This window comes from Streptomyces gilvus (assembly GCF_022513565.1).
Taxonomy (GTDB): domain Bacteria; phylum Actinomycetota; class Actinomycetes; order Streptomycetales; family Streptomycetaceae; genus Streptomyces; species Streptomyces gilvus.
The window spans coordinates 1-55765 of sequence record NZ_JAKWBE010000031.1; the positions used below are offsets into that span (position 1 = coordinate 1).

Here is a 55765-nt window from a genome sequence, read left to right on the forward strand (position 1 = left end):
GTCGGCGGACCCTCAAGAAAGATCGAGGTTAACGCCAATGAGGGTCCGTCAGCTTGCTGATGGACCCTCATGCAAGATCGAGGCTAGCCTGCCGTACTTCCTCTCCGCGCAAGTCACACAATCCAGCACAATGACTCGGAGATGGACATACAGAGTCGGTACATCGGCCCATTCACTCTGCTGAGCGGCACTGCGAATGCCAGGACGAGATAGCCGACGGCGCCGGGCATCTGTACGTACAAGTCCATGGTGGTTGGCGTGAGTATCCGCACTGCCTCGCCCGCGGGGAGGGCCAAGATTGACACCTCCCCAGCGGTTGCGTTCTGCGCCTGCTTCGCCTCCATTATCTGCTTGAGGTCCTGAGGGGTGACGGATTCGGTCCGCGGGATCAAAGAGACGGTCAATGACGCCGGCAGGATGACACCCCTGTCCAACTCGGGCCTCAGGAAGAATTCCAGCGCACCACATCTGACCCCAGTCTCGGCAGTGTTACGCAGAACAGCCCAAGTCTCCTGCTTGGTCTCGGCCGGTACGTTTTTCCCTTCAGCTTGGTAGTCCACGAAAGTCTTCAGTTGAGCGCGCCACCGGTCCTGCGTCAGATCGATACGGAACCAGTCCCGGGGGACAAGGAGTCGGTAGTCCTTGGGGGGTGCTGTGAGGTCGCCTTCCCTGGTCATCCGGGCATCACAATCAGCTTTCCCGAATCGTTGAACAGGCGGACACTCTTCACGACACCGGCGAACATGGATGAGAAGACATCCCAGCCCTGAGGCGTAGGGGTACCCATCTCCAAGACCAGGGCTGTCCCGTTGTTCAGAGGTATCTGCACTTGAATGAAGGAGGTCTCGACAGGCTCATCGACGCCGGAGGCCGTGAGACTTCCGGGGAGACTTCCCTTCCGGTTCCCGATGCAGGAGACGGCCGGGCCGCAGGGAAGCCGGATGTCACTGACCCGTCCGATACCAAGGTGACGCATCGTCGAACTGAGGAACCCCACTGGACGAGGTCCGGCTTGTTCATCGAGGTCGATCATACTGACGGTGACTGTCGCGGTGCAGCGCGTTCCGTCGACATCGGTCAGAACGAAACCCGAGTACTGTACGCCGGCCTCGACGAATGTGTCGTAGTGGGCGGCGACCATCAACGCCCATTCCAACTGCACTTCGAAGGTGGCCTCCGGCATGACGGTGCGGGCCAGCTCGATCAGCTGCTCGGCAGTCTCATCAAGGTCATCCGAGGCCATCGGGATCTCAAAGAACCCTTCCGGCATGATCCAGCGGACATCGACGCCTTCACCTCCCAGCGTGCTCTGGAGATTCCCTTCGGCTGTCACCGCACTCATGAGTGGCCTTTTCTGTCGTTGAACTGCGCTTCATCCACTTGAGGGTGGAAATTGGCTGCGAAAGGATACGGCCCATAGTGTGGGTAGCGGGCAGGAACATCTGCTCCTTCCCTACGTGCCAGATGCGCCAGTTCTCGATACTTTCGAGCACGAGCCCGGAGGTTTTGGCGGACAGGGTCTCCCCAGTGCGCCACCGCGGTTCTGACATATATGGCAGCCAGCACCACGACAACGACGATCGCCCCAGCCGCGTAGCCGGTTCGCGCGGTGTTCGACCCCCAGTACTGGACGACGCCACCCCAGTACACCGCTGCCCCAAAGCCTATGATCGCCAGGGGTACGCCGATCTTGAGACCCGCGTTGAACATGGCGACCTCGTCCTCATGCCGGAGTCGCAGCATGCGAAGCACGGCGCGATCGTCCAGGAAATCGAATCGGAGTTCTTTGCTGGCTTGCTCCGCAAGAGACTTGGCGGATGAGCTTGCGGCGATCACTTCACCGGGGACCAGCCTCGCACGTTCTCCACCCCTGCGGCCGACAAATTCCCATTCACCAAGGTTAAGGTCGGAAGAATCGCTCACCTGGATCGCCCCTTCCATGTGATGTGGTTTTCACCTGTGGTCAGGTTTCGCGCCTACGCCGCCAATGCTGCATGGAATGGCTGGGGCGACGGCCCGGGCGAGGGCTGAGGAGTGGGGGTGGACTGAGAGGGCTCGGGTTCCTGGTAACCGGTAGTCCCACCGTTCTGCCCGTCGAACATCCGATGGAGTGCACTGGCGAGGCCGTTGGCCTTGATGATGCCAGTGATCTGTTTGCCGCCGATGGGCACGAACTTCTCGGGAAGACCACCGACGTTGAGCTTCTGCCCGAGCTTGAGTCCACCGGCGAGGACCTTGTTCGTCAGACCCACGCTGAGGCCGTTGAGGAAGTTGTGCCCGATACCGTCGACCGCGGCGACTCCGCGGAACGAGCCCCAGGTGCCGAGCTTCCCGAAGGCCCTTAGCTTGGCGACGCCCTTGAGTCCGGTCAGTGCCCTGAACCCCTTGAGCGCCCCCAGCCCTGGCAGGACGCCCAGGAAGTCGGTTCCCAGCTTCAGCCAGTTGACCTTTCCGCCACGCACCGACATGTCGTAGGCGTGGCCGGCGAGCGCCGCTGCACTGGAGAGGACGGCAAGTGTGGCGAAGATGGGCACTAGGAACTGCAACGGCGGCACAAACGCACAGATGACTGCCAGGACTGACAGGATCGCGGATATGTTAGAGAACATGTCCGCCCAGTCAGCGAGCCAGTTCATGAACCCGCCTGGGTCACGGACCGCGTCGTGGTACGCCACGTTCCTGATCTGCCTGGCGGCACGATTCCCCGCATCGTCAAAGATGTCCTTGGCGTCCTTGACATCTTTGCGTGCCTGCCCGATTCGGTGCAGCGCGTCATCACGCTTCTTCTTCCACCGCTCGTATTCGTGCCTTTCCGCCTCGGGTATTTCACCAGCCGGATACTTGTCCGTGTACTTCTTCATTTCACGGTCGGCCAGATCGTGATCCGACTCTGCCTCACGATAGTTGGCCAAGGCCTTGTCAGCCTTCTTCTGGGCACGATAAAGCTCGCCGGCGAATTCCTTCGATTCTCCTTCGGCTACCTTGGTGCCAAGCGCTTTGGCCGCCTCGTCGTACCTCTCGAAGGACTTCTTGAGCCTATCTCCCGCACCGTCCGCGATCTCGTTGAAGGCACGACCCGCGTCGCTGTCCCACCCTTCCACCGAGGACAACGCCTTGATAACCCGTGCCTGTTCATCGATCGTATCGGCCATTTTGCGCAACTTTAGCCCGAGCGCTGCGACCTCATCAGGATCACCCGGCGTAGGGTCCTCGTCCCACAGCGGCGGCCAGTCAGCAGATCGCCTGCTCACTTCTTCCCCTTCCCCGTGGCGTCAGCAATGGCCTTGGCCAACTCGTGGTCGATCTCCTCGTACTTCTGTGCTGCGGCTCCGGTGTAGTCGGCCAGCTTCTTGAGTTCCTTCGTGAGCTTCTTGCGTGTCTTCTTCCATGTGCTGCTGAAGTCCTCGAAGGCGTCCTTCAGGCCGCCATGGCCCAGATCGTCCCCATAACCATCCGCAGGATTTCCGTGGTGTTCAAACTCGCGGTGAAGCTTGCCCAGGGTTCGCGAACAGCTCTTGATCATGTCAAGGTCGTACGCGATTCTGTCGGCCATTGATGAATTCCCCCATCGTGTACATGAGACACTGCTCCAACGCGTCCCCCCGCAAGCCGCAAGGAAGGTGAGACGATTTTGTCCAGGAGCACCAACCGCGCCATACGGAACCGCCTCGGCGTGACGCCGGACGCGGGAGCGTGGTGCACGATCGGCAAGATCCCCGAGCCGCCCGCGGACGCACACCGAGCCGCTGGAGCCGGGCCGCTGCGGCCTGCCTTGCTGAGACCGCTGGGCATGCTCGGCGCTGTACTCGTCGCGCCGTTCATGTTGATTGCCATGCTGTTCAGCCTCCTCGCCTCGGGTGAGGAGGCTCTCAAGCGCATGCTGTCGACCAAAGAGGAACGCGACCGTGCGCGCGCAGCGGACGACGACATCGAGCGACGTGATGAGGCCATTACCGAACTCGGGCTCGACAAGACCTTCGACGGCGACTGGAACAGGGCGGCCGGCCAGTTCCTCCTGCGCTGGTACAGCCATTCCTCCCACCACCAACGGTTTGTGTTCCTGACCGAGGGCCGCATCGTCCTGGCGGCACCGCCCAAGCGCGTTTCCGTCCGCCGGGACGAGCGCATGGGCGTCGTTGCCGAGATTCCCGCCGTCGAGGCACTCCTCGAGGATCCACTGCCCGCCTACGACAGCAACAAGCTGCGCATCCGCTTCAGCGACGGTTCTTGGCTGGTCTTGACCACCGAGGAGTGGCGCAGCGACCTGCACAAGTATCTGATGCGCCATCCGCAGCCCGGCGAGACGAAGAGCGCTGGGGACTGAAAGGCCGGTGCGATGGAGCATGTGACATGCCCCATCGCACCCAACCAGCAGACAGCTGCGGACTTTACTAGCCCTTGGCCTGCTTCGCCAGCTGCTCGTCCAGCTGCTCGTAAGCCTCCTTGGCCTTCTTCAGGAAGTCCGACAGGCCGTGCAGGCCCTGGATCGTCTTCGTGGCGCCCTTGGTGAAGTCCTTCATGGAGTCGTCGTACGCTCCCGAGGCCTTCTGGGTGGTGAAGCCGTTCTCCACGAGGGCGGAGACGCGCTTCTCGATGTTCTTGATCTTGTCTTCCAGCTCGTGCATGTCCTTGATCAGGTCGCCTGCGACCTTCTCCATCTCCGCATAAGTGAGATCGGTGTCTTTGCCGGCCATGACGGCTCCCTCCCGTTGGTGTGGCCTCAGGGCCTTCCCCCGTGGCTGTGTTGGCGGATGCGCGGCCGTGGACGGGCCGTCCGCACGAGCAAAGATCTTACGGGTGTGACCCATGGGACCGCAGGGGCCTCTTGCAAGGGATTCGTGAACCGCTGCACATCCCGTTGCGCCCGGCAAAGGCAGGGCGGTTAAGGTCACTCTCACTGTGTTGAGTGGAGCCACTGCGCTCGGTGGTTCCGGTGTGTTGGGGGACGAAGCGTGCGTCTGAGTCTGACCGTCGTCGACCCGCTCGGCGGTGCCAGTGCCGACGTGGTGCTCGACGCCGATCCGGAGTCCACCGTGGGCGCCATCGCGCAGGAGCTCGCACGGCACGTCGGCTGGGGCGGCGACGACGCCCAGATCATTCCGATCGGCGCCCACCGAGGCACCAGCGGAGGAACAGGAACCGGCTCCGGCCCCCTCGCCTACGTCGACGGGTACGCCGTCGATCCGAGCGCCACCGTCGTCAACTCCCCCCTCCGCGACGGCGTCGTCGTCAGCCTGCACGACCCCGCCGGGTGCATCCTCGGTGAGCCCACCGGCGTCGTCGAGTTCCGGGTCGCCGGTGGTCCCGCCGCCGGAGCCGTGCACCGGCTTGGTGTCGGACGGTACGACATCGGCAGCGGCCCCGCCGATCACATCCGCGTCGACGATCCCGAACTCCCTGCCCGCGCCGCCACCTTGTCCATCGCCATCGACGGCACCTGCCAGGTAACCCTGAACAAGGAGGGCCGCGACGGCGGTTCGCCTCGTCTCGATGGTGAGGACTTCAGTGGTGGGGACTGGCCACTGGGGTCACAGCTCGCCTTGGGCAACAGCCTTCTGGAGCTGGTCACTTACTCCCCGCCCAACGCCGCCCTCAAGTGGTCCGACGACGGTGCCGGGCTCGACTACAACCGGCCCCCGCGGCTGCGCCCCGCCGAGCGGCAGACGTCGTTCTCGTTGCCGAATCCGCCCGGTGACTACGAGGCCCGGCCGCTGCCCTGGCTGATGGCGTTGCTGCCGCTGGTCGGTGCCGTGGTGTCGGTGATGATGTTCGGGCGCTGGTACTACCTGATCATGGCTCTGATGAGCCCGATCATGCTGTTCGGCAACTACTTCATGGACAAGAAGCACGGCCGGAAGTCGCACGCCAAGCAGCGCAAGGAGTACCAGGAGCACAAGGAGCGCATCGAGAAGGACGCCCAGGAGGCGCTGGTCGCCGAGCGGACGGACCGGCGGCAGGCCGTGCCCGACCCCGCCGCCGTGCTCGCCACCGGCACCGGCCCGCGCACCCGGCTCTGGGAGCGCCGTCGCACCGACGCCGATCACCTGCTGATCCGCTTCGGCACCGGACGCGTCCCCTCCGAGGTCGAACTCGACGACCCCGAGCAGGACGAGCACAAGCGCAAGGTCCGCTGGTTCATCGAGGACGCGCCGGTCGCCCTCCCCCTGAGGGAACTCGGCGTGATCGGCGTCGCCGGTCCCGGTGACTCCGCGCCCGCGATGGGGCGTTGGGCCGTGGCCCAGACCGCCGTGCTGCACAGCCCGATGGACGTGCAGTTCTACGTCCTGACCGACAACGACGCCCGTGAGCGCTGGGACTGGGTGCGCTGGCTGCCGCACTCCCGCCCGGCGAGCGGACAGGACGTCAACGTCCTGATCGGGACGGACTCCGAGACCGTGGGCGCGCGCGTCGGTGAGCTCACCCAGCTGCTGGACGCCCGGCAGAAGGCCCTTCAGCAGGGCGGCCGCAACAAGACCGACGGGCCCGCCTTCTCCGACCCCGACATCGTCGTCGTCTGGGACGGGTCGCGGCGGCTGCGGTCCATGCCGGGTGTCGTACGACTGCTGCGGGAGGGTCCGTCGGTCGCCATCTACGCGATCTGCCTGGACGAGGAGGAGCGGTTCCTGCCCGGTGAGTGCCAGGCCTTCGTGGTCGCCGAGCCGCGGCAGACCGACTCCGCCGACCAGTCGGCGCCCGTGGCCCAGCAGTCCGTCGGCGGCTTCCCCTCCTTCCAGGCCTGGCATCCCACCGCCCAGCAGGCGGAGGAACTCGCCACCAAGGCACCGGAGTTGCGGCTGCGCGTCGAGCAGACCGGAGCGCTGCGGAAGAAGAACGTACGGCCCGACTTCGTCTCCGCCGCCTGGTGTGCCCGGCTCGCCCGTTCCCTGTCCCCGCTGCGCGACATCAGCGGCGAGACCGAGGACTCGGCGCTGCCCGGTTCCAGCCGGCTGCTCGACGTGCTCCAGCTGGAGCCGCCGACGCGGGACGCGATCGCCGCGCGGTGGCGGATGGGCGGTCAGTCGACGATGGCGGTCATCGGTGAGTCGTACGACGGCACGTTCGGCATCGACCTGCGGCGCGACGGCCCGCACGGACTGATCGCCGGTACGACCGGTTCGGGTAAGTCGGAGCTGCTGCAGACCATCGTCGCCGCGCTGGCGGTGGCCAACACGCCGGAGAACATGACCTTCGTCCTCGTCGACTACAAGGGCGGCTCGGCGTTCAAGGACTGCGTCAAACTCCCGCACACCGTCGGCATGGTGACCGACCTCGACGCCCATCTCGTCGAGCGGGCCCTGGAGTCGCTGGGCGCCGAGCTGAAGCGCCGCGAGCACATCCTCGCCGCCGCCGACGCCAAGGACATCGAGGACTACCAGGATCTGGTACGACGGGACCCGTCCCACCCTCCGGTCCCCCGACTCCTCATCGTCATCGACGAGTTCGCCTCGATGGTGCGTGATCTGCCCGACTTCGTCACGGGGTTGGTCAACATCGCCCAGCGAGGCCGGTCCCTCGGCATCCACCTGCTCCTCGCCACCCAGCGGCCCTCCGGTGTCGTCTCCCCCGAGATCCGCGCCAACACCAACCTCCGTATCGCGCTGCGCGTGACGGACGCCGGTGAGTCCACGGACGTCATCGACGCGCCCGACGCCGGGCACATCGCGAAGAGCACGCCGGGTAGGGCGTACGTCCGGCTCGGGCATGCCTCGCTGATCCCGTTCCAGTCGGGCCGGGTCGGTGGCCGCCGCCCCGGTGCCGCCGATCCCGCCACGCTCGCGCCCTGGGCCGGTTCGCTGACCTGGCAGGACCTGGGCCGGGGCGCGCTGGCGAAGCCCAAGTCCGAGGCGCGCGAGGACGACGAGATCACCGACCTCAAGGTGCTGGTGGACGCGGTACGGGAGGCCAACCAGGCGCTCGGCATCCCCGCGCAGCACTCGCCGTGGCTGCCGGCGCTGGACGAGACGCTGCTCCTGGACGACGTACCGGCCCCGCACAGCCAGGGTTCGCTGCCCGCCGCCCCGTACGGCATCGAGGACCTGCCCGCCGACCAGGCGCGGCGTCCGGTCGTCGTCGACTTCGCGACCTTCGGGCACCTCATCGTCGCCGGTGCCCCGCGCACCGGCCGTTCGCAGGTGCTGCGCACCATCGCCGGTTCGCTGGCCCGCACCAACTCCTGTGCGGACGTGCACCTTTACGGGATCGACTGCGGCAACGGCGCCCTGAACGCGCTCACCCGCCTCCCACACTGCGGCGCGGTCGTCAGCCGCAACCAGCTGGAGCGGGTCGAGCGGCTGATCAGCCGGCTGTCCGGTGAGCTGAGCCGCCGTCAGGAGCTGCTGGCCGACCGAGGGTTCGCGGACATCGGCGAGCAGCGGGCGGCCGTCTCCGAGCAAGAGCGGCTGCCGCACATCGTCGTGCTGCTGGACCGCTGGGAGGGCTGGCTGCCCACGCTCGGCGAGCACAACCACGGTGATCTGACCGACCAGATCATGGCGATGATGCGCGAGGGCGCGAGCGTCGGCCTGCATGTCGTGATCACCGGTGACCGGCAGCTGCTGGCGGGCCGTATCTCCTCCCTCACCGAGGACAAGTACGGTCTGCGGCTGGCCGACCGGGCCGACTTCTCGATGCTGGACATCAACTCCCGCAAGGTGCCCGAGGAGATCCCGCCGGGCCGCGCCTTCCGCAGCGAGACGGCGGCGGAGACGCAGTTCGCGCTGCTCTCCGAGGACACCACGGGTCAGGGCCAGAACGCCGCGCTGGTCGCCATCGGCGAGGCGGCGGCGGTCCGGGACGCCCAAGTGCCGCGCTCCCTGCGGCCGTTCCGGGTGGACGTGCTGCCGAGCCGTATCTCCTTCGACGACGCGTGGGCCATGCGCGACCCGGCGACGACCTCCGCCCCGCTGTGGGCCCTCGCGGGGGTGGGCGGCGACGAACTCACCGCGTTCGGTCCGGACCTGGCGCAGGGCGTGCCGGCGTTCGTCATCGGCGGACCGGCCAAGTCCGGCCGCTCCACGATGCTGTTGAGCTTCGCCCGGTCCTACCTCAGCAAGGGCGTGCGCCTGGTCGTCGCGGCCCCGCGCCCCTCGCCCCTGCGTGAACTGGACGGCCAGGAAGGTGTGTTGAAGGTCTTCACCGGGCGTGACGTCGACGAGGACGAGCTGACGGAACTCGTCGACACGGCCAAGCCGGAGGACCCGGTCGTCGTCCTGGTCGACGACGCCGAGGTGCTGGACGACTGCGACGCCGAGGACGTCTTCAAGCGGATCGTGGAGCGCGGCGCCGAGGAGGGGCTGGCCGTCGTCATCGCCGGCGACGAGGACGAGATCTGCGACGGCTTCTCCGGCTGGCAGGTCGACGCGAAGAAGGCCCGCCGCGGCATCCTGCTCTCCCCGCAGGAGTCCGGCTCCGGCGAGCTCATCGGCATCCGCACCAACCGCAGCATGGTCGGCGGCCCGATCACCCCGGGCAAGGGCATGCTGCACCTGGGCACCGGCGAACACGTCACGGTCACGACGCCGCTGTAGGGATCACGTGGGTACGAGTTCGAGAAGGCCGGGCCGCCGGAGGGCGGCCGGCGGGGCGCTGCGGTACGAGCACCGGCCGGGCAGACCGAGGGAGGAGCAGCGCGAGGAGCGCGGCAACTGGCTCTTCGGCTGCCTGCCGATCCCCGTCTTCCTGCTCCTCATCGCCCCGTTGATGTTCATCGAGAGGTTCTGGGGCCATGGCATCTGGGGCGACCTCGCGTCGTCGTGGCCGGGTGGCGCCTACGCCTTCGCGGCCACCGTCGGTGCCTGCCTGCCGCTGGCGTTCGCGGCGTTCGTCGCCCCGCTGACCCGCATGGACTGGAAGGCAGGCAGGCTTCGTTCGCTGACATGGGCGATCGGGTCGCTGCCCGGGCTCGGCGCCGGTTATCTGATCGCGGGCGTGATCAGGGCGACGTAGCGCCCCAAGCACCGAAAGGACTGGGCTTACGGCTGCTACAGCCGCGGGGGCCCCTGCTGGGTGCACGTCGAGTACCCGTACGTCTGGCCGGTCGGCCTCCTCGCCACCCTGGCGACGACCGCACTGATCATCGCCGCGCTCGTGAAGTACGTGCGAGCCAACCGGTCTACCCCACCTTCGACATCCGAGCCGTAGGCCGCCCCTCCGCCTCGCTGTCCGACACGTACTTCAGGTCGTCGCCCACCCGCGACAACCGCACGGTGTGCGGGGTCGGATTGCAGCCCTCGTGGTTGGACGCGGCGCCCACCGACGTGGCGACGAGCTCCTTCTTCGTCACCGACTTCACGGACAGTACGTCGGTGCAGACGCCGCCGAGCTGGTCGGTCTGCTGGAGTCGGCCCAACTCCTGCCCGACGGAAGCCTGGTGGACCGTGAGCCGGAAGGTCCCGACCGGAAGGGTGCCGTTCAGCGCGGTGGCCTGCCCCTCCCAGGTGCCGAGGTAGGAGACGGGAACGGCGGCGGCGCCCGGGCTGGGCGCGTCGCTCGTCGCGGAACTCGGCGTCACCGAGTGCGCCGGGGGACTGCCGACCGCGCCGCCTCCGTTGGTCTCGTTGTCCCCGCTCCGCCACTGGTCCAACAAGACCACCGACCCCACCGTCACCGCCGCCAACGCCCCCGCCACCGCGAGCGCCACCGTGCAGCTCAGCTTCCGCCCGTGTCCGCCCTCCCCCGGCACGGACGTCGCCGCCACCGACACGGAGAGCCTCCCGGGCCGTTGCTCCACGGGAGGCGCGTCCCGCGGCTCGGGTACGGCGGCCAAAGCGCCGGGGGCCGGAGCGCCAGAGGCCGGAGCATCGGAGGCCGGGGTGCCAGAGGCCAGACCGCCCGAACCCGAAGCGTCGCCGCCCGTCGCCTCCCCCGCCATCACCGGCGCCGGCCCGAACTCCCCCGCGATCGCCCCCGGTTCACCACCCCCCACAGAAGGCCTGCTGAACCCCACCGGCCCCGAAGCGGCCTCCCCCGCCTCACCCGCCTCACCCGCGTCCCCCGTCTCCGCGGCCTCCAGATTCAGCAGCCGTACCGCGCTCCTGCTCACCTGCTCCACCAGCGCCCCCGGCAGCCACCCGCCCGCCACCAGCCGCGCCGCGCCCTCAGGGGCCAGCCGCCGGGCAAGGTCGGCCGGAGTGGGACGGGCACCGGGGTCCTTGGCCAGGCACGCCTCCGTGACCTCCCGCAACTCGCCGCTCAGCGAGCCGAGTTCGGGCTGCTCGTGGACGACCTTGTAGAGGAGCGCGGCCGACGAGTCGCCAGGGAACGGCGGCTCGCCCGTCGCCGCGAACGCCAGCACCGCGCCGAGGGAGAAGACGTCGGCCGCACCGGTCGCGCCCTTGCCGAGGATCTGCTCCGGGGACATGTAGCCGGGAGAGCCGATCGAGACGCCGGTGGAGGTGAGGGACGCGGTGCCGTCCGTGGCGCGGGCGATGCCGAAGTCGATCAACAGGGGCCCGTCCAGGGTCAGCAGGACGTTGGACGGCTTCACGTCCCGGTGCACCAGGCCCAGTTCGTGCACCGCCGTCAGCGCCTCCCCGAGCCCCGCGCCCAGCGCTCGTACGGAATGGGCGGGCAGCGGACCGGCGTCCGCGACCGCCGTCGCGAGGGAGGGGCCCGCCGCGTAGGCCGTGGCGACCCAGGGGACGGGTGCCTCGGGGTCGGCGTCGAGGACGGGTGCCGTCCACGCGCCGCCGACCCGCCGTGCCGCCTCCACCTCGCGGCGGAACCGGGCGCGGAACTCCTCGTCGAGCGCGAAGTGCGGGTGCACGATCTTGACCGCGACCGTGCGGCCCCCGGCGCTGCGGCCCAGGTAGACCCGGCCCATGCCGCCGGAGCCGAGCCGGCCGAGCAGCCGGTAGGGTCCGACGACGGTCGGCTCGTCGACTCCGAGCGGCTGCATGGCGTCACTCTCCCCCTGTACGCCGGCGTCACGCTCCCCCGGTACGCCTGCTGTGCGGCAGCGTAGTGATTACGGCTGGAGCAGCTCCACCTTCACGTCCGCCGGAAAACCGGTCGTCGGCCCGACGCGCCGGGCGAACTCGGCGACGGCCGCCAGCTGGGGGCCGCCGAAGCGGAAGTCGAGGGTGGTGAAGTAGCGCTCCAAGACCTTCTGGTCGAAGGCCTCCCAGCGGGCGGCCTGTTCGGCGACCTTGCCGACCTCCTCCAGGGAGAGGTTGCGGGAGTCGAGGAAGGCCTCGTGGACGCGGCGGGTGATGACCGGTTCGCGCTCCAGGTAGTCGCGCCGGGCCGCCCACACCGCGAAGACGAACGGCAGGCCGGTCCACTCCTTCCACAGGCTCCCGAGGTCGTGCACCGCCAGGCCGTACTTCGGGCCGTCGAGGAGGTTGGCGCGCAGCGCCGCGTCCCCGATCAGTACGGCCGCCTCGGCCTCCTGCATCATCAGGCTCAGGTCGGGCGGGCAGGTGTAGTAGTCGGGCCGGACGCCGTAGCGGTCGGCGAGGAGGAGCTGGGCCAGGCGGACCGAGGTGCGCGAGGTCGACCCGAGGGCGACCCGACGGCCGTCGAGCTGGTCCAGCGGGACCTGCGAGACGATCACGCAGGACATGACCGGGCCGTCGCAGCCGACGGCGATGTCGGGGAAGGCGACCAGGTCGTCCGCGTTCTTGAGGAACTCGACGAGGGTGATGGGCCCGATGTCGAGGTCTCCCTGCACCAGCTGCTCGCTGAGCTTCTCCGGGGTGTCCTTGGTGAGCTCGAAGTCGAGGAGCGTGCCCGTTCTCGCGAGCCCCCAGTACAGGGGCAGGCAGTTCAGGAACTGGATGTGGCCGACGCGCGGCCGGGTGCGAGAATTGTCCACATCGCGAGGCTAGACCCTATGGGGTACGCTCCCTACTTCGGCCCTGCGTCAACCCACTCTCGGATCTTTCAAACATCCGGGTGACGTGATCTTGCCCTCTATTGCTTTCGGCTGCCCGCGTGCTAGGCTCGCCGCAAGTTGCAGTTTGGTTTCCTTGCAGTACAGAGCCTGCGGAGCATGTAACCGCGGGCTCTCGTCGTTTTCAGACGTATGCAGTTGTGCGGCACTTGTTTTCACACTTGCAGGGTTCTGGAGCAGGGCAACCCTTTGGGCCCAAGGAGGGCTTATGGCTACCGGAACCGTGAAGTGGTTCAACGCCGAAAAGGGCTTTGGCTTCATCGCCCAGGAAGGCGGCGGCCCCGACGTCTTCGTTCACTACTCCGCGATCAACGCGAGCGGCTTCCGTTCGCTGGAGGAGAACCAGCAGGTCTCCTTCGACGTGACCCAGGGCCCGAAGGGCCCGCAGGCGGAGAACGTCACCCCCGTCTGATCATTCGGTCTCGGAGCCTGGTGCTTTGATCCGGAACAGATAGCAGTACCCAAGGAGCCCCACGCCGCAAGGCGGTGGGGCTCCTGCCTTTGCGGAGTGGCTGGTCTGCCTTTGCAGGGTGGATAGTCGAACTTGCATTCGATAGAACGTCCGCCGCCCCGAGCCACTCCTGAACACACGAATGGCCGCTTTCAGCCTCGTGATCGCCGACACGCTCGGCCGGGAGCGGCTCACCCGACTGGTCGGCGCCCATCCGGGCACTGATGAGACCCTTCAGAGTCGGCGCACGCCCCCGTGGGACGACACGCGCCCCGGCCGATTGTCAGTGGGGGCCTCTACGGTTTTGACCATGACCGACTCCGAGACCGAGATCGAGATCGAGACCGAGACCGGGTTCCTGAGCGAGACGAAGGTGTTCTACGACGCCATCGCCGAGGATTACGCCGCCCTGTTCCAGGAGGAGCTGAAGGACCGGCCGCTGGAGCGGGCGATACTCGGGGTCTTCGCCGAACTGGTGGAGGGTGAGGGGCCGGTGGCGGACCTGGGGTGTGGTCCCGGCCGTACGACCGGGCGCCTCGCCGCCCTCGGGCTGGACGTCTACGGACTCGATCTGTCGGAGTCGATGCTGGCCATCGCCCGGCGGGAGAATCCGGGTCTGCGGTTCGAGCAGGGCTCGATGCTGGACCTGGACCTTCCCGACGGGTCGCTGGCGGGCGCGTCGTGCTGGTACTCGTCCATCCACACCCCTGTGGACCGGCTGCCCGCCCTCTTCGCCGAGTTCCACAGGGTGCTGGCACCCGGAGCGCCGCTGCTGGTCGCCTTCCAGGCGGGCGACCGGCACCGCCACTACGACCGAGCCTTCGGCCACGACGTGTCGCTGACCTTCCAGCGCCGCCAACCGGACGTCATGGCCGCTCTGTTGACGGACGCCGGCTTCGCCCTCCACTCCCGGACGGTTCGCGAGGCCGACGAGAGCCTCCACGAGACCTCCCCGCAGGCCTTCCTCATAGCCCGCAGGCCGACTTCTTCATAGCCCGCAAACCACCCGCGACCGCCACCACCTCCTAGAGCGCCCCGGCGATGTCCAGCGCCGCGATGTAGCCGAAGGTCATCGCGGGACCGATGGTCGACCCGGCGCCCGCGTAGCTGTGGCCCATCACGGCGGCGCTGGCGTTCCCGGCGGCGTACAGGCCGGGGATGACGGACCCGTCGGCCCGCAGCACCCGCGCCCGCGCGTCCGTCACCAGTCCGCCCTTGGTGCCCAGGTCGCCCGGGACGATGCGGAAGGCGTAGTACGGCGGCAGCCAGAGCGGGGCGAGGCAGGAGTTCGGGAGGACGGAGGGGTCGGTGTAGTAGTGGTCGTACGCGCTGTCGCCGCGCCCGAAGTCCGTGTCCGTCCCTTTCAGGGCGAGGGAGTTGAAGCGGTCGACGGTGGCGCGCAGCGCGGCCGCCGGGACGCCGACGGATGAGGCGAGGGCGTCGAGGGTCCAGGCCTTGTACGCGGCGCCGGAGCTGTACCAGTCGTCGGGGAAGGTGAAGGTGGGGGCGACGTCCTTGAAGAGGTACCGGTCGCGGTAGTTCTGGTCGACGATCAGCCAGGCCGGGATGTCGGGATCGGTGGGGTCGCGCCGGTACATGGTGTGGACGACGTCGCTGTAGGGGGCGGCCTCGTTGACGAACCGCGCGCCGGCCGCGTTGATGAGCAGACCGCCGGGGAGGGTGCGTTCGGCGAGGCAGAAGTACGGCTGGTCGGGCAGCGGGATGGCAGGACCCCACCAGGCGTCCTCCATCAGCCCGAGCGCGCCGCCCACCTGCTGCCCGGCCCGGATCCCGTCGCCGGTGTTCTCCTTCGCGCCGACCGTCCAGTCGGTCCCGATGGGCTGCTGCTGATACTGGGCGCGCATGGCGGCGTTGTGCTCGAACCCACCGGAGCCGACCACGACGGCACGGCGGGCGCGTACGAGGCCGGAGGTGCCGTTCTTCGTGACGACCGCGCCGGTGACGGCACCGCCCTCGACGTACAGGCTGGTCAGCGGGGTGCTGAGCCACACCGGAGCCCCGGCGTCCATGAGCCCCTTGCGCAACCCGGCGGCGAGCGACTGCCCCATGGTCAGCGGCTTCTGCCCGAGCAGCGCCGCCTTGGTGCCGCGGGCCAGGCACTCGGTGGCGACCGCGGCGCCCTTGACGCTCACGGCGGCGAGGGCGAGCCACTTGTAGTCGGCGCTGAAGACGACCATGCCGGCGGGGACCTGCATGTACGGCGGGTTGAGGTGGGCGAGTTCGGCGCCGAGCAGGTTGCCGTCGAACTGGTCGGGCTCGATGGAGCGGCCGTTGGGGAGGCCACCGGGCAGCTCGGGGTAGTAGTCGCTGTAGCCCTCCATCCACCGGAAGCGCAGCGGGCTGTTGGCCATCACGAAGGAGATCATGTCGGGGCCGTGGGCGAGGAAGGCCTGCTGCCGGGCCGCGGGGACGTCCGATCCGACCACCGCGGCGAGATAGGCGGCGGCCTTGGCGGGGGTGTCCGGGACGCCGGCGGCGAGGATCACGGAGTTGTTGGGGATCCACACCCCGGCTCCGGAACGGGCCGCCGACCCGCCGAAGGTGGCCGCCTTCTCCACGACCACGACACCGAGCCCCTGCCCCGCCGCGGTGAGGGCGGCGGTCATCCCGGCGGCACCGGAGCCGATGACGACGACGTCGTACGTGCCGAGCAGGGGCAGATCGGCGGCACCGGCACCGTGGGCGCCCGCCGCGAGGGCGAGCCCCGCGCCGGCCGTCGTACCGAGCACCTGTCTGCGGGTGGGTCGGGCTGTACGTCTCGCACGGTCCGCGTTTGTGGACATGTCGGTCCCTTCTACCGGACGAGGACAAGGGGACCGGAATGTGGCGCGGGGGTCTTGGGAAGTCAAGAGCCGTGCCGGCCGGGGCCGAGCGGAAGTTCGGCCCAGACGGTCTTGCCGACGGCGCGCTGGGTGACACCCCAGGCGGCGGCGAGAAGGGTGACGAGAACGAGCCCCCGCCCCCGCTCACCGTCCGGCTCGTCGACGGCGAACCGCAGTTCTCGATCCCCGCGAGCGTCACTCACTTCGATACGCAGGGTCTCCTCGTCCGGCGACAGCGACAACCTCAGCTCGAAGTCCCGCCCGGGTACGCGCCCATGCGTGACGGCATTGGCTGCGAGCTCCGCGACGACGTGCTGTGCGGTGTCGTTCAGGTCGCTGTCGTGGGGGAATCCCCAGGCCTGCAGTTGCTGGGCGGTGAGGCGGCGGGCGAGTCGTGCACCCCGGGGCGTCGAGCTGAGGCGCTGGGTCAGTTCGGCGCTGGGAGTGCTGGTGGGGGTGGAGATTTCGGCGTTCACGTGACTGAGAGTGGCGGTTTGTCTCTACCCTGACCAGGGAGGACATGGCGACTGTGGGTAGCTGTACGGCTGCGTTCGGTGCGCGGTACGGGTTGTCGGGCGGGAGGGTGAGGCGTGGAGGACCGCAGGCCGGAGACACCGGCGGAGGCCGAGGGGACGACGGGCTTGTTCACGGCACTGGGCAAGATGCTCAGGCTGCTGCGGGAGGGGAGGGGGCTGACGCAGAAGGAGTTCGGCGAGCTGGTGTCGTACGGGCCGGACCAGATCTCGGCGATGGAAAGGGGCGTACGGACGCCCCAGCCGGACTTCCTGGAGAAGGCGGACGAACTGCTCGACGCGGGCGGCTTGTTGAAGGAGGTCATCCCGGACGTCAAGGAGGCGATGGCTCGGGCGCGGACCAGGCATCCGGAGTGGTATCGGAGTTATGCGTCAATGGAGGCGGAGGCGGTGGAGCTGCACGTCTACGCCAACCAAGGAGTCCCGGGCCTGTTGCAGACCGCGGACTATGCCGAGGCCGTGTTCCGCCAGAGGCGGCCCTTCCTGAGCGAGGAGACCATTGAGAAGCGAGTGGCGGACCGGCTCTCGCGCCAGCGGGTCTTCGACCGTTGGCCGCCGCCCATCGTGAGCTACGTCCTCGAAGAGGTCTTGCTCGATCGGCCGATCGGCGGGCCGACCGTCTTCAGGGAACAACTGCTGCGTCTCCTGCAAGTCGGCGGCATGCGCAATGTCGAGATCCAGGTGATGCCGACGAGGTGCGAGGAACACCCCAACCTGGACAGCGCGTTCAACCTGCTGGTGCCCAAGGGGCATGGCCAGGTTGCCTATACGGAGGCACAGGGCTACCCCCGGCTGATCACCGACCGAGAAGAGGTCCGCAAGATCGCCGACCGCTATGGGATCATGCGGGCGATGGCGCTCTCTCCTTCGGAGTCCCGGGCGTTGGTCGAGAAGAAGCTGGAGGAGCTATGAGCAACAGCGAACTCACCTGGTTCAAGTCCAGCTACAGCGGCGGCGAAGGCGGCGAATGCCTCGAAGTCGCCTACAGCTGGCGCAAATCCAGCTACAGCAGCGGCGAGGGCGGCGAATGCCTCGAAGTCGCCGTCACCCCCGCCACCGTCCACGTCCGCGACTCCAAGCACCGCCCGGAAGACGGTCCCCACCTCACCGTCTCCCCCGCCGCCTGGGCCGCCTTCCTCTCCTCGTCCCGTTGGACGCGCTGACCCGGCAGACAAGCCTCCCCTCCCTCCTCGCCGTCTTCGCTCACCCCGACGACGAGTCGCTGGCAGCCGGTGGTGTGCTCGCACGGCATGCCGAGTCGGGGGCGCGGACCGGGGTGGTGACCGCCACCTGGGGGGAAGGGACCCGGCGGGCCGGGGAGTTGGCGGAGGCGTTGCGGATTCTCGGGGCCGGGGAGCCCCGACTGCTGGGGTACGCCGACGCCCGGGTGCCCGAGTCCGCGCCCGGTCGCGCCCGGTTCTGCGACGCGCCGCTCGACGAGGTCGTGGGGCGGCTCGTGGCGCAGAGCCGGGAGTTCCGGCCCGACATCGTCGTCACGCACGACGCCTACGGCAATCTCAGCGGGCATCCCGACCATGTGCGGGCCCATCGGGTGACCGTGCTCGCGGTGGAAGCCGCCGGATGGGCCCGGCTCCATCCCGGGGCCGGCACGCCCTGGCGGGTGGGGGCTCTTTATCTCGCCACTCATCCCGACTCCGCCGCCCGCGCGCTGGGGCATGTGCTGGTGCGGCCGGGCAGAGACCTGTTCAGCGTGCCCGACGAGCGGATCGATGTCGCCGTCGACGTCCGCCCCTGGGTGCGGCGGAAGCTCGATGCCGTGATGGCTCATCGGAGTGAGGTCGAGCGGGGGGCGTTGCCGGGACGGCTTGCCGCGCTGCCCGAGGAGCTGAGAGCCCGCCTGATGTCCACCGAGTGGTACACACGTCACGGCAGCAGTGCGTACGAAACTGTTTCGTTTTGCAGTTGCACAGGGTAAGGCCGAAGGCGGAAGGACACGTACGAAACCGTATCGTTCACCTGGGGAAGGTGAGGGAAGTGGCCGAGGTCGCAACGTCGCGGCGCAGTCGGTTCACGGCCGAGCGTGAGGTCGAGCTGTACGAGACCGTGCTGGAGCTGCTCGGCGAGGTCGGGTACGACGGACTGACCATGGACGCCGTCGCCGCCCGCACCCGGACCAGCAAGGCGACGCTCTACCGCCAGTGGGGCGGCAAGGTCGAGCTGGTCGTCGAGGCGATGCGGCACAAGCAGGCCGGCGTCGTCTGCGAGGTCGACACCGGCTCGTTGCGGGGCGACTTCGAGGCCCTGCTCGCGCATGGCGACGAGCCCGCCATGGAGGAGACGTCCTTACTGATGCGCGGCCTTTAATTGCTCAGCACATCGGTCCGAAACGGTTTCGTACAGCAAACGTATGCCACTCGCCCAGCGAAACTCAAACGTTTCGTTGGCGCCGCGCGGAGTGTGGGGCCGGTCACACGCGACCGCTCAGCGCGCGTACAGCCCCTCCACCTCCGCGGCGAAGTCCCGGAGCACGACCTCCCGGCGGAGCTTCATCGACGGGGTCAGATGCCCCTCCTCCTCGGTGAAGTCACGGGGCAGGACGGCGAACCGCCGGATCGACTCGGGTCTCGACACCAGCTTGTTCGCCTCGTCCACCGCCCTTTGCAGGACTTCCGTCAACTCCGGGTCGTCGACCAGGAGTTCCGGCGGGACGGGGTGTTTGCCGTTCATCCGGCGCCAGTGGCTGAGGCCGTCCATGTCGAGGGTGATGAGCGCCGCGATGTAGGGACGGCGGTCGCCGACGACCATCACCTGGGAGATCAGCGGGTGTTGGCGCAGCCAGTTCTCCAGCGGGGCCGGGGCCATGTTCTTGCCGCCCGCGGTGATCAGGATCTCCTTCTTGCGGCCGGTGATGGTCAGATAGCCCTCGTCGTCCAGGCGGCCGATGTCCCCCGTGGGGAACCAGCCGTCGGTCTGCGAGGGGATCACGCCACCGCCGTGCGGGTCCCAGTAGCCGCGGAAGATCTGACCGCCGCTGAGCAGGATCTCGCCGTCGGCCGCGATCCGCACCCGGGTCCCGGGCAGCGGCCAGCCCACCGTGTCCAGCCGGGGTTTGAGCGGCGGGGTGACGGTCGCGGCGCCGGTCGACTCCGTGAGACCGTAGCCCTCGTAGATCTCCATGCCCGCGCCCGCGTAGAAGGCGGCCAGTCGGCGGCCGAGTGGGGAGCCGCCGGAGATGATGTGCCGGATCCTGCCGCCCATGGCGTTGCGGATACGGCGGTAGACCAGCGGGTCGTAGAAGGTGCGGGCCGCCTTCAGGGCCGCGTTCGGGCCCGAGCCGGTGCCGGCGTGCCGGGCCTCGGTCGCCTCGGCGTGCCGGACGGCCACGTTGACGGCGCGGTCGAAGACGGAGACCCGGCCGCCGCTCTCCGCCTTGGCCCGTGCGTTGTTGAAGACCTTCTCCAGCATGTAGGGGATGACCAGCAGGAAGGTCGGGCGGAAGCCGGCCAGGTCGGCCAGCAGGTCCTCGGCCTGCAGACTCGGGGCGTGGCCCAGGCGCACCCGGGCGCGGACGCAGGCGATCGCCACCATGCGCCCGAAGACGTGCGACATCGGCAGGAAGAGCAGGGTGGAGGGGTCGTCCGCCTTCGACTTGAAGATCGGGTAGAGCAGCTCGATCGCGTTGTCGACCTCGGACAGGAAGTTGCCGTGGGTGAGGACGCAGCCCTTGGGGCGGCCGGTGGTGCCCGAGGTGTAGATGACCGTGGCGAGCGTGTCGGGCACGAGCATCCCGCGCCGCACGCCGACCTCCTGGTCGGGGACGGGCTGCCCGAGTTCGGCGAGCCGGTCGAGGTGGCCCTTGTCGACGATCCACATGTGCCGCAGGTCGGGCAGCCGGCTCAGCTCCGGGCCGAGGGCCGCCGCCTGCTCCGCGTTCTCCGTGACGAGGGCCACCGCGCCGGAGTCCTGGAGGATCCAGCGGGTCTGGAAGACCGAGGAGGTCGGGTAGATGGGGACGGTCACCAGGCCGGCCGCCCAGGCCGCGAAGTCCAGGAGCGTCCACTCGTAGATCGTCCGCGCCATCACGGCGATCCGGTCACCGGGGACCAGCCCCTCCGAGATCAGCCCCTTGGCCAGGCCCAGCACCTGCCGCGCGAACTCCGCCGCGGTGACGTCCGTCCAGCCGCCGTCCTCCGCGCGGCGGCTGAGGACGCGGGCGTCGGGCGCCGTGTCCGCGTTGTCGAACGGCAGGTCGGCGAGCGAGCCGTGTGTGGGCGGCGGCACGAGCGGGGGCACCGACGTCTCGCGTACCTCGCCGTCCAGCCGGCGGAGCTCCGGCTCGACGAGCTGGGGCACGCCGTCGTAGTCGGACGCGGAGGGGTAGGGCACGGACACGGACATGGCAGCTCTCCTGGGGCGTGCAGCTCGGTACCGCTCTGCAGTGGTACGTGCGGTGCGTACCGAGTTGTTCACCGGCGGTGCGTGGCCGGGATGTTACCCCGGGTTACAGCAGAAAGGATACGGCTCGGGCATGGCGAGTTCGTGATGATCCGGAGATGCTCCGGGGCCGGGGATGTGCAACCTTTACGGCAACGTGAACCTCCCTCAGCTATCGGACACCCTGACCTCCCTGGCCATAGGGGTCGTAGAGCTGCTCGATCTCCTCCTTGAACTCCTCGGCTATCGCCTCCCGGCGTAGCTTCATCGAGGGGGTCAGGTGACCGGAGTCCTCCGTGAAGTCGACGGGCAGGACGGTGAAGCGGCGGATGGACTCCGGGCGGGAGACCAGCTTGTTGGCCTCGTCGACGGCCCGTTGCAGGACCTGGTGCAACTCCTCGTCGTCCAGCAGCAGTTCGGCGGGGACCGGGTGCCTGCCCCGCATCCGGCGCCAGTGGTTGACGCCCTCCATGTCGAGGGTGACCAGGGCGCCGACGTAGGGGCGGGCGTCGCCGACCACCATGACCTGGGAGATCAGCGGGTGTTGGCGGAGCCAGTTCTCCAACGGGGCCGGGGCGACGCTCTTTCCGCCCGCCGTGATCAGCATCTCCTTCTTGCGGCCGGTGATGTGGAGGTAGCCGTCGTCGTCCAGCCGACCGATGTCGCCGGTGGCGAGCCAGCCGTCGGCGGTCGCGGGGACGACCCCGCCGGCGTTCGGGTCCCAGTAGCCGCGCAGGACATGACCGCCGGCCAGCAGGATCTCGCCGTCGGCCGCGATACGCACCTTCGTGCCGGGCAGCGGCCAACCGACCGTGCCCAGACGGGGTTTGAGGGGCGGGGAGACGGTGGCCGCGCCCGTGGTCTCGGTGAGCCCGTAGCCCTCGTAGACCTCGATGCCCGCGCCCGCGTAGAACGAGGCGAGCCGGCGGCCCAGCGGGGAGCCGCCGCAGATCATGTAACGGACCCGGCCGCCCATGGCGTTGCGGATACGGCGGTAGACCAGCGGGTCGTAGAAGGCGCGGGCGGCCTTCAGCGCGGCGCCCGGGCCGGGGCCCGTGCCGGACTGGCGGGCCTCGCGCGCCTCGCCGTAGCGACAGGCGACGCCCACCGCGCGGTCGAAGACGCTCACCCGGCCGCCGGTCTCGGCCCGCGCGCGGGCCGCGTTGAACACCTTCTCCAGCATGTACGGGATCGCGACGAGACAGGTCGGCCGGAAGCTCGCCAGGTCGGGCAGCAGCTCCTCCGACTTCAGGCTCGGCGCGTGCCCGAGCCGCACCCGGGCCCGTATGCAGGCGACGGCCACCATCCGGCCGAAGATGTGCGACATCGGCAGGAAGTGCAGGATCGACGCCTCTTCGCTGGTCCGGGCGCGGAAGACCGGGTAGAGCAGCTCGACGGCGTTGTCGACCTCGGCGAAGAAGTTGCCGTGCGTGATCGCGCAGCCCTTGGGGCGGCCGGTGGTGCCCGAGGTGTAGACGATCGTGGCCAGCGTGTCGGGGCCCAGCATCCCGCGCCGTACGGCCACTTCCTGGTCCGGCACCTGTGCGCCGCGCTCCCCCAGGCGCTCCACATGCCCCTTCTCGATGACCCACAGGTGCCGGAGGTCGGGCACGCGGTCCAGTTCGGGGCCGAGGGCCGCGGCCTGGGCGCCGGTCTCCGTCACCAGGGCCACCGCGCCGGAGTCCTGGAGGATCCAGCGGGTCTGGAAGAGGGAGGAGGTGGGGTAGATCGGCACGGTGACCAGGCCACAGGCCCAGGCGGCGAAGTCCAGGAGCGTCCACTCGTAGACGGTGCGGGCCATGACGGCGACGCGGTCGCCCGGGGTCAGACCGGTCGCGATCAGTCCCTTCGCCGTGACCAGCACCTCGGCGGCGAACTCGGCGGCCGTCACGTCCGTCCACGTGCCCGCCTCGGTACGGCGGCTGAGGACCCGGTCCTCGGGGGCGGTACAGGCGTTGTCGAAGGGCAGGTCGGCGAGCGAGCCGTGGCGCACCGCCGGGACGAAGGGCGGTACGGAGACCTCGCGCACCTCTCCGTCCAGCCGGCGGACGGCGGGCTCCACGAGGACCGGTGTGCCGTCGTACGCCGTGGAGTGGACCACCAGGTCGGCGGGCGGGTGCGAGGTGGACACGGGCGACTCCAGATGTTCAACCCAGCTGCCCTGCGGGGGAGTTGTCGCAGGTCAAGGGGAGGAGATCGTACGGTGCCTGCGTGATGGTCCGGTGAGGGTACGGGGGTGGTCCGGCGGTGGGCGTGCGTCAGGGATGTGCAAGGTCGTCGCTTTTCATGCCGAAAGGACGTTACCGGAGGGTATGTTGAACATTTTTCACCTCCCCACCTGCTATTACCTCGGGTAACCTGACTCTGGAGTAAGCAGCTGTCGCTTGGGGAGACTGGACATGGCCGACCGCTATCTGCGCTTCGCCGGCACCGCGCCCGGCCGCTTCCTGACCCGCCGGCTCGGGCTGCCGCGACCGGCGCCCCTGCACCGCTGGTCGCCCGGACGCCCCGCGCTCACCGGGGGGCTGCTGGCCCTCACCACCGGCAAGTCGGACCTCGACCTCTCCCCCGTCCTCGCCCGCACCGGCCTGCCCGAGAGCGACGGCGCACCGGCCGCGGTCGTCCTGGACGCCACCGGGGTGCGGGACGTCGAGGCGCTCGCCGAGGTGCACGCGGCGCTGCACCCGGTCGTGCGGTCGGTGGAGAGCAGCGGCCGGATCGTCGTCCTGGGCGCGCCACTCGACCCCACGGACCATCACCAGGCCGCCGCCCAACAGGCGTTGGAGGGCTTCGTCCGCTCCCTCGGCAAGGAGATCGGCCGCGGCCGGACGGTGAACCTGATCCGCCTGACGGACGCGATGGCGGCGGAGTCGACCCTGCGCTTCCTGCTCTCGCCCAAGTCGGCGTATGTGAGCGGGCAGGTGATCGGGGTGGGTGCGGACGCGGACGTCGCCGTGGACTGGGACCTGCCCCTCGCCGGTCGAACCGCGCTCGTCACCGGTGGGGCGCGGGGAATCGGGGCGGCGGTCGCCGAGACGCTGGCCAGGGACGGGGCCCGGGTCGTCGTACTCGATGTGCCGCGGGCCGAGGAGGATGCCCGGCGGGTGGCCGAGCGGCTCCATGGGAGGGCGCTCGCGCTCGACATCACCGCGCCCGACGCGGGGGCGCGGATCGCCGACGCCCTGCCCGACGGGCTGGACGTGCTGGTCCACAACGCCGGGATCACCCGGGACCGGCGGCTGGTCAACATGCCCGCCGAGCGGTGGAGTTCGGTGCTCGACGTGAACCTCGCGAGCGTGCTGCGCACCACGGACGCGCTGCTCGACGCCGGGACGCTGCGGCGCGGCGGGCGGATCGTCGCCACCGCCTCGATCGCCGGGCTCGCGGGCAACGCGGGGCAGACGAACTACGGCGCGAGCAAGGCGGGCGTCGTCGGACTGGTCCGCTCGCTCGCGCCCCGCGCCCTCGCCGAGCACGGGGTGACCGTGAACGCGGTGGCGCCCGGGTTCATCGAGACGACGATGACGGCCGCGATCCCCCTGTTCATCCGGGAGGCGGGCCGGCGGATGAACTCCCTCGCCCAGGGCGGACTTCCGGCCGACGTCGCCGAGACCACCGCCTGGCTCGCGCATCCGGCGTCCGGCGCCGTCAACGGCCAGATCGTCCGCGTATGCGGCCAGAGCCTGCTGGGGGCGTGATGTCCCTCGTCCTCACCGGCTCTCCTTCCCTGCCGCCCCTGCTCGCCCGGGGCGCCCTCCTGTCACCCTTCAAACGGCCGAGCCCCGACGCGGAGTTCCCGCGCACCCGCCTCGTCCTGCCCGGCCTGCGCGTCGACCTCGCGCGGCTGGCCGCCTACGAGCGGGTCTGCGGCTTCGCGACCGGTAACGACGCCCTGCCCCTGACCTATCCGCACGTCCTGGGCTTCCCGCTGGCCATGCGGCTGATGAGCGACCGCGGCTTCCCGCTGCCGCTGCTCGGCCTCGTCCACACCTCCGTCGACATCACCCGGCGCCGGCCGCTCCCGGCCACCGGCGCGTACGAACTCGCCGTCCACGTCGGCGGTCTCGAGCCGCACCGGCGCGGCACCGAGGCCTCGGTGATCACCGAGATGCGGGACGGCGGGGAGGGCGGGGACGTCGTGTGGGAGTCGCGCAGCACGTATCTCGCGCGGCACCGCACGCACGCCGAGCCGTCCGCCGAACGGGCCGAGCGGGCCCCGCTTCCCGCGCTCGCCGAGTGGCGGCTGGCCGGGGACGTCGGGCGGCGGTACGGGGCCGCGTCCGGCGACCGCAACCCCATCCACCTCCATCCCCTCACCGCCCGCCTCTTCGGCTTCCCGCGCGCCATCGCGCACGGCATGTGGACCGTGGCGCGCTGCCTCGCCGCGCACGGGTCGCCGGACGCGGTGCGGGTACGGGCGGAGTTCCGGGCGCCGGTCCTGCTGCCGGGGACGGTGACGTACGGGGCGGAGGGCGGCCGGTTCGAGCTGCGCGGAAGCGGTGACCGGGTGCACGTGAGCGGACGGGTGGAGCCGCTGCCCTAGTGCCGGCCGCGGCTGACGCTGACCCCGCCGATCAGGCCCCACGCGTCGATATGGACCGATTGCGCCCCGAGCCCGCCCTCGCGCCGCTGCTCGCGGGGACCGGCGTGGACGTCGTCGACGCCGCCGCGTCACAGGGCGGGCTGCTCCGCCTCCTGCGGGGGTGACCAGGGCCGGCCCTCCATCAGGTTGCCGAGCCCGGCCCAGGCGAAGTTCATCAGCGTGGCCGCGGCCTGCCGCGCGGTGACGCCGGGGGTCGCGTTGGCCCAGGCCGCGAGGGACTCGGCGGCACCGACCAGCGCCTCGGCGAGCCCCGCGACCTCGCCCTCGGCCAGATCGGGATCCCGGTGCGCCTCCCGCGCGGCCACCACGATCAACTGCGTCACGAACGCGACGAGTTCCTCCCGCATCGCCGCCACCTCGGCCGCGAACGGCTCACCGTGGGTACGGGCCTGCAGATGCAGCACGGCCCAGCCGTCCGGGTTCCGCGCGGTGTGCGTGAAGAACGCCCGCAGCCCTTCCCACAGTTGCCGGTCGACGGGCAGCTCCGGCCGCACCCCGGCCCGTACCGCCTCCGTCAGCGCCTTCGCCTCACGCCGGATGCACGCGGTGAACAGGTCTTCCTTCGAGTTGAGGTACAGATAGACCAACGGCTTGGACACACCCGCCAGTTCGGCGATCTCGTCCATCGACGCGGCCATGTACCCACGCTGCCCGAAGGTGCGCACGGCGGCGTCCAGCATCTGCTGCTCCCGCACCGCCCGCGGCATCCGCTTGGTCTTCACGGCACCCATGCCGCACAGCGTAGTTGGGACCAAGCGTGTGCAAACCCCGCGTGACGGGCTTACGACGTCTGCGGTGCCTGCCCCTGGGAGCGGGCGGCGTCGTCCGCGTCGTCCTCCTGGGCCGCGTTCGCCTCGAAGTTCGCCTTCATCCGGTCGACCCGCTCGACGACCTTGACCGAGGCCCGGTCCCGCTCCTTGCGCAGGACGACGAAGCTGATGGGGGCCGAGATCAGCAGGGCGAGCAGGACCATCCAGATGCCGTTGGAGGCGCCGAAGCCGCGCGGGACGATGCCGGTGTAGACGAGACCCCAGACGACCACGAAGCAGCCCGCGAAGATCCCGAGGCGCATCAGCGTGTAGCGGAGCATCTCAATCCACTCTTCCGTCAACGGTGCGAACATTGCCAAAGGGCACCGTCCAGTGAAGCACGTCAGGTACCCGATCTTGCAGGCGGGGGCTCAGCGCAGCGGCAGCAGCATGATCACGTCGTCGCGGTCGTCGCCCGGTGCCACCCGGATCGCGCCGGGGACGCGGCCGACCTCCTTGTAGCCGCAGGAGGCGTAGAACCGCTCCAGCCCGAGGCCGCCCCGGCAGGTGAGCCGGATCGCCTCGATGCCGTCGAGTCCGCAGGCCGCGTCCTGTGCGGCGGCCAGCAGGTCACGGCCGTACCCCTTGCCCTGGTGGCGGGGGTGGACCATCACCGTGTAGAGCCACAGCCAGTGGGTCATGAGCCGGTGCGTGTTGAGGGTGAGGAAGGCGGTGGCGGCGACCCGTCCGTCCTCGTCGTGCCCGACGAGGAGCCGGGTGCGGCCCTCCGCCATCGCGACCATGTGCCGGACCAGCTCCGGCCGGATCGTCTCCGCCGTCACCGGCGGCACGAACCCGACGGAACCGCCGGCGTTGGACACGTCCGTCCACAGGTCGAGGATGCCGTCGCGGAGGTCGGGGGTGACGGCCGGGTCGAGAGTGAAAGTAAGGGACACGCGGGTATCGTAACCCTTACGCCAGGACGCGCGCCGCGACTTTCAGATCCGCTACGAGACCTTGGTACGCCGACTCCCGATCGTCCGAGCGCAGGACGGACGACGGATGAACGGTGGGCACCAGCCGCTCCCGCCGGCCGTGAACGTCCTCCTCCAGCACCGTCCCGCGCACCTGCGTGACCCGGAACGACGACCCCAGCAGCGCCTTGCCCGCGGTGGCCCCGAGCACCACGATCAGCTCCGGCTCCACGACGGCCAGCTCGGCGGCCAGCCACGGCCCGCACGCCGTCATCTCGCGCAGCGTGGGCGCCTTGTGAATGCGCCGCTTACGGGGCTCGGCCTGCGTGAACTTGAAATGCTTGACCGCGTTGGTGACGTAGGCGTCCCCCGGATCGATGCCGGCGTCCGCGAGAGCCCGGTCGAGAAGCTTCCCGGCAGGCCCGACGAACGGCTTCCCCTGCCGGTCCTCCTGATCCCCGGGCTGCTCCCCCACCAGCATCACGCGCGCGTGAGCGTTGCCGGCGCCGAAAACGGTCTGAGTGGCGTCACGGTGCAGGGGGCAGCCGCGGCAGCCTGCGGCGGCCCGCCGGAGGGCGGACAGCCCACCCCGGTCAGGAACGAACGGCTCTGCGGTAAAGCCCTCCTCGGGCGCCTTCACAGCCATGCGGCGACGAGTACCCCCTCAGGGGCGCGGGGATGTATCGGTATGCGGCTCCGCCGCGTGAGCGCGACCAGCCCCCACGCGCCGGCACCCGCCTGCGACCCGCTCAGACCCGCATCGGCTGCGGCGCTTCCCTGCGGGCCGGGTCCGGGCCCTCGTACTCCCTGATGATCTCGTAGCGGGTGTTGCGTTCCACCGGGCGGAAGCCGGCGTCGCGGATCAGGTCCAGGAGGTCCTCGCGGGTCAGTTTGTTCGGGGTGCCGAAGTTGTCCGCGTCGTGGGTGATCTTGTACTCGACGACCGAGCCGTCCATGTCGTCCGCGCCGTGCTGGAGCGCCAGCTGCGCGGTCTGGACGCCGTGCATCACCCAGAAGACCTTGACGTGCGGGACGTTGTCGAAGAGGAGGCGGGAGACCGCGAAGGTCTTCAGGGCCTCCGCGCCCGTCGCCATCTGCGTACGGGCCTGCAGGCGGTTGCGGACCTTGCCGTCCTTCATGTCCACGAAGTCGTGCTGGTAGCGCAGCGGGATGAAGACCTGGAAGCCGCCGGTCTCGTCCTGCAGCTCACGCAGGCGCAGCACGTGGTCGACGCGGTGGCGCGGCTCCTCGATGTGGCCGTACAGCATGGTGCACGGGGTCTTCAGACCCTTCTCGTGCGCCAGGCGGTGGATGCGGGACCAGTCCTCCCAGTGGGTGCGGTGGTCCACGATGTGCTGCCGGACCTCCCAGTCGAAGATCTCGGCGCCGCCACCGGTGAGGGACTCCAGGCCCGCGTCGATCAGCTCGTCGAGGATCTCGGAGGCCGACAGGCCGCTGATCGTCTCGAAGTGGTGGATCTCCGTGGCCGTGAAGGCCTTGAGCGAGACGTTCGGGAGCGCCGCCTTCAGTTCCCGCAGCGAGCGCGGGTAGTAGCGCCACGGCAGGTTCGGGTGCAGCCCGTTGACGATGTGGAGCTCGGTGAGGTTGTCGCTCTCCATCGCCTTCGCGAGCTTCACCGCCTCCTCGATGCGCATCGTGTACGCGTCCTTCTCGCCCGGCTTGCGCTGGAAGGAGCAGTAGGCGCAGGAGGCCGTGCACACGTTGGTCATGTTGAGGTGCCGGTTGACGTTGAAGTGGACCACGTCACCGTTCTTGCGGGTGCGCACCTCGTGGGCGAGGCCGCCGAGCCACGCCAGGTCGTCCGACTCGTACAGCGCGATGCCGTCCTCGCGGGACAGCCGCTCACCGGAGCGGACCTTCTCCTCCAGCTCGCGCTTGAGCCCGACGTCCATGCCACACCCTTTCCACGACAACTCGCCCCACCGTACTCCCCCACCCTCCGGGCGGGGGGACCCCCATACGGCCTGCGGCCTAGACCTGTTCCGGAAGCTCACCCACCCGGTTCTCCCACTTCGTGGACAGCACGATCGTGGTACGGGTCCGGGACACGCCCTTCGTCCCGCTGAGCCGCCGGATGATCTTCTCCAGGCCGTCCACGTCGTTCGCCCGCACCTTGAGCATGAACGAGTCGTCGCCGGCGATGAACCAGCAGTCCTCGATCTCGCTGAGCTCCTTCATCCGCTGCGCCACGTCCTCGTGGTCGGCCGCGTCGGAGAGGGAGATCCCGATCAGCGCGGTGACGCCGAGGCCGAGCGAGGCGGCGTCGACGGTGGCGCGGTAGCCGGTGATGACACCGGCCGCCTCCAGCCGGTTGATGCGGTCGGTGACGCTGGGCCCCGACAGTCCGACGAGGCGCCCCAGCTCCGCGTACGAGGCCCGGCCGTTCTCCCTCAGGGCCTGGATGAGCTGCCTGTCCACCGCGTCCATGCGATCGATGCCTTCCGCTGAAAAAGTTCCCGAGTGATGAGAGGTAGTACGAGGTGCTCAAAGGTGCCGGCGCCCTAGTCCCCGCTGTGGCCGCCGCCCAGGTCGCCCTTCCAGCGCCGGTACAGGCAGTGCCCGACGCCCGCCGCGTCCAGCACTCGCCCGGCGACGAAGTCCACCAGGTCCTGGATGTGCGTGGCGCCCGCGTAGAAGGCGGGCGAGGCGGGGACCACGGTGGCGCCCGCGTCGTCGAGGGCGACGAGATGGCGCAGCGTCTGGCCGTTCAAGGGGGTCTCCCGTACGGCCACGACCAGCGGCCGGCGCTCCTTCAGTGTGACGCCGGCGGCGCGCTGGAGCAGATCCTTGGACAGCCCGAGCGCGACACCGGCCACGCACGCCGTGGAGGCCGGCACGATGAGCATGCCCTTGACCGGGTACGACCCCGAGGACGGGCCCGCGGCGAGGTCCCCGGCGGACCAGTACCGCACCGCGCCGACGTCCACGGTGTAGGTACCGGGCTTTCCGTCGGCGCCCCGTGTCAGCCATTCCCGCAGGTCCTCACGCCAGTGCGCGTCCCGGAACGAGATCCCCGTCTCGTCCAGGAGGGTGAGCCGGGAGGCCCGGCTGACGACCAGGTCCACGCTCTCTCCGGCGTCGAGCAGCGCACGCAGCACCGACGCGGCATATGGCGTGCCGGAAGCGCCGGACACCCCTACGATCCAAGGTGTACGCGGCGTCTCTCCTGGCTTGACTGGGTCCACGAGACCGAGCCTATCCGGCGGCGCGGGGTGGGAACCGGTCGAGGGGGCTCGGCCGTTGTCCGTAGGGGTCGGGCGGATCGTTGGGGGACGGCATGTCGGGTACGGAGTTCGAGTGGTCGCGGGGTGAGCGGGCGAAGGCCGCGGCCAAGCTGATGGTGGGCTGGGTCGCCCTGCTGTGGCTGCTGGAAGTGGTCGACGTGGTCAGCGGCCACGCGCTGGACGGTCTCGGCATCATGCCGCGCCGGGCTTCGGAGCTGGTGGACATCGTCCCGGCCGCGTTCATCCACTTCGGCTTCGCCCATGTGGCCGCCAACACCGTGCCGCTGCTGGTGATGGGCTTCCTCGCGGCGCTGGGCGGACTGCGCCGGTTCGCCGCCCTCTGCCTCGTCATCATCGTGGCCGACGGGCTGGGCGTGTGGCTCATAGCCCCGGACCACACCAACACCGCGGGCGCGTCCGGCCTGATCTTCGGCCTGTTCGGCTTCCTGTTGGTCAGCGGCTTCGTCGAGCGCCGTCCGCTGGGCGTCCTGGTGGGCCTGCTGATCGGCGCCGTCTGGGGCACGTCGATCCTCCTGGGCCTGTCCCCCCTGCAGACGGGCGTCAGCTGGCAGGCCCACCTGATAGGCCTGGCCACGGGAGTCGGCACGGCGTTCTGGTTCCGCCGCCGCCCCGCGACGCCCCGCGCACTCACACAGTGAGGCCGCGCACCAGCAGGTCCAGCAGCGCGCACACGAACAGGGCGATGCCGATGAAGCCGTTGACGCTGAAGAACGCGCGGTTGAGGCGGGACAGGTCGTGGGGACGCACGATCGAGTGCTCGTAGACGAAGGCGCCCGCGACGATCATCAGGCCGACCCAGAAGAACCCGCCCGCGTCCGTCACCACCGCGTACCAGACGAGGAGGGTCATGGTCAGCAGGTGACAGACCCGCGCGCCCCGGATGGCCGCCGGGATGCCGAAGCGGGCCGGGACCGACATGACGCCGATCTCGCGGTCGGTCTCGACGTCCTGGCAGGCGTAGATCAGATCGAAGCCGCCGATCCAGATGCCCACGGCGAGGCCGAGGATCACCGCGTGCCAGTTCCAATCGCCGCTGATCGCGAGCCAGCCGCCGATCGGGCCCATGGCCTGGGCGAGACCCAGGATGGCCTGCGGGAAGTTCGTGAACCGCTTGCCGTAGGGGTAGACGACCATCGGGACGACCGCCACCGGGGCCAGCGCGAGGCACAGCGGGTTGAGCAGCGCCGCCGAGCCGAGGAAGACGACGACCGCGATGAGGGCGCCGGTCCAGGCGTGCTTCACCGACATCGCGCCGGTGACCAGCTCGCGCTGGGCCGTGCGCGGGTTCCGGGCGTCGATCTCCCGGTCGATGATCCGGTTCACGGCCATCGCGAACGTCCGCAGGCCCACCATGCAGATGGTGACCAGAAGCAGCCGCCCCCAGTGGATGTTCTTGTCCCACTCGTACATCGCGGTGAGCGCGGCGATGTACGCGAAGGGCAGGGCGAACACCGAGTGCTCGATCATCACCAGGCGCAGAAACGCCTTGGTGCGTCCTGGCTGCGGGATCGCGGCGGAGGCGCTGCTCATGAAAGGCCGTACTCCTTCCAGCGGCGGTCGACCTTCGCCGCCGTATCCGGGTCGGACAGGACCATGTCGGGCCAGCCGCCGTCGCGGGTGTAGCCCTCCTCGGGCCACTTCCTCGTCGCGTCGATCCCGGCCTTGCCGCCCCAGAACTGCTGGTAGGAGGCGTGGTCGAGATGGTCTACGGGGCCTTCGACGACGCTGAGGTCGCGGGCGTAGTCGGTGTTGCCGAGCGCGCGCCACGCGACCTCGTGCAGGTCGTGGACGTCGCAGTCGGAGTCCACGACCACGATCAGCTTCGTCAGGGACATCATGTGTGCCCCCCAGATCGCGTGCATGACCTTCTGGGCGTGCTTGGGGTACTTCTTGTCGATCGAGACGATCGCGCAGTTGTGGAAGCCGCCCGCCTCGGGCAGGTGGTAGTCCACGATGTCCGGCACGATGATCTTCAGGAGGGGCAGGAAGAAGCGTTCGGTCGCCCGGCCGAGGGGTCCGTCCTCCGTCGGGGGCCGGCCCACGACGATCGACTGCAGCAGCGGCCGCTTCCGCATGGTCACGCAGTCGATCCTCAGCGCGGGGAACGGTTCCTGCGGGGTGTAGAAGCCGGTGTGGTCGCCGAAGGGGCCCTCGGGGAGCATCTCGCCGGGCTCCAGCCAGCCCTCGATGACGACCTCCGCCTGCGCCGGCACCTGCAGCGGCACCGTCTTGCAGTCCACCATCTCGATCCGCTTGCCGGCGATGAACCCGGCGAAGAGGTACTCGTCGATGTCGCCGGGCAGCGGGGCGGTGGAGGCGTACGTCACCGCGGGCGGGCAGCCGAAGGCGATCGCGACCGGCAGCCGCTCGCCGCGCCGGGCCGCGACCTGGTAATGGTTGCGGCTGTCCTTGTGGATCTGCCAGTGCATGCCGATGGTGCGCCGGTCGTGCCGCTGGAGCCGGTACAGGCCGAGGTTGCGGATCCCGGTCTCCGGGTCCTTGGTGTGGGTCAGGCCCAGGTTGAAGAAGGAGCCGCCGTCCTTGGGCCAGGTGAACAGCGCGGGCAGCCGGTCGAGGTCGACGTCGTCCCCGGTGAGGACGACCTCCTGCACCGGCGCGTCCTTGACCTTCTTCGGCGGTACGTGCGTCATCGAGCCGAGCTTGCCGAAGGCCTCGCGCACCCCGACGAACCCGTGCGGCAGTTCGGGCCGCAGCAGACCGCCGATCTTCTCGCTGATCTCGCCGTACGACTTCAGGCCCAGGGCCTTCAGCAGCCGCCGGTCGGTGCCGAAGACGTTCATCGCGAGGGGCATGGCGGAGCCCTTCACGTTCTCGAAGAGCAGCGCCGGTCCCCCGGACTTCTGCACCCGGTCGACGATCTCCCCGACCTCCAGGTAGGGGTCGACCTCGGCCTTGACGCGCTTGAGGTCGCCCTCGCGTTCCAGGGCCCTGAGCAGGGAGCGAAGATCGTCGTAAGCCATGGGTCCCAGTATCGGCCACCCGCTACCCTGACCCCGTCACCGGGGCCGTCACACCACCGCTGGGAGAGCACGCGAGCATGCTGAGGTATCTGCCGTTCCTTCTGGTGCTGGCCCTGTGGATCTACGCCTTCGTGGACTGTCTGAACACTCCCGAGGAGGAGGTGCGCGGACTGCCCAAGGTGGCCTGGGTGATCGTCATCCTGCTGTTCGGCGAGGTGCTGGTCGGGCCGGTGGCCTGGCTGATCGCCGGAAGGAAGCGGTCGGCCGCCACCGGGGCCGCGGGGTCCGCCGCGCCGGCGCGCTGGATCGCGCCGGACGACAACCCCGACTTCCTGAAGTCCCTAGACGACACCAAGGGCGACAAGGACCCGGACAAGAACAAGGACTGAGCGGTCGGAGGGCGCCCTCGGCGCGCGGGCCGTACAAGGTGTACGTCGTCGCGGCCCCCGAAGCGGACAGTGCGTCCCTGGGCCCGGACCGGCCGGAACCGGACACTTGGCTCGTATGACGACTGCTCCGGCCGACTCCGCCGGCACCCTCGCCCCCGCCTACGGTGACAAGGTCATCGCCGTCGAGACGGCGGGATCCGAGCCCATCCCCGACGCCGAGCGGCACGGCAGCCCGCTCCAGCTGCTGTGGACATGGGCCTCACCGAACATCGAGTTCGCGACCGTCTACATCGGTGTGATCGCGGTCCTCTTCTTCGGGCTGAGCTTCTGGCAGGCCACGGCCGCCATCGTGCTCGGCACCGCGGTCGGCGCGATCACCCAGGGCGTCCTGTCGCTGGACGGGCCCCGGTTCGGGGTGCCGCAGATGGTGATCGGCCGCCTCTCCTTCGGCTACTTCGGCAACATCCTGCCCTCGGCGGCCAACGGCCTGGTCGCCGGTGTCGGCTGGTTCGCGGTGAACAGCGTGAGCGCGGCCTTCGCGCTCAACACGCTGACGGGTCTGCGCCCACTGCCGTCCCTGTTCCTCGTGGTCGTGGCCGAGATCCTCATCGGCTTCATCGGCCACAACTTCGTCCACACCTTCGAGCGCTACGCCTTCCCCGCGCTCGCGGTGATCTTCCTGCTGGCCGGCGTGTGGACCTTCAAGGACGCCCACCTCGGCGGGGGCGGCACCGGCGGCGGCATCGGCGGCTTCCTGCTGGCGTTCAGCGCGGCCTGGGGCTACGCGGCGGGCTGGAACCCGTACGCCACGGACTACTCGCGCTACCTGCCCCGTACGGCGAACAAGCTGAGGACGGTCCTGTACCCGGCCGTGGGCCTGTTCGTGTCCGTCGCCGTGGTCGCGGTCATCGGTGCGGCGTCGGCGACCATCCTGGCCCCCAAGGACGCCACCCCGACGGCGGCCTTCACCGGCCATCTCCCGGGCTGGCTGGGCGACCTGGTCCTCCTGGCGATCATCCTCGGCGGCATCTCGGCGAACGCCCTGAACGTGTACTCCGGGGCGATCTCCATCGCGTCCTTCGGCCTCAACCTCCCCACCTGGCTCAGCCGCGGAGTGCTGGTCGTGGTGTCGGGCGTCGCCGGTACGGCGGCGGCGTGGGCGTCGCTGGACGACGCGGGGGCGGCGTACGAGGCGTTCCTGCTGGTGATCGCGTACTGGGTGGCGCCATGGCTCGGGGTCGTCCTCACGGAGCGCCTGCTGCAGTCCCGCACGGCGACTGACGAGGCCCTGGCCGCCCGTCTGAGGGACCGCTCCTTCACCAACTGGCCCGGCCTGGCGGCCCTGTTGATCGGCGTCGCGGTCTCGGTCCCCCTCTTCTCCAACCAGGAGGACTACGTCGGCTACGTCCCCAAGCACTGGCCGTCCTTCGGCGACATCACCCCGATCGTGGGCTTCGTGGTGAGCGCGGTGCTGTACGCGGCGCTGCGGAGCCGGGGACGGGGTACGAGCGCGGCGGCCTGAGCGGACCGACGGGGCCGGGCCCACACGTTGATATACTGGCATTGCCATGTATATCAACGTGTGCTCGGGAGGCCGTGTGTCCAGGACCCTCGTCGACATCGACGACGACATGCTGGCGTTCGCCCAGCAGCAACTCGGCACCAAGACGAAGCGGGACACCATCAACCGCGCCCTGACCATAGCGGCCGCGATCAGCGCGGACGACCGGGCACGGGCACTGCGCTGGCTGCGGGAGAACTCGGAGGACTACCTCGACTTCGAGGCCCTCGAGGCGCTGGAGCGTTCAGGACAGTGACGTATCTGGCCGACACCTCGGCGGTCTGGCGCCTTCTGCGCGGGCACATCACATCCCCGTGGCCGGAACACGTCGCTCGAGGACTGGTGGCCCTCTGCCCGCCCGTCGAGGCCGAGTTGATGCGCGGAGTACGCGCGGACCGCGACCACGAGCCCTTCTTCACCATGCTCGGTCAGACCTTCGGCTGGGTACCCGCACCCGACGACGTCTGGCCGAGGATCATCGCCGTGCAGCGAGAGCTGCTGAAGATCGGCCATCACCGGGGCCCGTCACCCATCGACATCCTGATCGCTCTGACCGCGGAACACCACCGACTGACCGTCCTCCACGTCGACGACGACTTCGGCGCCATCGCCAAGGTGCGACCGGGCATTCCGATGATCCGCCTACAGCCGGACATCCGATGAGCCCCACCTTCCGTCAGGCCACCGTCCGCAGCCCACGTACCTGACTCGCCCCCATCCCCCGGACCACCCGGTGTGCGCAGGCCGCCTGCAGCAACTCCCCGAGCAGATCGGGGTCGTCGATCTCCAGGCCGAGCAACGACTCGATGCGCTCGAGGCGTTGGTAGAGGGACTGGCGGCCGATGTGGAGCAGGGCGGCCGTGCGGGTCGGGGAGCAGCCGTGGCGCAGGTGCACCTCCAACGTCCGTACCAGGTCGCTGGGGTGGGCCGCCTCCCAGGCCAGGAGGGGGCCCAGGGTGTGCTGCACGAGCCGGGCCAGACGGTCGCGGTTGGTGTCGACTCCACCGCGGGTCAGCTCCCGTTCCAGGGCGAGGGCGCGGGCGGAGGTCACCAACGGGCCGTCGGGGACGGCGGGTTCGGCGGCCGGCACGGTCAGCGCCAGTTCCAGCGTCGTACGGGCCGCGCGCAGGGTGTCGCTCCAGCGCAGCCAGCCGCCGCCCGCGTCCACGGCATGTCCGACGGCGACGGTGAGTCCGGGCTCGGCGGCGGCGCGGAAGGCGTCCTGGACGGCGCGGATCGGGTCGCCGGTTCCGGTGGCGGGCAGCGCGAGCAGGGCCAGTACGTCACCCGGGAAGGCCGCCCTGAGCACCGCGGGCCCGCTCAGCAGCCGTACGGCCCGGTCCACCGCGCCGGTCTCCCGGGTCCCGTGCACGGACACCCCGATCAGCCGTGCCCCCGGCCCCGGATGGAACCCGGCGAGGGCCGAACGCGCCTCCACCTCGGGCTGGTTGAGGGCCGCGCGGTCGGCGAGGTCGGCGAGCAGGGCGGCCGTGTGGTCGTCGCCCCAGGGGCGTACCACGGACCGCCCGGACAGCCCGCGCGCGACGATCGCCCGGTTCGCGGCCTCGGTGATCCGCACGAAGGGCACGACCCGGTGCAGGGCCAGCAGGGGCAGGCCGAGGCGGTCGGCCTCGTCGACGACCTCGGCGGGCATGTGGGGCAGGGAGCGGCCGATCTCCACGGCCAGCCCCGCCGCACCGCGCGCGGCCAGCTCACGGACGTACCGCCGCCGTACCTCCTCGTCCGCGTCGGTCAGTCCGAAGCCGTTGGTGAGCAGCAGTTCGCCGCCGTCGAGGAAGTTGGCGCCCTCGTAGACCTCGCTGGAGTGGACCCAGCGCACGGGGCGGTCGAGGGCGGTCCGTCCGGTCAGCAGACGGGGCTCGGAGGCGCGTACGGGATCGAGGTCCAGGACTTCGCGGAGCGTGAGGGCGGCCACGGGCACCTCCTGGGCGTGGACAGTTCGTCCGGCGGCGGGTTGCCCGGAGAGTACTTTCCGCACGTTGCCCTCGTGTTTCGGCCACAGGAGAGTGGGACGTATGGATCAGGCACAGGCACACACCTGGCTCGCCACCGCCGTAGCGGAGGCCCGCGCCGGGCTCGCGGAGGGCGGCATCCCGATCGGGGCCGCGCTCTACGGCGCCGACGGCACGCTGCTCGGCCGGGGCCACAACCGGCGCGTCCAGGACGACGACCCCTCCATGCACGCGGAGACGGCCGCGTTCCGGAACGCGGGACGGCAGCGGTCGTATCGCGGTACGACCATGGTCACCACCCTCTCGCCCTGCTGGTACTGCTCCGGGCTGGTCCGGCAGTTCGGCATCTCCCGGGTGGTCGTCGGCGAGGCGGTGACCTTCCACGGCGGGCACGACTGGCTGGCCGAGCACGGCGTGGAGATCATGCTGCTCGACGACCCCGAGTGCATCGGCATGATGCGCGACTTCATCAAGGCGAATCCGGCTCTGTGGAACGAGGACATCGGTGAGTGACACTCCTGCCCCGCGCATCCCGACCATCGATCTGCGGCCCTGGCTGGAGGGCGACGCGGACGCCCGCGCGGCCATCGCCCGTACCGTCGACGAGGCCCTGCAGAGCGCCGGGTTCCTGCTGGTGACGGGGCACGGGGTCGACCCGGCCCTGCGCGCGGGGATCCGGGAGGCGGCGCGGGCCTTCTTCACCCTGCCCGTGGACGTCAAGCAGCCGTACGAGGCGAAGGTCGGCGGCCGCGGCTGGCTCGGACCGGGCGCGGAGGCGAACGGCTACTCGGAGGGCACCGAGACCCCGCCGGACCTGAAGGAGTCGCTGACCTTCGCGACGCACGAGCCCTTCGAGGACCCGGTGATCAACGCGGAGTGGTACGCGCCCAACGTGTGGCCCGCGGAGGTGCCCCGGCTGCGGACGCTGTGCGCCGAGTACCTGGAGCGGATGGCGGAGCTGGAGAAGCGGCTGCTGTCGCTGCTCGGCGAGGCGCTCGGCCTGGAAGCCGGCTTCTTCTCCCGGCACATGGACCATCCGACCTACGGCTTCAACATCAACTGGTACCCGGGGACGGACGTCATCGGCCGGCCGCAGCCCGGCCAGTTCCGCATCGGCCCGCACACCGACTTCGGGACGGTGACGATCCTGGACCGGCAGGCGGGCAAGGGCGGACTGCAGGTCTACACCGACGAGGGCGGCTGGGAGGACGCGCCCTACGATCCCGCCGCCTTCACCATCAACATCGGTGACCTGATGGCGCGTTGGACCGGGGACCGCTGGCGCTCGGGGCGGCACCGGGTGCTGCCGCCGCCCGCGGACGCGCCGTCGGAGGAGCTGATGTCCCTGGTCTACTTCGGCGAGTGCACCCCGGGCACGGTCGTGGAGTCCGTGCCGGCGCCGGTGGGCCGGGTGGCGTACCCACCGGTCGACTCGCATGTGTACCTGCGGGAGAAGCTGGACTCGATCACGGTCGGCTGACCGGCTTCTCCCGCCGCCACGGCTGCCGCACGCCCGCGGCAGCCACACGCCCGCCGCCGCTACACGCCCGCGTAGGAGTGCTTGCCCGAGACGAAGATGTTGACGCCGTAGTAGTTGAAGAGCCAGCAGCCGAAGGCGATCAGGGCCAGGTAGGCGGCCTTGCGGCCCTTCCAGCCGGCGGTGGCGCGGGCGTGCAGGTAGCAGGCGTAGGCGACCCAGGTGATGAACGCCCAGGTCTCCTTGGGGTCCCAGCCCCAGTAGCGGCCCCAGGCCGATTCGGCCCAGATCGCGCCCGCGATGATCGTGAACGTCCACAGCGGGAAGACGGCCGCGTTGACGCGGTAGGAGAACTTGTCCAGCGAGGCGGAGGCGGGCAGCCGCTCCAGGACCGAGGTGGCGAAGCGGCCGGGCGTGCCGCCGTTCTCCAGCTTGGTCTCGTAGGAGTCCTTGAAGAGGTACAGCAGCGTGCCGACCGCGCCCACGTAGAAGACCGCGCCGCACAGGATGGCGGTGGAGACGTGGATGTACAGCCAGTACGAGTGAAGGGCGGGAACCAACTGGTCGCTGGCGGTGTACAAGACAGTGACGGCGATGCCGAGATCGAGGAGGACCGTCGTGATCAGGAACAGGCCGAGCCAGCGGACGTTCTTCTTCAGCGCGAGCAGCGTGAGGTACACGGTGACGGCCACCGCGGAGAACGTGATGTTGAACTCGTACATGTTGCCCCACGGCGCCCGCTCCACCGAGGCCGCGCGGGCGATCACGCCGGCGAGGTGGATGAGGTACGCGAGCACGGTGAGCGAGATGGCGATACGCCCGTAGAGGTCGCCCTGCTCGTCCCCGCCGTGCGCCCCGGGCCCGTCCGGCACGTCACGGGCACCGGCCGCGGACCGTACGACGACCTTGGGCCGCTCCAGTACGGCGGTGCCGCCTGCCTTCTGCACGGTGACGGCCGGGGCCTTGCCCTTGGCGCCCTCGCCCTTGCCGGTCAGCGCGGCGGCCGTACGGCCGATCTTGCTGCGGCTGCCGAAGATCCATTCGGCGATGTAGGTGAAGAAGGCCAGGGTGTAGACGGCCATCGCGGAGTAGATCAGCGTGTTGCTGATGTTCGCGAGGTGTTCGTTGGTCGCGGTGGCCAACTCGGTTCCGGCGGAGAGAGTCACTTCTCAGCCCCTTCGGCAGATACGACTTGGGGGTCGGGGGTGGTGGAGTCGTCGTGGTCTGGGGAGCCGGCGTCGGGTTCGGCGTCGGAGTGGTCGTGGGAGTCCTCTTCGGGCTCGGGTGCCCCGGGCGCCTGGTCGTAGAGGATTCCGGCGAGGTCGCCGAGTTCCTCCGGGACCTTCGCGGACTCGCTGCGGCCGAGGCCGGCCATCTCGACGACCGTGACGCCGTCGGGGCCGGTCACCGCGCGCACCCAGACGCGGCGGCGCTGGATGAACAGGGAGGCGGCGAGGCCGAAGATCGCGACGAGGGCGCCGGCGAGCGCCCAGTCCGTGCCGGGCTGCTGGACGATCTGGAAGTTCGCCCACTCCTTGGTGGTGTCGTAGGTGATCGACCCGGCGCCGTTGGGCAGCCGCATGGTCTCGCCGGGCTTCAGGTTGGCCCTGAGCTGCTGGCCCTTGGAGTCCTTGAACTCCTTCACATGCGACTTGTCGAGCTGGTACACGCTCTGCGGGATGCCGGAGTCGACCCCGAGGTCACCGTGGTACGGCGTCAGGTTGAGCACCGGGTCGAGCAGGGCGGGGAAGGTGGAGGCGGTCTCGCTGCCCTTGGTGTAGGTGGGCAGGAAGAACGCCGAGATGCCCAGCTGCTCCCTGACGCCCTGGGCGTTCCTGTAGCCGTCGAGGACCTTGACCACGCCGGTGGAGGTGACGTTGGAGTCGAGCGGGAGGAGGGGGACGGCGTCGCGGTAGACGACGTTGCCCTTGCCGTCGCGGACGGTGATGAGGGGGGCGTAGCCGTGGGCGGTGAGGTAGACCTTGGCGTCGCCGATGGACAGCGGTTCGTTGACCTTGACGACCCTCTTCTTCTCCTTGCCGTAGGCGCCCTGGCTGTAGGTGATGGCGGCCTGGTAGGTGCGCGGGGTGCCGCGGTTGGGGCCGTTCATCTCGTACGTGCCGGTGAACTTGTCCAGGGTGAAGCTGAACGGCACCAGGTCGTCGGTGGTGAAGAGGTTGCCGGACTTGAAGTCGTCGTACTGGGTGGTGGTGTTGGAGAAGCCGTCGCCCTCGACGATCAGCTTGTTGCCCTCGGACTTGTAGAGCTGGCCCCAGGCGAAGGAGATCAGCAGGACGATCAGGGCGATGTGGAAGGCGAGGTTGCCGACCTCGCGCAGGTAGCCCTTCTCGGCGGCGACGGCGTCACCGGCGAGGTGGGCGCGGAAGCGGCGCTTCTTGAGGAGGGCGAGCGCGGCCTCGCGGACCTGCTCGGGTTCGGCCTCGGTGCGCCAGGTCGTGTACGCGGGCAGCCGGGTCAGCCGCCGGGGGGCGCCCGGGGGGCGGCCGCGGAGCTGGCCGACGAACTGCCAGGTGCGCGGGATGATGCAGCCGATGAGGGAGACGAACAGCAGGATGTAGATCGCGGAGAACCACACCGAGCTGTAGACGTGGAAGAGGCCGAGCCTGTCGTAGATGGGCGCGAGGAAGGTGTGCGCCTTGCGGAAGTCGGCGACCTTGGTGGCGTCGATGCCGGACTGCGGGATCAGCGAGCCGGGGATGGCGCCGAGGGAGACGAGCAGGAGCAGCAGCAGCGCGACCCGCATGGAGGTCAGCTGCCGCCAGAACCAGCGGGCCCAGCCGATCACGCCCAGGGAGGGCAGGTTCGGCAGGTCCTCCTTGGGCGCGGTGGACAGCTGGGAGCCGGCGGCGCCGAGGTCCGGGTCCTCGGCCCGCTCGGGGGTCGTACCGGTTGTGGTCTTGCTCATCGATCAGATCCCCACGGTGAAGCCGGCGGACCAGGACTGCATGTCCTGCACGATGCGGTCCCAGGCGCCGGTGACGAGGAGCAGACCGGTCACGATCATCATCGTGCCGCCGATCCGCATCACCCAGACATAGTGGCGCTTGACCCAGCCGAAGGCGCCGAGCGCCTTGCGGAAGGCGACCGCGGCGAGCACGAAGGGCACGCCGAGGCCGAGGCAGTAGGCGACGGTCAGTATCGCGCCCCGTCCGGCGCTGGACTGCTGGGAGGACAGGGCCAGTACGGAGGCGAGCGTGGGTCCGATGCAGGGCGTCCAGCCGATGCCGAACAGGGCGCCCAGCACGGGGGCGCCGGCGAGACCGGCCACGGGCCGCTTGTGGAAGCGGAACTCACGCTGGGTCATCCAGGGCATCAGGCCCATGAAGAAGACACCCATGAGGATCATGAGCACGCCCAGCACCTTGGACAGGATCCCCTTGTTGTCCTGCAGGGTGTCGCCGAAGAAGCCGAACAGGGCGCCGCTGGAGACGAACACGGCGGTGAAGCCGAGCACGAACAGGGAGGCGCCGGCGACCATGCGTCCGCGCCGGGCCTCGGCGAGGTCGGTGCCGGTGACGCCGGTGACGTAGGAGAGGTAGCCGGGGACGAGCGGGAGGACGCACGGGGAGAAGAAGGAGACGAGTCCGCCGAGCAGCGCGATGGGCAGGGCGGCCAGCAGGGCGCCGTTGAGCACCGTGCCGTTGTAGCCCGTCGCGGCGAGCGTGGTGACCGATGTCACGTCACTTCTCCGCAAGGACCGGGTCGATCATGCCGCGCAGCTTGTCCTCGCTGAGCGCGGCCAGCGAGCGGGCGGCGATCCTGCCCTCGCGGTCCAGGACGAGCGTGGAGGGCACCGCCTGCGGGTTGAGGGTGCCCTTCTTGAAGCGGAGCATCAGCTTGCCGGTGGGGTCGTAGAGGCTGGGGAAGGTGACGCCCATCTGCTTCTCGAAGGCGACCGCGTTCTGGACGCTGGTGTCGCGGGTGTTGATGCCGACGAACTGGACGCCCTTGGCCTTGAGGCTCTCGTAGACCTTCTCCAGGCCCGGCGCCTCGGCGCGGCAGGGGGCGCACCAGGAGCCCCACACGTTGAGGACGACGACCTTGCCCTTGTAGGAGGCGACGTCGAGCTGCTGCCCGTTGACCGTCTTGCCGGACAGGTCGGGCGCGGCGGCGCGCTCCCCCTTCTTGGCGGTGGAGATGCCGTCCTTGCCCATGACGAAGTTGGTGTCACCGCCTCCGCCGGAGGTGCCCCCGGAGCTGCACGCGGACAGGGTCAGCGCCGAGGCCGCGGCGACTGCGGTGAGCAGAACGGCACGGCTGCGCCTCGAGCGCAGGGGAACACGGCTGGCGGCACTCATGTGAAAAGTTTCGCATGTCCGTTCCGGGGATCTTGCCCGCCCCCCTCGCGGGCCCGGAAGGGCCAAGAAGGCCCAGTTCAGGCGGCCTGTCCGGTGGGTGAGGACGAGGAGGAGGGGGCCGGCCGCAGGAAGGTCTTCCAGCCGCCCGCCGGGGCCCGCCCGACCTCGAGCGTACGGAGCTTGGCGAGCACCTCCGGCTTCTGCACGTCCATCCAGTCGACGAACTGCCGGAAGGAGACCAGCCGTACGTCCGCGCCCTTCTCCTTCTCCCGGGCGATGTGCTTGAACGCCTCCTCGACGGCGTCCATGTAGATGCCGCCGTTCCAGTGCTCGAAGTGGTTGCCGATGAAGAAGGGCGCCCGGTTTGTCTCGTATGCCCGCTGGAAGCCGGATATGTACGCCTGCGCGGACTGGGTACGCCAGCCCGGGTAGTTGTAGGCGGGCGCCTTGGTCGAGTTCACCGACTGGTTGGCGAGCATGTTGTAGTCCATCGACAGGACCTCGAAGGACCGGCCGGGGAACGGGATCTGCTGCAGCGGCAGGTCCCACACGCCCAGCTTCTTGTCCGGCCACACCTGCCGGCCGCCGGGCGAGGAGGCGTCGTAGCGCCAGCCGAGCGACCTGGCGGTGGGCAGCAGGTTGTTCTGGCCGAGCAGACAGGGCGTACGGCCGCCGACCAGCTCCTTGTCGTAGTCGAAGGGGAGCGAGGGCAGGTCACTCCAGCCGGTGTTGGTGCGCCACTGCTTCACGAACGCCTTGGCCTGCTGGATCTCGCTGCGCCACTGCGCGGGCGTCCAGTTGCCGACGGTGCCGTGGCCGGAGCAGAAGTGGCCGTTGAAGTGGGTGCCGATCTCGTGGCCCTCGAGCCAGGCGCGGCGGACGTTGGTGAGCGTCGCCCTGACGTGCTCGTCGGTGAGGTAGCCGATGTCGGAGGCGCCGCGCGGGTTGTTCGGCGGGTCGTAGAGCCGCTTCTTCGACTCGGGCAGCAGGTAGAGCCCGGACAGGAAGAAGGTCATGGACGCGCCGTGCTGCTGGGCGAGGTCGAGGAAGCGCGGGAAGAGGCCGTTGCCCACCTCACCGGCGCCGTCCCAGGAGAAGATGACGAACTGGGGCGGGGTCTGGCCGGGCTCCAGGGGCTCGGGCTTGGCCGGCTGGTGGGGCTGCTTACCGCTGAAGGAGGTCGAGCCGTCGCCGATGGGCCTGGCGGGATGGGCCGTACTCCCGGACTTCTCGCCGCCCTTGGAACCCGAGGCGGGGTGCGGTCCGTCTGACGGTTTGAGGGTGCCGCAGCCGGCGAGTCCGGCGGCCGCCGCGGCTCCCGCGCCCAGCCCGAGCATTCCCCTGCGAGAGAGTGCGCGCATTCCAACCCCGATTCGTCATGTGCTCTGGTGGTCACCCCTTCAGAGGACATGACGAACGGAGAGGTTCCTCGCGATCACACTAATCCCGCAATAAATGTCACGAACGTGTCATAAGACACAAGATGAACGGCCTGTGCGGGCTCAGGCGCCGAAAGCCTTGCTCTTGCCCTTCGCCGGCTTGGCGCCCGCGAGGAGATGAGCGGGCACCAGATCGCGGGCCGGCTCGGTGTAGCCGACGGACACGATCTTGTCGCCCCGGTAGGTGAAGCTCGTCAGCGAGGCCAGGGTGCACTGCCGCTTGCGCGGGTCGTGCCACAGCCGCCGCTTCTCGACGTAGGAGCGCACGGTCCAGATGGGCAGCTGATGACTGACCAGCACCGCCTCGTGCCCCCGCGCCTGCTCCTTGGCGGAGTCCAGCGCCTGCATCATCCGTACGACGATGTCGACGTACGGCTCGCCCCAGGACGGCTTGAACGGGTTGACGAGGTACTTCCAGTTCGCCGGCTGCCGGAGCGCGCCGTCGCCGACGCCGAAGGTCTTTCCCTGGAAGATGTTGTCGGCCTCGATGAGCCGCTCGTCGGAGGCGAGGGGCAGCCCGTGCGCCTTGGCGATCGGCGTGGCCGTCTCCTGCGCCCGCTCCAGCGGCGAGGCGCAGACGTACGTCACGTCCCGGGAGGCGAGGTGCTCGGCGACCCGGTCGGCCATCCGCCGCCCGAGCTCCGAGAGGTGGTACCCGGCGAGACGGCCGTAGAGGACCCCGTCCGGGTTGTCGACCTCCCCGTGCCGCATGACGTGTACGACCGTGATGTCCTGCTGCTCGCTCATGCTGCTGTGGCCTCCGCCGCCGCTCGGGCCGCCGCCGGGAGGGCGTCGGCGATGCGCTGCACGGCCTGTTCGTCGTGGGCCGTGGACACGAACCAGGACTCGAAGGACGAGGGCGGGAGGTAGACGCCCTCCGCCAGCATCGAGTGGAAGAAGGCGGTGAAGCGGAAGGACTCCTGCGCCTTCGCGTCCTCGTAGTCACGCACCGAGCGGTCCGTGAAGAAGACGGAGAACATGTTGGAGGCGCTCTGCAGCCGGTGCGCGACGCCCTCCTTGGTGAGCGCCTCGGTGACCAGCGCCTGGATCCGCTGCGACACGGCGTTGACCTTGTCGTAGGCGGCGTCGTCGAGCAGGCGCAGCTGGGCGAGGCCGGCCGCGGTGGCGACCGGGTTCCCGGAGAGGGTGCCGGCCTGGTAGACGGGCCCGGCGGGGGCGAGGTGCTCCATGACGTCCTGCCGGCCGCCGAAGGCCGCGGCCGGGAAGCCGCCGCCCATGACCTTGCCGAAGGTCATGAGATCCGGCCGCACCCCGTCGATGCCGTACCACCCGGCGCGACTCGTCCGGAAGCCGGTCATGACCTCGTCGGAGATGAACAGCGCGCCGTTCTCGGCGCAGGCGTCCTTCAGCCCCTGGTTGAACCCGGGCCGCGGCGGCACGACGCCCATGTTGCCGGGCGAGGCCTCGGTGATCACGCAGGCGATCTCGCCCGGGTGCCGGTGGAAGGCCTCGTTCACGGCCTCGAGGTCGTTGTACGGCAGCACGATCGTGTCGCCGGCCTGGGCACCGGTGACCCCGGGGGTGTCGGGCAGGGCGAACGTGGCCACCCCGCTGCCGGCGGCGGCGAGCAGCGAGTCGACGTGACCGTGGTAACACCCGGCGAACTTGATCACCTTGGAGCGGCGGGTGAAGCCGCGGGCGAGCCGGATGGCGCTCATGGTCGCCTCGGTGCCGCTGCTGACCAGCCGTACCTGCTCGACGGGCGCCACCCGGGCGACGATCTCCTCGGCGAGCGCGACCTCGCCCTCACCGGGCGTGCCGAAGGAGGTACCGCGCGAGACGGCGTCCTGAACGGCGGCGATGACCTCGGGGTGGGAGTGGCCGAGGATCATGGGCCCCCAGGAGCACACGAGGTCCACGTAGTCCCGGCCGTCCGCGTCCGTCAGATACGCGCCCCGGCCCGACACCATGAACCGGGGCGTACCGCCCACCGCCCGGAAGGCGCGCACCGGGGAGTTCACGCCGCCGGGCGTGACGGCGGCCGCGCGGTCGAACAGCGCCTGCGACACGGGGGCTTCGTATGGATATGGCAGTTCGCTCATGACCTGCGGCTTCTCCGACCTCTCGGGCTGGGCGGGCTCCGGTTGCCCGGTGACCTCCCCAGGGTAGGTCAGCCGGGCGCGGCGGCAGCGGGGCACCGCCACCGCCCCTCTGCTGACCCGAGAAACAGTCGTGGCCCGAAGTGATCTGCGAAACTGGGACCCGATACACACACCTCGAACGGCCCTGTCGTACGTATAGGAGTGCGTACGGATGTACGGCTGACGTACGACCGGGTGTACGGAGGCTTGTTCAGGGGCTGCGAAGATCCTGCGGACAGGTGTTTCAACGCACGTTTCGGCGGGCGGCCGTGGGGGAGGTCACTGACACGATGATCGGGTTGCGCGGCGGGGGCCACGCGTCCTAGAAAAGCAGTCGGGTGGAGATATGCATCGCGGTGGCGGACTGGGCGAGGGGACTGACGACCTGGGTCCTCGACGGGCCCAGCGGGGAAGGCACCGACGCGAGGCGGAGGAAGCTACCGAGACACGTCAGGGACAGGGTGTACCGAGTGAGCCCGAACCGTTCGACCGGCGGACCGACCGCCGGCTCGACCGGCTGCGGGCGGGGAGCAGGAATGGTGGTCGGGTGGGGGTGACGTACAAGTACTTCGGCGCGCCGGACGGCGCGACCGCGGCCCGCGTCCCGATCTCGATGCGCCCCGAGGAACTCGGCGGCGACGAGCTCGGCATGAACGGCATGTTCACGAAGATCAAGCCGGAAACGATGGCGGCGATGGTCCTCACGGGCATAGAAGGCGTACCCCTGCACAAGGTCCCGCCCCTGGAACTCGTCGTCCTGCACCCCGACTACGCCGTGGTCAAGCTCCCCATGACGGTCGTCGACCCCCTGCGCGGCATCGGCGAGGAGGCGGTCGGCGCGGCGGCCTTCATCTGGTCGACGGTCCCGGACCGGGGCGGCCCCCGGGACGCGTTCAACGTGTACCAACTGCTCCACGAGTGGCAGGACTTCAGCCATCGCCTGCATGAGGCGGGGCATCAGCCGTACTGCCTGGTGTGGCCCTGAGCCGCGGTTCTCGCTGTTGTCGGGGAGGGGACGTCAGGCCGAGTAGTGGCCGGCCTCGGCGCCCAGGACGTTCAGCAGGTCCAGGGCCTCGGCGCTGCGGGATCCCGGTGGCGCCGTGTAGAGCACCAGGTACTGGTCGCGGTCGGTGAGGCTGAGCGTGTCGCAGTCGACGGTGACCTCGCCGACCGTCGGATGGCGGAAGGTCTTGGTGAGCATCGGCGCGGCCTGTACGTCGTGCCGTTCCCACAGCCGGGCGAAGTGGGGGCTGCCGGTGCGCAGTTCGTCGACCAGTCCGGTCACGTCCTGATCCGCCGGGTAGCGCGCGACGGTGGTGCGGAGCTGTGTGACCACGTGGTACCGGAACTCGGCGGCGTCGGAGATCCCGTACGGCGTGGCACCGTCCCGTGCCGGCCCGAGGAACGCACGGCGCGCGAGATTGCGGTCCCTCGGGGCCAGCGGTGCGAAGTCCTCCATGAGCGCGGCCGCGAGGTCGTTCCACGCGAGCACCTCGAAGACGGCGGATATCACGAAGCCGGCCGTCCGCGGGAGCCGTTCGAGGAGCGCGAGGATGCTCGGGCGGACGTCGCGCCGGTGCAGCCCGGCACGGGCCGGCGCCGTCCCCGCGAGGACGTGGAGGTGGCCGGACTCGGCGTCGGTGAGCCGTAGCGCGCCCGCGATCCCGGCAAGGACCTCGGCCGACGGTCGCGGCGCCCTGCCCTGCTCGAGCCGGACGTAGTACTCGGTGGAGATGTGCGCGAGGACCGCGACCTCCTCGCGGCGCAGACCGGGGGTGCGGCGCCGGGGTCCGGTGGGCAGGCCGACGTCCTGTGGGCACAGCCGCTCGCGACGGCTGCGGAGGAACGCCCCGAGTTCCTGTTTGTCCATACGCCCAGTGTGCGCGCGGCACGGCGGCGGATCCTGGTACAGCCTGTGCCTGTATCCGGCCGGCGGCCGACCGGAGGCTTGGGTGTCATGACGAACCCCACTCACAAACCGAACAGCCCGAACACCACTCACAGCCTGGACACCGCGCACAGCCTGGACACCGCGCACAGCGCCCACAGCGCACCCGTCGGCCTGCTCACCGGCAAGGTCGTGTTCATCACCGGCGCCAGCCGCGGTATCGGGGCGGCCGCGGCCCGGCTCTTCGCCGCCGAGGGCGCCGCCGTCGTGCTCGCCGCCCGCGGCACCGACGCCCTGGAGCGGATCGTGAAGGAGATCCGCGCCGAAGGCCGTGTCGCCGACGCCGTCACCCTGGACCTCGCCGATCCCGCGAGCATCCGCGCCGCTGTCGACCACGTCGGGGAACTGCACGGACGGCTCGACGGCGCCTTCAACAACGGCGCGGCCATCCAGCAGCCGGGCCCGCTCGACACCACCAGCGACGAGGACATCGACGCGCAGTTCGCCGTGAACTTCCGCTCGCACTGGACCGCCATGAACGCCGAGGCCGCGCTCATGCGCCGTACCGGCGGAGGGGCGATCGTCAACACCTCCAGCATCGGCAGCCGCCGCGCCAACCCCGTCCTGCCCGCCTACGGCGCCATGAAGCGCGCGCTCAACAGCATCACCGAGACAGCGGCCAAAACTTGGGGCCCGGAGGGCATCCGCGTCAACGGCATCACCCCCGGCGGCACGGCCACCGAGATGATCGACGCGTGGGAGGCGGCGACCCCGGGCGTCGTCGAGGCCAACAACGCGGCCACCCCGCTGGGCCGCATGGCCGAGCCCCGCGAGGTGGCCGAGGCCGCCGCGTGGCTGCTCAGCGACCGCGCCTCCTACGTGACCGGCGCCATCGTCCCCGTCGACGGCGGCGCCGGCGCCTGACGACAGCGGCCCCTGCCCCGGCGCTCTCAGCCGATGGCGTACGCCCGGTACACCGTCTCCACCGAGCTGTCCCCGGCGGCGTCCGTCACCTCGGAGCGCAGGGCGACGGCGCCGGAGGCCGGGTTGTGGACGGACGCCTGCCAGGCCGTGCCGGAGTGGGTCACGGTCGCCGCCTTCCAGGTCCTGCCGCCGTCGGCGGAGGACCAGACCCGCACGGACTTGACGCCCACGTCGGTGAGCCTTGTGCCGTCTCCCTGGGACTCGCGCCCGGGAGTCACGCCGACCGTCGTGGTGGTGTTCGGCGCGGCCTGGTTGTGGCCGTTGAGCCCGGTCGGCAGGAAACGGGTCAGGAAGACCGGCGCGACCGACGACCTGGCCGGGTCGGCCACCTTGAAGTGCCAGTCGAGGGTGACGCGCGACGACAGCATGCCGGCGGGGAAGGTGATGCCCGGGCGGTAGCGGTGGCCGTCGACGGTCAGGCGGTACCAGCCGGCCGAGCGGACGGCGGCGGAGAACTCGTCGTACTCGGTACGCCAGTTGGTCAGGGTCTGCTTCTTGACGGTGGTGCCGCCCTTGGACAGGACCACCGTCTCCTTCGTCGTGTCGCCCCAACCACCGCCGATGTCGGTGTCGTTGACCAGGGCGTCCGGCCAGAAGGTGACGGATCTGTGGCCGAGCACCGGCAGGTTGTCCGTCGGACCCCACACCGCCCGGCCGAAGGACTGCGTGACGCTCTGCCCCGCCTTCAGCGTCCGCAGCTTCGGGAAACCGCCGCCGACGTTCTCGCCGTTGCTGCCCATGATGTCGTCGCGCGGCTGCCAGGTCCCGGGGGTCACATGGACGGTGGCGCCGTACGGAGCGTCTTCGTCGCGCACTCCGGCCATCAGGTCGGTCGTGCAGTCGTCGGTCTTCGGCGCCGCCTGCAACGCGGTGTAGACCTGGCTGCCCAGCTCGGTTCCGCTGCGCACGGCGAAATGGACGCTCGCCAGCCGCGACCGCTTGAACGAGCCGCCGGGCGCGGCCGGGATGCCCTTGCTGTTCTTCACGGCGACGTAGCTGTCGTCGCCCGACCACTGCGCCAGATACCCGAACTGCAGCAGCGAGGAGGAGTTGGGGATGGCGAAGAGAGAGCCCTCGTCGTTCCAGCCGCCCGCGCTGAACGCGTCGGGCATGTCCATCCAGGCGGCGCACACCTGCGCGCTGATCCGCGGCGGGCCCGTCACGTCGGCGGGCGTGTCCAGCGACACCTTGACGGCCTTGCCCTTGCGCGCGTCCAGCGTCACCGCCTTGTGCCCCGACACCTGGACGACCTGCGCGCCGATGGTGTCGGTGCCCAGACCGTTCGGGGCGCTCTCGTAGATGTCGGTCATCGCCAGGTAGCGCCCCGACGGCAGGCTGAGCCGCTTTCCGGAACTGACGCTGTACGTCCGGCCGGACGTCGCGACGACGGTGACCGTCGTCGCGACCTTGGCGCCGTGCCGCCCCAGGGTGGTCACGGTCAGTGAGGCCGACGCCGCCTGCGCGGAGGCGGCGGACACGAACAGCGGTACCAGCGCGGCCACGCCCAGACAAGCGAGCGTTCTTCGTCGCACCATCGTCAACTCCCCCTCAGGCCCCCCGAAGTCGGCCCATCGTAGCCATGTCACGAACATGGCAGACCAAGAGAGGGGCCACGCCTGATCAAGCTGTGACAAAGACGCTCCGGGTGCCCGACGGTAGGGTGGCCGCACGGGTGTCGAGGTGGGTGATGGCGGTGGAGTGGCGGGAATTCGCCGAGGCGATGGCCCAGCTCGCCCGGAACCTGCTAGCGCAGGAGTCGCTGCAGGGGACGCTGGACGAGATCGCGACCTCGGCGGTGCGGCTGGTGGAGGGCTGCGACGCGGCCGGGATCCTGGCGATCCGCAAGGGCCGGGCGGTCACGTTGTCCTCCTGCGGCGGGCAGCTGGTCGAGGCGTCCGACCGGCTGCAGGGCGAGCTGGCCGAGGGGCCCTGCTTCGACCTGGCCCGGCGCGCGACTGGCGCGGACGGGGAACGGGTGTTCCGCATCGCGGACCTCACCGAACCGCAGCCGACCTGGCCTCGGTTCGCCACGGCGGCCCGTGATCTCGGCATCGGCAGCATGACCGGTGTGCTGCTCTACACCCACGACGAGGACTTCGGCGCGCTCAACCTGTACTCCCGCCGCCCCGGCGCCTTCGGCAAGGACATCGAGACCGCCGGCTGGCTGCTGGCCTCGCACGCCGCCGTGGCCCTGGCCGACGCCCGCACCATCGACCAGCTCGAGGACGCCATGAAGACCCGGCACGCCATCGGCGAGGCCATGGGCATCCTCATGGAACGCCACAAGCTGAGCGAGGACGACGCCTTCGCCGTGCTGCGCCGCATCTCCCAGCACCACAACATCAAGCTGCGCGACGTCGCCCAACGCGTCCGCGACGACCGCGACGGCCGCGACGACCGCGACGATCGCGACGATCGCGACGGCCAGTGATCGCCTCCCGCGGCGGTGCCTTATCCCGCCCTTATTGCAACCTACTTGCAACAACAGCCTGAAAGCAGCAGCATGATCCTGACGGGGTCGGCCCGATCGTCTTCTCACCCGGCGACCGCCGGCCCGGCCGACCCCGTCCATACCCGGTGCGGGTTCAGACGACCGCCGGCGCGGCAGGCTCCTCCAGCAGGTCGACCAGCGTCGCCCGGGCGCGCGCCACACGGGAACGGACCGTGCCGACCGGGCAGTCGCTGACCTCGGCGGCCTCCGCGTGCGGCAGTCCGGCCAGCTGGGTCAGGACGAACGCCTCCCGACGCTCGTCCGGCAGCGCGGCCAGCAGATCCAGCAGCGCGACGCCGTCGTCGAAGCCTGGCAGGTCGCACGGCTGGGCGAGCTCGACGGCCAGCTGCCAGGTACGGATATCCACAGGGGACAACACTCAATCCACAGGCTGTGATCCCCACCATGAATCGGGGGCATCCTGGTGTCCGTACAGGCGGACCGGGAGGTGCGGGATGCGGTGGTGGGCCGGGGTGTGGGTGGCGGCCGGGGTGGTCGCGCTGGCGGCGTGCGGCGGGTCCACGGGAGGTGGTGGCGGGTCGGCCTCGCCGTCCCCCGGCCGTTCGTCGGGACCACCCGCCAGTCCGTCACGACCACCCGCCAGCCCGTCCGTGAGCCGATCCTCACCCCCTCCGGCCAGCCCCTCCGGAAGCCGGTCCGCGTCCCCGAGCGCGTCCGCCTCCCCGGCGGGCTGTGTCGCCGGGCACGCGGAGGTCACCGTCGCGCCGGGCGACCCGGTCGAACGGCAGCTGTGCATACGGCCCGGCACCGTCGTGACGCTGGTGCTCCGGCCCCGCGTCGACGACCGCCGCTGGACGGCCGTGAACACCTCCGCCCCCGCCTTCGTCGTCGTCTCCGGCTGGCGCCGGGACACGGACGGCACCGCGCACGCCTCGCTGCGCAGCGCCGGCACCCGGGGCGGCACGGCCAGGATCACCGCGCTGGCGAAGGCCCCGGACGTGGCGGGCGCGGCCCGGCCCGCCTTCACCCTGCGGGTGAGTGTGGTGCCGTACCCGACGCAGGGGTAGGCACCGCGGATGACCTTGATGCGCCCGTGGCGGTTCGTGGTGTGGTTCGGGACCGTCAGTCTGCTCGCCGACTTCGTGTACGAGGGCGCCCGCTCGGTCACCGGCCCGCTGCTGGCGTCGCTGGGCGCGTCGGCGCTGGTGGTGGGCGTGGTGACGGGGGCCGGGGAGGCGGCGGCACTGGGGCTTCGGCTGGTCTCCGGCCCGCTCGCGGACCGTACCCGCCGCTTCTGGGGGCTGGCGATCGCCGGATACGCGCTGACGGTGGTCTCCGTGCCGCTGCTGGGCGTGGTCGGCACGCTGTGGGCGGCCTGCGTGCTGGTGATCGCCGAGCGGGTCGGGAAGGCCGTGCGGTCCCCGGCGAAGGACACGCTCCTGTCCCATGCCACCGCCGCGACCGGCCGTGGCCGCGGGTTCGCCGTGCACGAGGCGATGGACCAGGTCGGCGCGCTGATCGGCCCCCTCGTCGTGGCCGGCGTGCTCGCCCTCACCGGCGGTGACTACGCCCCCGCGCTCGGCGTCCTCGCCCTCCCCGGCGTCGCGGTACTGGCCCTGCTGGTGTGGCTGCGGGCAAGGGTCCCCGACCCACGGTCGTACGAAGAGGAACCCGAACCGCACGCGCGCAAACCCCACGAAAACGACCCCGCTGCCTCCGACTCCGCACCCGCCACCGCGCCCGCGCCCGGCGGCCAACTGCCGCGCGCCTTCTGGACGTACGCGGCGTTCACCGCCGCCACCACCGCCGGCTTCACCACCTTCGGCGTGCTCTCGTACCACCTCGTCGAACGGCATCTGCTGACCGCCGCCTGGGTGCCCGTCCTGTACGCCGCCGCCATGGCCGTCGACGCGCTCGCCGCACTGGCGACCGGCTGGCTGTACGACCGTCACGGGGCCCGCGTGCTGGTCGCCCTGCCGGTGCTGGCGGCCGTGGTCCCGGCGCTGGCGTTCACACGGACCGTGGGGCTCGCGGTGGCGGGTTCCCTGGTGTGGGGCGCGGCCATGGGCATCCAGGAGTCCACCCTGCGCGCGACGGTCGCCGACCTGGTGCCGCCGGGCCGGCGCGCGACGGCCTACGGCGTCTTCGCCGGGGTGGTGGGCGCGGCGAGCCTGGCGGGCGGGGCGCTGACCGGCGCGCTGTACGGCACGTCGATCCCGGCGCTGATCGCGGTGGTGGTCGGCGTGCAGGTGGTGGCGCTGGTGCTGCTCGGGGTCAGCGCGCGCACGCCGTAGCGCCTGTGGCCGGCCCGCTCAGCCGGTCGTCGGTACGTCGTCCTCGCCGATGCACCGGGTGTGCGGGGCGAGCGGCCGTACCGCGCCGCTGAGTTCGACGAGGACGTCGTCGACGGCGGTGACCCGGTCGGAGATCTCGATCTCCACGGCGGGGTCGCGGCCGTAGGTGACCAGCACCTTGTGGCCGTCGTGCGGCTTCGGCCGCCAGACCCAGTCGACGTCGTCGACGTTCACGCAGGCGTCGGTCGTGGCGGCCGGCGGCTCCAGCCCGCAGCGCGCGGTCACCGCGCCGTCCCCCCACACGGCAGCTCCGGGCACCCCGACATCGCCGCGCTCGAACCCCGCGAGCCCGGAGGGATACCCCTCCGCAACCCGCCGACAGGCGGCACTGTCCCCCCGGGCCGCGGCGTGCAGCCCATAGCCGTTCGCCCGCACCTCATGCACGACCAGCGCGCCGCCGAGAACCAGTCCCGCGACCCCCACACCCACCCCGCCCCACACCCTGCCGGCCCCCACGCCCAGCCCCTCCCCGTCGACCGATCACCCCAGTCTTCCACCGCCCCCCACACCGCCCTCGGGCCCCTCCCGCATCCCGCGACCCGGCCTCCGCCCACCCTTCACCCCCTTGCGCACCCCCGGTCGCTCTCCGAGAACCCCAGCTGCCTCAGGAGCCCGCCCGGGGACCAGGCCCTGACGTCCCGGACCGCCCCCCCGCCCGGCTCCGAAACACCGGGCGGGGCGGTGCCCGTACGCCGGTCCGAGGCCCGCGTCAGCCCGCCCCACAGACCCTCCCCGACCCGCCTCAACCCCGCCCCACAGACCCTCCGCGACCCGCGTCAGCCCTCCCCACAGACCCTCCGCGACCCGCCTCAACCCCGCCCCACAGACCCTCGGCGACCCGCCTCAACCCCGCCCCACAGACCCTCCGCGACCCGCCTCAACCCCGCCCCACAGACCCTCCGCGACCCGCCTCAACCCCGCCCCACAGACCCTCCGCGACCCGCCTCAACCCCGCCCCACAAACCCTCCGCGACCCGCCTCAACCCCGCCCCACAAACCCTCCGCGACCCGCCTCAACCCGTCTCACGGACCGTGCTCCCCGGTACTCCCCCCACCGTGAAGCCGATCACCGCCCCGCCGCCCTCGCGCTGGAAGGCGAAGGGGGCGCCGCCGTGGGCCATGGCCACCTCGCGGACGATG

General features: G+C 70.2%; 55 protein-coding genes and 2 pseudogenes (1 of these 57 cut by a window edge). 23 read left to right on the top strand and 34 right to left on the bottom strand.

Annotation, left to right across the window (positions count from 1 at the left end):
- Positions 1-113: 113 nt before the first annotated feature.
- From MKW14_RS33395 to MKW14_RS33415, 5 genes are read right to left on the bottom strand one after another with little or no spacing between them, the layout of a single operon-like run.
- Entirely contained in the window at positions 114-677 is a 564-nt protein-coding gene (locus MKW14_RS33395) for a hypothetical protein (protein WP_240869240.1), read from the bottom strand.
- Positions 674-1342: a hypothetical protein gene (locus tag MKW14_RS33400; protein WP_240869242.1), complete on the bottom strand. Its 669-nt coding sequence runs from the start codon at positions 1340-1342 to the stop codon at positions 674-676. The genes MKW14_RS33395 and MKW14_RS33400 overlap by 4 nt, the downstream gene beginning before the upstream one ends.
- Positions 1339-1923, bottom strand: coding sequence for a hypothetical protein (locus MKW14_RS33405; RefSeq protein ID WP_240869245.1), 585 nt, complete (start codon positions 1921-1923; stop codon positions 1339-1341). Before MKW14_RS33405 ends, MKW14_RS33400 begins: the two co-directional genes overlap by 4 nt.
- Before the next feature lie 53 nt (positions 1924-1976).
- Positions 1977-3251, bottom strand: a complete 1275-nt coding sequence (locus MKW14_RS33410) for a putative T7SS-secreted protein (RefSeq protein ID WP_374116630.1) — start codon at positions 3249-3251, stop codon at positions 1977-1979.
- Entirely contained in the window at positions 3248-3553 is a 306-nt protein-coding gene (locus tag MKW14_RS33415) for a hypothetical protein (protein WP_240869251.1), read from the bottom strand. Before MKW14_RS33415 ends, MKW14_RS33410 begins: the two co-directional genes overlap by 4 nt.
- A 120-nt stretch (positions 3554-3673) precedes the next feature.
- Between MKW14_RS33415 and MKW14_RS33420 the strand changes: the two genes are divergently transcribed.
- Positions 3674-4324: a hypothetical protein gene (locus tag MKW14_RS33420; RefSeq protein ID WP_240869254.1), complete on the top strand. Its 651-nt coding sequence runs from the start codon at positions 3674-3676 to the stop codon at positions 4322-4324.
- A 67-nt stretch (positions 4325-4391) separates the two neighbouring features.
- Here MKW14_RS33420 and MKW14_RS33425 read toward each other — a convergent pair whose 3' ends face one another.
- Entirely contained in the window at positions 4392-4694 is a 303-nt protein-coding gene (locus MKW14_RS33425; RefSeq protein ID WP_240869256.1) for a WXG100 family type VII secretion target, read from the bottom strand.
- A gap of 258 nt (positions 4695-4952) precedes the next feature.
- On the opposite strand from MKW14_RS33425, the gene MKW14_RS33430 reads away from it, so the two are divergent.
- Both MKW14_RS33430 and MKW14_RS33435 read left to right on the top strand, forming a co-directional pair.
- Entirely contained in the window at positions 4953-9527 is a 4575-nt protein-coding gene (locus MKW14_RS33430; RefSeq protein WP_240869259.1) for an FtsK/SpoIIIE domain-containing protein, read from the top strand.
- 7 nt (positions 9528-9534) lie between these two features.
- Positions 9535-9945, top strand: a complete 411-nt coding sequence (locus MKW14_RS33435) for a hypothetical protein (protein ID WP_240869262.1) — start codon at positions 9535-9537, stop codon at positions 9943-9945.
- Between the two features lie 166 nt (positions 9946-10111).
- On the opposite strand, the gene MKW14_RS33440 is transcribed toward MKW14_RS33435, so the two are convergent.
- The gene (locus MKW14_RS33440) at positions 10112-11896 is read right to left on the bottom strand and encodes a serine/threonine-protein kinase (RefSeq protein WP_240869264.1); all 1785 of its coding nucleotides are present in this window, start codon (positions 11894-11896) and stop codon (positions 10112-10114) included.
- Positions 11897-11965: 69 nt separating this feature from the next.
- Positions 11966-12814, bottom strand: a complete 849-nt coding sequence (locus MKW14_RS33445; RefSeq protein WP_240869266.1) for a menaquinone biosynthetic enzyme MqnA/MqnD family protein — start codon at positions 12812-12814, stop codon at positions 11966-11968.
- Between the two features lie 286 nt (positions 12815-13100).
- Here MKW14_RS33445 and MKW14_RS33450 point away from each other — a divergent pair, with 286 nt between their 5' ends.
- Positions 13101-13304, top strand: coding sequence for a cold-shock protein (locus MKW14_RS33450; RefSeq protein WP_003992177.1), 204 nt, complete (start codon positions 13101-13103; stop codon positions 13302-13304).
- A 349-nt stretch (positions 13305-13653) separates the two neighbouring features.
- On the top strand, positions 13654-14337 hold the full coding sequence (locus MKW14_RS33455; protein WP_240869268.1) for a class I SAM-dependent methyltransferase: 684 nt from the start codon (positions 13654-13656) through the stop codon (positions 14335-14337).
- Positions 14338-14368: 31 nt separating this feature from the next.
- Here the strand turns inward: MKW14_RS33455 and kstD are convergent, their stop codons facing one another.
- Both kstD and MKW14_RS33465 read right to left on the bottom strand, forming a co-directional pair.
- Positions 14369-16147, bottom strand: coding sequence for a 3-oxosteroid 1-dehydrogenase (kstD, locus tag MKW14_RS33460; RefSeq protein ID WP_240869270.1), 1779 nt, complete (start codon positions 16145-16147; stop codon positions 14369-14371).
- A gap of 62 nt (positions 16148-16209) precedes the next feature.
- Positions 16210-16662 (bottom strand): ATP-binding protein, encoded by a 453-nt coding sequence (locus MKW14_RS33465; RefSeq protein ID WP_240869276.1) that lies wholly within the window; start codon positions 16660-16662, stop codon positions 16210-16212.
- Positions 16663-16776: 114 nt separating this feature from the next.
- On the opposite strand from MKW14_RS33465, the gene MKW14_RS33470 reads away from it, so the two are divergent.
- From MKW14_RS33470 to MKW14_RS33485, 4 genes and pseudogenes are all read left to right on the top strand, one after another.
- Positions 16777-17631, top strand: coding sequence for a helix-turn-helix domain-containing protein (locus MKW14_RS33470; protein WP_240869280.1), 855 nt, complete (start codon positions 16777-16779; stop codon positions 17629-17631).
- Positions 17628-17882: a DUF397 domain-containing protein gene (locus MKW14_RS33475; protein ID WP_240869281.1), complete on the top strand. Its 255-nt coding sequence runs from the start codon at positions 17628-17630 to the stop codon at positions 17880-17882. The genes MKW14_RS33470 and MKW14_RS33475 overlap by 4 nt, the downstream gene beginning before the upstream one ends.
- Entirely contained in the window at positions 17870-18655 is a 786-nt protein-coding gene (locus MKW14_RS33480; RefSeq protein ID WP_240869283.1) for a PIG-L deacetylase family protein, read from the top strand. Before MKW14_RS33475 ends, MKW14_RS33480 begins: the two co-directional genes overlap by 13 nt.
- A gap of 59 nt (positions 18656-18714) precedes the next feature.
- Positions 18715-19041 (top strand): annotated as a pseudogene (locus MKW14_RS33485) (helix-turn-helix domain-containing protein); the annotation flags it as partial.
- Positions 19042-19161: 120 nt separating this feature from the next.
- Here MKW14_RS33485 and MKW14_RS33490 read toward each other — a convergent pair.
- Positions 19162-21078, bottom strand: coding sequence for an AMP-dependent synthetase/ligase (locus tag MKW14_RS33490; protein WP_240869289.1), 1917 nt, complete (start codon positions 21076-21078; stop codon positions 19162-19164).
- A 208-nt stretch (positions 21079-21286) separates the two neighbouring features.
- On the bottom strand, positions 21287-23245 hold the full coding sequence (locus MKW14_RS33495; protein ID WP_240869292.1) for an AMP-dependent synthetase/ligase: 1959 nt from the start codon (positions 23243-23245) through the stop codon (positions 21287-21289).
- 268 nt (positions 23246-23513) lie between these two features.
- Between MKW14_RS33495 and MKW14_RS33500 the strand changes: the two genes are divergently transcribed.
- A complete protein-coding gene (locus tag MKW14_RS33500) occupies positions 23514-24812 on the top strand; it encodes a 3-oxoacyl-ACP reductase (RefSeq protein ID WP_240869295.1) in 1299 nt (432 codons plus the stop codon).
- Positions 24785-25657, top strand: coding sequence for a MaoC family dehydratase (locus tag MKW14_RS33505; protein ID WP_240869298.1), 873 nt, complete (start codon positions 24785-24787; stop codon positions 25655-25657). Before MKW14_RS33500 ends, MKW14_RS33505 begins: the two co-directional genes overlap by 28 nt.
- A gap of 128 nt (positions 25658-25785) precedes the next feature.
- On the opposite strand, the gene MKW14_RS33510 is transcribed toward MKW14_RS33505, so the two are convergent.
- The 7 genes from MKW14_RS33510 to MKW14_RS33540 all read right to left on the bottom strand — a co-directional run bounded on the left by MKW14_RS33510 (position 25786) and on the right by MKW14_RS33540 (position 30646).
- Positions 25786-26448: a TetR/AcrR family transcriptional regulator gene (locus MKW14_RS33510; protein WP_240869302.1), complete on the bottom strand. Its 663-nt coding sequence runs from the start codon at positions 26446-26448 to the stop codon at positions 25786-25788.
- Positions 26449-26498: 50 nt separating this feature from the next.
- The gene (locus tag MKW14_RS33515; protein ID WP_240869305.1) at positions 26499-26807 is read right to left on the bottom strand and encodes a DUF4229 domain-containing protein; all 309 of its coding nucleotides are present in this window, start codon (positions 26805-26807) and stop codon (positions 26499-26501) included.
- Positions 26808-26897: 90 nt separating this feature from the next.
- Positions 26898-27422 carry a GNAT family N-acetyltransferase gene (locus MKW14_RS33520; protein WP_240869307.1) on the bottom strand — a complete coding sequence of 175 codons (525 nt, stop codon included), beginning with the start codon at positions 27420-27422 and terminating at the stop codon, positions 26898-26900.
- A gap of 16 nt (positions 27423-27438) precedes the next feature.
- Positions 27439-28086, bottom strand: a complete 648-nt coding sequence (locus MKW14_RS33525; RefSeq protein WP_240869310.1) for a UdgX family uracil-DNA binding protein — start codon at positions 28084-28086, stop codon at positions 27439-27441.
- A gap of 103 nt (positions 28087-28189) precedes the next feature.
- Positions 28190-29353, bottom strand: coding sequence for an aminofutalosine synthase MqnE (gene mqnE / locus MKW14_RS33530; protein ID WP_240869311.1), 1164 nt, complete (start codon positions 29351-29353; stop codon positions 28190-28192).
- Between the two features lie 79 nt (positions 29354-29432).
- Entirely contained in the window at positions 29433-29888 is a 456-nt protein-coding gene (locus MKW14_RS33535) for an Lrp/AsnC family transcriptional regulator (RefSeq protein WP_240869314.1), read from the bottom strand.
- Positions 29889-29962: 74 nt separating this feature from the next.
- Entirely contained in the window at positions 29963-30646 is a 684-nt protein-coding gene (locus MKW14_RS33540) for a UbiX family flavin prenyltransferase (RefSeq protein WP_240869317.1), read from the bottom strand.
- Positions 30647-30738: 92 nt separating this feature from the next.
- On the opposite strand from MKW14_RS33540, the gene MKW14_RS33545 reads away from it, so the two are divergent.
- On the top strand, positions 30739-31344 hold the full coding sequence (locus tag MKW14_RS33545) for a rhomboid family intramembrane serine protease (RefSeq protein ID WP_240869322.1): 606 nt from the start codon (positions 30739-30741) through the stop codon (positions 31342-31344).
- Here MKW14_RS33545 and mqnP read toward each other — a convergent pair.
- Together mqnP and MKW14_RS33555 are read right to left on the bottom strand one after the other, a co-directional pair.
- Positions 31334-32236 carry a menaquinone biosynthesis prenyltransferase MqnP gene (gene mqnP, locus MKW14_RS33550; protein WP_240869324.1) on the bottom strand — a complete coding sequence of 301 codons (903 nt, stop codon included), beginning with the start codon at positions 32234-32236 and terminating at the stop codon, positions 31334-31336. The two genes, MKW14_RS33545 and mqnP, sit on opposite strands and share 11 nt — an antisense overlap.
- A complete protein-coding gene (locus MKW14_RS33555) occupies positions 32233-33687 on the bottom strand; it encodes a menaquinone biosynthesis decarboxylase (protein WP_240869327.1) in 1455 nt (484 codons plus the stop codon). Before MKW14_RS33555 ends, mqnP begins: the two co-directional genes overlap by 4 nt.
- A gap of 77 nt (positions 33688-33764) precedes the next feature.
- On the opposite strand from MKW14_RS33555, the gene MKW14_RS33560 reads away from it, so the two are divergent.
- The 4 genes from MKW14_RS33560 to MKW14_RS33575 all read left to right on the top strand — a co-directional run bounded on the left by MKW14_RS33560 (position 33765) and on the right by MKW14_RS33575 (position 36300).
- On the top strand, positions 33765-34076 hold the full coding sequence (locus MKW14_RS33560; RefSeq protein ID WP_240869330.1) for a PLD nuclease N-terminal domain-containing protein: 312 nt from the start codon (positions 33765-33767) through the stop codon (positions 34074-34076).
- Positions 34077-34191: 115 nt separating this feature from the next.
- On the top strand, positions 34192-35598 hold the full coding sequence (locus tag MKW14_RS33565; protein WP_240869334.1) for a purine-cytosine permease family protein: 1407 nt from the start codon (positions 34192-34194) through the stop codon (positions 35596-35598).
- 76 nt (positions 35599-35674) lie between these two features.
- The gene (locus tag MKW14_RS33570) at positions 35675-35893 is read left to right on the top strand and encodes a type II toxin-antitoxin system VapB family antitoxin (protein WP_240869336.1); all 219 of its coding nucleotides are present in this window, start codon (positions 35675-35677) and stop codon (positions 35891-35893) included.
- On the top strand, positions 35890-36300 hold the full coding sequence (locus MKW14_RS33575; protein ID WP_240869338.1) for a PIN domain nuclease: 411 nt from the start codon (positions 35890-35892) through the stop codon (positions 36298-36300). The genes MKW14_RS33570 and MKW14_RS33575 overlap by 4 nt, the downstream gene beginning before the upstream one ends.
- A 13-nt stretch (positions 36301-36313) precedes the next feature.
- On the opposite strand, the gene MKW14_RS33580 is transcribed toward MKW14_RS33575, so the two are convergent.
- The gene (locus MKW14_RS33580; RefSeq protein WP_240869341.1) at positions 36314-37573 is read right to left on the bottom strand and encodes a PucR family transcriptional regulator; all 1260 of its coding nucleotides are present in this window, start codon (positions 37571-37573) and stop codon (positions 36314-36316) included.
- Positions 37574-37673: 100 nt separating this feature from the next.
- Between MKW14_RS33580 and MKW14_RS33585 the strand changes: the two genes are divergently transcribed.
- Together MKW14_RS33585 and MKW14_RS33590 are read left to right on the top strand one after the other, a co-directional pair.
- Positions 37674-38123: a nucleoside deaminase gene (locus MKW14_RS33585; RefSeq protein WP_240869344.1), complete on the top strand. Its 450-nt coding sequence runs from the start codon at positions 37674-37676 to the stop codon at positions 38121-38123.
- Complete coding sequence (locus MKW14_RS33590) at positions 38116-39090, top strand: isopenicillin N synthase family dioxygenase (protein WP_240869347.1); 975 nt, start codon at positions 38116-38118, stop codon at positions 39088-39090. Before MKW14_RS33585 ends, MKW14_RS33590 begins: the two co-directional genes overlap by 8 nt.
- A gap of 59 nt (positions 39091-39149) precedes the next feature.
- On the opposite strand, the gene ccsB is transcribed toward MKW14_RS33590, so the two are convergent.
- From ccsB to hemL, 7 genes are all read right to left on the bottom strand, one after another.
- On the bottom strand, positions 39150-40253 hold the full coding sequence (ccsB, locus tag MKW14_RS33595; protein ID WP_240869349.1) for a c-type cytochrome biogenesis protein CcsB: 1104 nt from the start codon (positions 40251-40253) through the stop codon (positions 39150-39152).
- The gene (resB, locus tag MKW14_RS33600) at positions 40250-42013 is read right to left on the bottom strand and encodes a cytochrome c biogenesis protein ResB (protein ID WP_240869352.1); all 1764 of its coding nucleotides are present in this window, start codon (positions 42011-42013) and stop codon (positions 40250-40252) included. Before resB ends, ccsB begins: the two co-directional genes overlap by 4 nt.
- A 3-nt stretch (positions 42014-42016) precedes the next feature.
- The gene (locus MKW14_RS33605) at positions 42017-42787 is read right to left on the bottom strand and encodes a cytochrome c biogenesis CcdA family protein (protein ID WP_240869354.1); all 771 of its coding nucleotides are present in this window, start codon (positions 42785-42787) and stop codon (positions 42017-42019) included.
- Between the two features lies 1 nt (position 42788).
- Positions 42789-43406 carry a TlpA family protein disulfide reductase gene (locus MKW14_RS33610; protein WP_240869373.1) on the bottom strand — a complete coding sequence of 206 codons (618 nt, stop codon included), beginning with the start codon at positions 43404-43406 and terminating at the stop codon, positions 42789-42791.
- A 77-nt stretch (positions 43407-43483) separates the two neighbouring features.
- Positions 43484-44767: a polysaccharide deacetylase family protein gene (locus MKW14_RS33615; RefSeq protein WP_240869374.1), complete on the bottom strand. Its 1284-nt coding sequence runs from the start codon at positions 44765-44767 to the stop codon at positions 43484-43486.
- A 141-nt stretch (positions 44768-44908) separates the two neighbouring features.
- A complete protein-coding gene (locus tag MKW14_RS33620) occupies positions 44909-45592 on the bottom strand; it encodes a histidine phosphatase family protein (RefSeq protein ID WP_240869382.1) in 684 nt (227 codons plus the stop codon).
- On the bottom strand, positions 45589-46908 hold the full coding sequence (hemL, locus tag MKW14_RS33625) for a glutamate-1-semialdehyde 2,1-aminomutase (protein ID WP_240869383.1): 1320 nt from the start codon (positions 46906-46908) through the stop codon (positions 45589-45591). The genes MKW14_RS33620 and hemL overlap by 4 nt, the downstream gene beginning before the upstream one ends.
- Positions 46909-47293: 385 nt before the next feature.
- Between hemL and MKW14_RS33630 the strand changes: the two genes are divergently transcribed.
- Entirely contained in the window at positions 47294-47932 is a 639-nt protein-coding gene (locus MKW14_RS33630; protein ID WP_240869385.1) for a hypothetical protein, read from the top strand.
- A gap of 33 nt (positions 47933-47965) precedes the next feature.
- Here the strand turns inward: MKW14_RS33630 and MKW14_RS33635 are convergent, their stop codons facing one another.
- Complete coding sequence (locus MKW14_RS33635; RefSeq protein ID WP_240869388.1) at positions 47966-48817, bottom strand: helix-turn-helix transcriptional regulator; 852 nt, start codon at positions 48815-48817, stop codon at positions 47966-47968.
- Positions 48818-48904: 87 nt separating this feature from the next.
- Here MKW14_RS33635 and MKW14_RS33640 point away from each other — a divergent pair, with 87 nt between their 5' ends.
- Positions 48905-49759 (top strand): SDR family NAD(P)-dependent oxidoreductase, encoded by an 855-nt coding sequence (locus MKW14_RS33640; protein WP_240869390.1) that lies wholly within the window; start codon positions 48905-48907, stop codon positions 49757-49759.
- A gap of 26 nt (positions 49760-49785) precedes the next feature.
- Here MKW14_RS33640 and MKW14_RS33645 read toward each other — a convergent pair whose 3' ends face one another.
- Positions 49786-51354: a hypothetical protein gene (locus MKW14_RS33645; RefSeq protein WP_240869391.1), complete on the bottom strand. Its 1569-nt coding sequence runs from the start codon at positions 51352-51354 to the stop codon at positions 49786-49788.
- 152 nt (positions 51355-51506) lie between these two features.
- Here MKW14_RS33645 and MKW14_RS33650 point away from each other — a divergent pair, with 152 nt between their 5' ends.
- Positions 51507-52250, top strand: a complete 744-nt coding sequence (locus tag MKW14_RS33650; RefSeq protein ID WP_240869557.1) for a GAF and ANTAR domain-containing protein — start codon at positions 51507-51509, stop codon at positions 52248-52250.
- A gap of 154 nt (positions 52251-52404) precedes the next feature.
- On the opposite strand, the pseudogene MKW14_RS33655 reads toward MKW14_RS33650, so the two are convergent.
- Positions 52405-52674: pseudogene (locus MKW14_RS33655) on the bottom strand (sigma factor-like helix-turn-helix DNA-binding protein); the annotation flags it as partial.
- A 247-nt stretch (positions 52675-52921) separates the two neighbouring features.
- Here MKW14_RS33655 and MKW14_RS33660 point away from each other — a divergent pair.
- A complete protein-coding gene (locus MKW14_RS33660; RefSeq protein WP_240869394.1) occupies positions 52922-53338 on the top strand; it encodes an acetyl-CoA synthetase in 417 nt (138 codons plus the stop codon).
- Between the two features lie 9 nt (positions 53339-53347).
- Positions 53348-54565: an MFS transporter gene (locus tag MKW14_RS33665; RefSeq protein ID WP_240869397.1), complete on the top strand. Its 1218-nt coding sequence runs from the start codon at positions 53348-53350 to the stop codon at positions 54563-54565.
- 18 nt (positions 54566-54583) lie between these two features.
- Here the strand turns inward: MKW14_RS33665 and MKW14_RS33670 are convergent, their stop codons facing one another.
- A complete protein-coding gene (locus MKW14_RS33670; RefSeq protein WP_240869399.1) occupies positions 54584-55081 on the bottom strand; it encodes a DUF3515 family protein in 498 nt (165 codons plus the stop codon).
- A 557-nt stretch (positions 55082-55638) separates the two neighbouring features.
- Positions 55639-55765 carry the final stretch of a sensor histidine kinase gene (locus MKW14_RS33675; protein WP_240869402.1) on the bottom strand. It continues 1313 nt past the right edge of the window, so the window shows 127 of its 1440 coding nt (coding positions 1314-1440); its start codon lies beyond the right edge, outside the window; the stop codon is at positions 55639-55641.

Coding starts and splice junctions, on each gene's coding strand:
- MKW14_RS33615 (WP_240869374.1), bottom strand. CDS start 44,767: ATGCGCGCACTCTCTCGCAGGGGAATGCTCGGGCTGGGCGCGGGAGCC.
- MKW14_RS33415 (WP_240869251.1), bottom strand. CDS start 3,553: ATGGCCGACAGAATCGCGTACGACCTTGACATGATCAAGAGCTGTTCG.
- MKW14_RS33565 (WP_240869334.1), top strand. CDS start 34,192: ATGACGACTGCTCCGGCCGACTCCGCCGGCACCCTCGCCCCCGCCTAC.
- MKW14_RS33455 (WP_240869268.1), top strand. CDS start 13,654: ATGACCGACTCCGAGACCGAGATCGAGATCGAGACCGAGACCGGGTTC.
- MKW14_RS33515 (WP_240869305.1), bottom strand. CDS start 26,807: ATGCTCCGCTACACGCTGATGCGCCTCGGGATCTTCGCGGGCTGCTTC.
- MKW14_RS33475 (WP_240869281.1), top strand. CDS start 17,628: ATGAGCAACAGCGAACTCACCTGGTTCAAGTCCAGCTACAGCGGCGGC.
- MKW14_RS33490 (WP_240869289.1), bottom strand. CDS start 21,078: ATGTCCGTGTCCGTGCCCTACCCCTCCGCGTCCGACTACGACGGCGTG.
- MKW14_RS33665 (WP_240869397.1), top strand. CDS start 53,348: ATGACCTTGATGCGCCCGTGGCGGTTCGTGGTGTGGTTCGGGACCGTC.
- MKW14_RS33400 (WP_240869242.1), bottom strand. CDS start 1,342: ATGAGTGCGGTGACAGCCGAAGGGAATCTCCAGAGCACGCTGGGAGGT.
- kstD (WP_240869270.1), bottom strand. CDS start 16,147: ATGTCCACAAACGCGGACCGTGCGAGACGTACAGCCCGACCCACCCGC.
- MKW14_RS33500 (WP_240869295.1), top strand. CDS start 23,514: ATGGCCGACCGCTATCTGCGCTTCGCCGGCACCGCGCCCGGCCGCTTC.
- MKW14_RS33635 (WP_240869388.1), bottom strand. CDS start 48,817: ATGGACAAACAGGAACTCGGGGCGTTCCTCCGCAGCCGTCGCGAGCGG.
- MKW14_RS33620 (WP_240869382.1), bottom strand. CDS start 45,592: ATGAGCGAGCAGCAGGACATCACGGTCGTACACGTCATGCGGCACGGG.
- MKW14_RS33645 (WP_240869391.1), bottom strand. CDS start 51,354: ATGGTGCGACGAAGAACGCTCGCTTGTCTGGGCGTGGCCGCGCTGGTA.
- MKW14_RS33450 (WP_003992177.1), top strand. CDS start 13,101: ATGGCTACCGGAACCGTGAAGTGGTTCAACGCCGAAAAGGGCTTTGGC.
- MKW14_RS33585 (WP_240869344.1), top strand. CDS start 37,674: ATGGATCAGGCACAGGCACACACCTGGCTCGCCACCGCCGTAGCGGAG.
- MKW14_RS33640 (WP_240869390.1), top strand. CDS start 48,905: ATGACGAACCCCACTCACAAACCGAACAGCCCGAACACCACTCACAGC.
- MKW14_RS33560 (WP_240869330.1), top strand. CDS start 33,765: ATGCTGAGGTATCTGCCGTTCCTTCTGGTGCTGGCCCTGTGGATCTAC.
- mqnP (WP_240869324.1), bottom strand. CDS start 32,236: ATGAGCAGCGCCTCCGCCGCGATCCCGCAGCCAGGACGCACCAAGGCG.
- MKW14_RS33610 (WP_240869373.1), bottom strand. CDS start 43,406: ATGAGTGCCGCCAGCCGTGTTCCCCTGCGCTCGAGGCGCAGCCGTGCC.
- hemL (WP_240869383.1), bottom strand. CDS start 46,908: ATGAGCGAACTGCCATATCCATACGAAGCCCCCGTGTCGCAGGCGCTG.
- MKW14_RS33630 (WP_240869385.1), top strand. CDS start 47,294: ATGCATCGCGGTGGCGGACTGGGCGAGGGGACTGACGACCTGGGTCCT.
- MKW14_RS33425 (WP_240869256.1), bottom strand. CDS start 4,694: ATGGCCGGCAAAGACACCGATCTCACTTATGCGGAGATGGAGAAGGTC.
- MKW14_RS33555 (WP_240869327.1), bottom strand. CDS start 33,687: ATGGCTTACGACGATCTTCGCTCCCTGCTCAGGGCCCTGGAACGCGAG.
- MKW14_RS33510 (WP_240869302.1), bottom strand. CDS start 26,448: ATGGGTGCCGTGAAGACCAAGCGGATGCCGCGGGCGGTGCGGGAGCAG.
- MKW14_RS33395 (WP_240869240.1), bottom strand. CDS start 677: ATGACCAGGGAAGGCGACCTCACAGCACCCCCCAAGGACTACCGACTC.
- resB (WP_240869352.1), bottom strand. CDS start 42,013: ATGAGCAAGACCACAACCGGTACGACCCCCGAGCGGGCCGAGGACCCG.
- MKW14_RS33440 (WP_240869264.1), bottom strand. CDS start 11,896: ATGCAGCCGCTCGGAGTCGACGAGCCGACCGTCGTCGGACCCTACCGG.
- MKW14_RS33505 (WP_240869298.1), top strand. CDS start 24,785: ATGCGGCCAGAGCCTGCTGGGGGCGTGATGTCCCTCGTCCTCACCGGC.
- MKW14_RS33535 (WP_240869314.1), bottom strand. CDS start 29,888: ATGGACGCGGTGGACAGGCAGCTCATCCAGGCCCTGAGGGAGAACGGC.
- MKW14_RS33545 (WP_240869322.1), top strand. CDS start 30,739: ATGTCGGGTACGGAGTTCGAGTGGTCGCGGGGTGAGCGGGCGAAGGCC.
- mqnE (WP_240869311.1), bottom strand. CDS start 29,353: ATGGACGTCGGGCTCAAGCGCGAGCTGGAGGAGAAGGTCCGCTCCGGT.
- MKW14_RS33525 (WP_240869310.1), bottom strand. CDS start 28,086: ATGGCTGTGAAGGCGCCCGAGGAGGGCTTTACCGCAGAGCCGTTCGTT.
- MKW14_RS33650 (WP_240869557.1), top strand. CDS start 51,507: ATGGCGGTGGAGTGGCGGGAATTCGCCGAGGCGATGGCCCAGCTCGCC.